Below are 56,882 nucleotides of genomic sequence, written 5' to 3'. Positions count from 1 at the left end.
GGTACGCAACGAATGGCGCCTGAACGAACGCCACTACGGCGCACTGGCCGGGCTGAACAAGGCCGAGACCGCCGCCAAGTTCGGCGACGAGCAGGTCCTGGTGTGGCGCCGCAGCTATGACACCCCGCCCCCGGCGCTGGAGCCGACCGATCCGCGCGCCTCGTACGAGGATCCGCGCTATGCCAATGTGCCGCGCAACGAGATCCCGCTGACCGAATGCCTGAAGGACACGGTCGCCCGCGTGATGCCGTTGTGGAACGAATCGATCGCTCCCGACATCAAATCCGGCAAGCGTGTGGTCATTGCCGCGCACGGCAACAGCATCCGCGCGCTGGTGAAGTACCTGGACCAGATTTCGGATGACGATATCGTCGGACTCAATATTCCCAACGGCACCCCGCTCGTGTATGAGCTGGACGCCGACCTGCGCCCGATCCGCCACTACTACCTGGGCGACCAGGAGGCCATCGCCGCTTCGCTGGCGGCCGTGGCCAACCAGGGCAAGGCGCGCTGACGCCCACCCGGGCAGCCGCGCCGGCGTGCCGGTGTGCGGCTGCCCACCCTGAACCGGGACGTGGCAGGTCCGTTTCTCCGCACGCCCTTATACTGTCGGACACAAGCGCCCCGCGATCCCGCTATTCCGGCCTTCCCGGCGCCGGGCGCCCGCAGCCGGCATAATCCCCATAGTTACGATCCGTACACGTTCAGGCAGCCCTCATGCGCAAGACGCTCAAGAACATCAGTCTAGTTTCTGTCGGCCTCGTCGCCGGCGTGCTCGCCACGCTGCAGATCTCGGCGACCGCACAGAACTCATCGGGCCCCCTGCCGCTGGACCAGTTGCGGCTGATGGCCGATATCTTCGGGCAGATCAAGCGCGAATACGTCGAGCCTGTCGATGACAAGAAGCTGCTGACCGAGGCCATCAAGGGCATGGTCGCCAGCCTCGACCCGCATTCGTCCTACCTGGACGAGAAGGATTTCAAGGAACTGCAGGAGGGCACCCGCGGCCGCTTTGCCGGCCTGGGCATCGAGATCTCGCAGGAAGAAGGCCTGGTCAAGGTGATTAACCCGATCGAGGACACGCCCGCGTTCCGCGCCGGCATCCAGCCGGGCGACCTGATCACCCGCATCGACGACAAGCCCGTGCGCGGCCTGCCGCTGGAGCAGGCGGTCAAGCGCATGCGCGGCGAGCCGGGCACCAAGGTCACGCTGACCATCTACCGCAAGAGCGAGGAACGCACCTTCCCGGTCTCGATCACGCGCGCCGAGATCCGCGTGCAGTCGGTCAAGGCCAAGATGCTCGACAACAATATCGGCTGGGTGCGCCTGACCAGTTTCCAGGAACGCACCGTCGCCGACCTGTCGCGCAAGCTGGTCGAACTGGCGCAGAAGAATCCCAACATGAAGGGCCTGGTGCTGGACCTGCGCAACAACGGCGGCGGCGTGCTGCAGGGCGCGGTCGGCGTGGCCGCGGCGTTCCTGCCGGACGACGCCACCGTGGTCTCGACCAATGGCCAGGTGCCCGATGCCAAGCGCGTCTACAAGGCGTCATACAACAACTACCGCCTGTCGTCGCTGGAAGACGATCCGCTCAAGAGCCTGCCCACGCTGTACAAGAAGATCCCGATGGTGGTGCTGACCAACGCCTACTCGGCCTCGGCTTCCGAGATCGTCGCAGGCGCGCTGCAGGACCACCACCGCGCCCAGATCATGGGCAAGACCACGTTCGGCAAGGGCTCGGTGCAGACCGTGCGGCCGCTGACCAACGACACCGGCATCAAGCTGACCATCGCGTACTACTACACGCCGAGCGGCAAGTCGATCCAGGCCAAGGGCATCCGCCCGGATATCCCGGTCGACCAGAACCCCGAGGGCGATCCGGACGACGCGCTGATCACGCGCGAGATCGACACCGAGCGCCACCTGCACAACAAGCAGGAATCGGAACAGCCGGAGATGACCGAGCGCGAGCAGCGCCGCGTCGAGGAGCTGCGCCGCCTGGAAGAAGAGAACGCGAAGAAGACGCCGGAAGAGCGCGAGAAGGAGCGCCGCAAGAAGCCGGTGGAATTCGGCTCGGCCGACGACTTCATGTTGCAGCAGGCAATCGCGCAGCTTAACGGCCAGCCGGTCAAGCGCTCCAAGTCGAAGCTGGAGACCAACCCGCCGGCCGACAATGGCAAGGCGGCGAAGCCGAAGGCTGGCGCCAAGCCGGCCGCCAAACCGGCCGCTCCGGCCCCGGGCAAGCAGCCACCGGCGAGCGCGCCGATCGGCGAGCCGCTGGGAACGCCTACGGGCAAGGCGCCCTGAAGCGCCGATCCAGACCGCCGGATTCACCATGAGCGACGACGGCCTCAACGACGAACAACTGCTGCGCTACTCGCGGCACATCCTGCTGGACGAGCTCGGCATCGAAGGGCAGCGCCGCTTGCTGGCCGGACACGCGCTGGTGATCGGCGCCGGCGGCCTGGGCGCCGCCGCGCTGCCGTTCCTGGCCTCGGCAGGCGTGGGCCGCATCACCATCGTCGACAACGACGAGGTAGACCTGACCAACCTGCAGCGCCAGATCATCCACACCACCGCCAACGTGGGCCGGCCCAAGGTCGACTCGGCGCGCGAAGGCATGCTGCGCATCAACCCGGGCCTGGACATCGTCACGGTGACGGCGCGCGTGGGCGAAGCCGAGCTCGAGCAGCTGGTCGCCTCGGCCAGCGTGGTGCTGGACTGCTGCGACAACTTCGCCACGCGCCAGGCGGTCAACCGCGCGTGCGTGCACCACAAGGTGCCGCTGGTGTCGGGGGCCGCGCTGCGCTTCGACGGCCAGATCAGCGTGTTCGACCGGCGCCAGCCCGAAGCGCCCTGCTATGCCTGCCTGTTCCCGCCGGCAGAGCCCGCGCCGGAAGTGGCCTGCGCCACCATGGGCGTGTTTGCGCCGCTGGTCGGCATGGTCGGCACGGTGCAGGCGGCCGAGGCGCTCAAGCTGCTGGCCGGCGTGGGCGATAGCCTGGCGGGACGGCTGCTGATGGTCAATGCGCTGACGATGGAATGGACCACGATGCGGCTGGCCCGCACGCCGGATTGCCCGGTGTGCGGCGGGCACTGAACACTCGAATGGGGCTGCCGTTCAGTCCTGCGGCGCCGAGTGCGCGAGCAGCCAGTCGGTGACCGCGGCGCGGTCGCCGCGGAACACGATGCGCGGCTCGCGCTGCGCGCGCTGGTAGGCATACATGGGATCGTAGTAGTCGCGCAGGAGGACCTCGATCCAGCCGCGGTGCAGCGCCACGTCGCCCGACTCGGCCTGCCGCGCCAGCGCCTGCTCCAGCAACGCCGACAACTTGCCATAGCGCGCCCCGCCGAGCCGCGGCGAGATCGCCGCCATGGCCTCGCGCAGCCGAGAGGAATAAGCGTCGAAACCCGTGCCCTTGCCCTGCCCGGCGATGAATTCCGCCGCCAGCCCCTGCACGTAGTCGCGCAGCACGCGCTCCACGCGTTCCTCGAAAGACGCTTCCAACCACACCAGCGGACTGCCCTGCATGCGCTGCGCCAGCGCCTGCGGCACATCGCGGCTGCCGATAAAACGGCCCTCGTCTTCCACCACCAGCGCGCGGAAACGGGCGTCGATATGGCGCAGCACATCGATTGCCAGCGCGTTCTCGAAGTCCACCTGCTGCGGCTGCGCCAGCGCGCGCCTGCCGAAGGCCGAGCCGCGGTGCCGCGCATGGCCCTCGAGGTCGAGCGCGGCCGGCACGTCGGCCAGCACGTCGGTCTTGCCGCTGCCGGTCATGCCGCCGAGCACCAGCCACTGCTGCTCGGCGGCAGCCGCATCGAGGGTGGAAATCAGGAAGGCGCGCATCGCCTTGTAGCCACCCGTCACGCGCGGATAATCGACTCCCGCATCGTGCAGCCATTGCTGCACCAGCTGCGAGCGCAGCCCGCCCCGGAAGCAATACAGGTAGCCGTCCGGATGCGCACGGGCAAAGTCCGACCACGCGGCGATGCGGGCCGCCTTGCGCTCGCCGGACACCAGCTGGTGTCCAAGCTCGATCGCGGCCGGCTGCCCTTTCTCGGCGTAGCACAGGCCGACGGCGTGCCGCTCGGCATCATCCATCAGCGGCAGGTTGACCGCGCCGGGAAAAGCGCCGCGCGTGAATTCCAGCGGCGCGCGCACATCCAGCATCGGCACGCCGCTGAGGAACAGGCCGCGGAAGTCTGAGGTATCGGCGCGCATGTTGGCCGGCCTCATGCGACCTCGACGGCCAGCGCGGCGCGTGCCACCATTTCTCCGATGGGCGTCAGCGACAGGCCGAGGCGCTGGCATTCGGCCGCAAATTCCGCTTCGCCGGCCAGCTCGACCGCCACCAGCAGCCCGCCGCTGGTCTGCGGATCGCACAAGACTGCGCGCTGCACCTCCGTGAGCGGCGTGATGCGGTGACCGTAGCTGTCGAAATTGCGCTGCGTGCCACCCGGCACACAGCCCTGGCCGATGTAGTCGACCACGTCGTCAAGCACCGGCACCGCGGCATAATCCAGCCGCGCCGTCAGTCCGCTGCCGTCGGCCATCTCGACCAGGTGGCCGAGCAGCCCGAAGCCGGTCACATCGGTCATCGCGCGTACGCCAGGCAGGCGCCCGAAGGCGCTGCCGGGACGGTTCAGCACGCACATCCAGTCGCGCGCGAGATCGCGGTTATCGGCCCGCAGCAGGCCCTTCTTCTCAGCGGTGGTCAGCACGCCGATGCCCAGCGGCTTGGTCAGGTACAGCCGGCAGCCTGGCGTGGCGGTATCGTTGCGCTTCATGTGGGCGCGCTCGACGATGCCGGTAACGGCCAGCCCGAAGATCGGCTCCGGCGCATCGATCGAATGCCCGCCGGCAAGCGCAATGCCGGCGTCGTCGCAAGCGCGGCGCCCGCCCGCCACCACCTCGCGCGCCACCTCGGGTGGCAGCACGTTGACCGGCCAGCCGAGGATGGCGATGGCCATCAGCGGGTCGCCGCCCATTGCATAGATATCGCTGATCGCATTGGTGGCGGCGATGCGCCCGAAGTCGAACGGGTCGTCGACGATGGGCATGAAGAAGTCCGTCGTCGACACCACTCCCCTGCCGCTATCCGTGCCATCGAGCGCATACACCGCCGCATCGTCGCGCGAGGCATTGCCTACCCACAGCCGCGGATCCAGATGCTGCGCACCGCTGCCGGCGAGGATCACATCGAGCACTTTCGGCGAAATCTTGCAGCCGCAGCCAGCGCCGTGGCTGTACTGCGTGAGACGGATGGGGCCTGTGGTCATGGCTGGCTCTGTCGCAGCGTGCCGGCCGGGGAGGAGCCACCACCCGGCCAGGCACGCCTGGATGAAGAAAGGAATTGGAATGAGAAGGGTTACTGCCTACAGCCGGACAACGTGGCAGCGCCGGGTGGCGCCGCGCGGTGGGGCTGGCCGCCTTTGCAGCATACTGCAGCGGCGGCCGCGCCTGGGACGGGCGGCTTACTGCTCGCCCGGCTCCATCTGCGACTGCAGGTAGTTCTGCAGGCCGACCTTGTCGATCAGGTCCAGCTGCGTTTCCAGGTATTCGATGTGTTCCTCGGTGTCGGTGAGGATATCGACCAGGATTTCGCGGCTGACATAGTCGCCGACCGATTCGCAGTAGGCGATGCCTTCCTTGACGGTCTGGTGCGCGGTCTGCTCCAGCTTCAGGTCGCACTTGAGCATTTCGGGCGTGTCTTCGCCCAGCAGCAGCTTGTGCAGGTCCTGCAGGTTTGGCAGGCCATCCAGCATCAGGATGCGTTCGATCAGGCGGTCGGCGTGCTTCATTTCGCCGATCGACTCCTTGTACTCGACGTCACCGAGCTTTTTCAGGCCCCAGTGGCGGTACATGCGAGCGTGGAGAAAATACTGGTTGATCGCGGTCAGCTCATTCTTGAGCTGGGCGTTCAGATGCTGGAGGACCTTCTTGTCACCTTTCATTCGCGGCTCCTGTTGCATCGGGCCCGCGCAAAAACACGAAGCGGCGCCGTTGGCGCCGCGTGCAGTCGGTGAGAATAGAAAAGCGCAAAACGCGCCGTGAACTGACTTTCAGCTCACATGGGCGCGTTCATGCTACCAGCGCCTTGCGCCGGTCGTTCGCGACTGCCGGGTCCCGAGTGTCCATTATGGTACATGGGCCAGACGCGGAACAGGTAGAAATCTCCACAACCTGGATGCTGGCGAGAGTGGCCTTGGTGACATTGCGCACCGCTGCGACGCCCTCCTGCAACACTTGCTGCGCGCAGTCGCGGCAGCGTCCGCAGCACGTGCCGACGCCAAGCGTCTCGGCGAGTTCGTCAAGGGTCTCGACGCCCAGGTGAGCGGCACCGTGGATCTCACGATCGGTGATCTGGTTGCAGATGCAGACGTACACAAGTCGCTCCATTGGGGCGCGTGGCACCGGCATGCCACTCCGAATGAACGTCAGAATATCAGAGATCGAAAATGATAACAATTCCCATTAGCGACATGGGAACCTTTCTGCACATCGGGTGAGGAAACTGCATAAAGCGTGAAAAGAAGGCGGCGGAAGCAGCACTCATCGAGCCGCTCAAGTGCCTTGCCTGTCGCCTCGCGCCCTCAGAAAACCCTGATGTTGTCAGGGTCTGGCGATCTGGCTCAGCGCGGCCGCAAGATCCTCGGGATCATAGGCATTGAGCACCTGGTCGACCAGCGGCCCCAGGTGCTCGCAATTGGCGTGCAGGATTTCCTGCTTGACCCGCAGCAGCTGCGCGGGGTGCATCGAGAACTCGCGCAGGCCCATGCCCAGCAGCAGCCGCGTCATGGAAGGGTCGCCCGCCATCTCGCCGCACACTGCCACCGGAACGCCGGCGCGGTTGGCCTCGCGGATGGTGCGCGCCACCAGTTGCAGCACGGCCGGGTGCAGCGGATCGAACAGGTGCGCCACGGCGTTGTCGGCGCGGTCGATCGCCAGCGTGTACTGGATCAGGTCGTTGGTGCCGATGGACAGGAAATCCATCTTGCGCAGGAACAGCGGCAGCAGCAGCACCGCCGCCGGGATCTCGATCATGGCGCCGACCTTCATGCCGGGGTCGTACGGCTCGCCGCGCTCGTCCAGCTGGCGCTTGGCCTTGGCGATCAGCGCGAGGGTCTGGTCGATCTCGCTGGCGTGCGCCAGCATCGGCACCAGCAGCCGCACCGGACCAAAGGCCGAGGCGCGCAGCAGCGCCCGCAACTGGGTCAGGAACATGGTCGGTTCCGACAGCGACCAGCGGATCGCGCGCAGCCCCAGCGCCGGGTTCAGCGCCGTCTCGAAGTCATCGCCCCGCCCGTCGCCCCGGCCATCGCGCCCGTCGCGGCCGTCGAGCGGCTTGTCGGCGCCGATATCGATGGTGCGGATGGTCACCGGCAGCCCGTGCATGGCATCCACCGCGGCGCGATAGGCCTGGAACTGCTCTTCCTCGTCCGGCAGATCGCCGCGCCGGTTCATGAACAGGAACTCGGAGCGGAACAGGCCGACGCCCACCGCGCCCGCAGACAGCGCGGCGCCGGCGTCCTCGGCCATCTCGATATTGGCGAGCAGCTCGATCTCAAGCCCGTCCAGCGTCACCGCAGGGGTATGGCGCAGCCGCTGCAGGCGCTTCTTCTCCAGCGCGCGCTCGCTCTGCCGGTGGCGGTATTCCTCGAGGATGATGGCGCTTGGGTCGACGATCACCAGCCCGGCATCGCCGTCGATGATGATCCAGTCGTCCTGGCGGATCAGCTCGCTCGCGCTCTGCACCCCCACAGCGGCCGGGATATCCAGGCTGCGCGCGACGATGGCGGTGTGCGAGGTGCGCCCGCCCAGGTCGGTGACAAAGCCGTGGAAAACAGTGTGCCGGAACTGCAGCATGTCGGCCGGGGCGATGTCGTGGGCCACCACGATCACGCCCGGCGCCGGTTCGCCGTCGGCCGCCAGTGCCGGCACCGGCGCCGGTACCAGCACGGGGGCGCCGGCCAGCGCCTTCAGGATGCGCTCGACCACCTGCTGGATATCGGCCTTGCGCTCGCGCAGGTATTCGTCCTCGATCTCGTCGAACTGGCGCATCAGTTCTTCGAGCCGCGTGGTGAGTGCCCACTCTGCGTTGTAGCGGCGGCCCCGGATCAGCGCCTCGGGCTCGCGTGCCAGCGCCTCGTCGTCGAGGATCATCGCATGCACGTCGAGGAAGGCGCCCATTTCCTCGGGCGCCTCGCGCGGCAGGTCGCGCTTGAGCGCCGCCAGTTCCGCGCGCACCGCGGCGCGGGCGGCGCGCAGCCGCTCGACCTCGGCGTCGAGCTGGTCTTCATCGACCAGGTAGTGCGACACGTCCAGCGCCGCGGGCGCGAGCAGGTGCGCGCGACCGATGGCGACGCCGCGCGAGACCGGGATGCCGTGCAGGGCGAAAGGCATGTACCGCTCCGTCAGGAACGTTTAAGAATTCGAAGTTGCGGGACCGGGGCCACCGGCCTCACTCTCCCTCACCAAAACGGTTGGCGATCAGCGCCAGCAACGCGTCCATGGCCTCCTGCTCGTCGGGCCCGTCGGTCTCGAGGGTCACCGTGGAGCCGATGCCGGCCGCCAGCATCATCACGCCCATGATGCTCTTGGCATCGACCTGGCGACCATTGCGGGACATCTTGACCTGGCTGACGAAGCTGCCTGCGAGCTGGGTCAGCTTGGCGGACGCGCGTGCATGCAGTCCGAGCTTATTGATGATGGTGGTGTCCCTCTGCAGCATATTTGTCGGGATGGTTGGCGGTTTGGTTCTGTACGGTGGTGGTGCCGATCTGCAGCACGCCCTGCGAGCCGCCGGCCAGCGCCTTGTTGACGAGCTGGTCGAGCTTCTCGGAGCGGTAGCAGATGGCGCGCACGAGCATGGGGAGGTTGACGCCGGCGAGCACGCGCACGCGGCCCGGCTCGGCCAGGCGCGCGGCGATATTGGCCGGGGTGGCGCCGAAGATATCGGTCAGGACCAGCGCGCCGTTGTCTTCGCAGACGGCGGCCAGGCGGCGCCTGGCCTCGGCCAGCACCGCGGCGGGGTCCGCGTCGGGAAGGACGTCGATGGCTTCCAGCCGCTGCGGCTGGCCGCAGTAGACGTGGGCGGCGCAATCGCGCAGGGCCGAAGCCAGCGGGGTGTGCGCGATGATCAGGATGCCTGCCATGATGGTGAATCCGTTGGATTGCCCAGATTGTAGCAGGCGGCCCCCCGCGCTCCCGCTGCCAGCCGGGATGGTTCCGCTCAGCTGCCGGCGGCGCCCACGGCGTGTTCCAGCGCGTCGATGAACATCGCCGCGACGTGGAACCCGGTCTGCTGAGTGATTTCCTGGAAGCAGGTCGGACTCGTCACATTGACTTCCGTCAGGTAGTCGCCGATCACGTCCAGGCCCACCAGCAGCAGGCCCTGTTCCCACAGCCCCGGCGCCAGCGACTCGGCGATCTCGCGGTCGCGCTGGCTCAGCTCCTGCGCGCGGCCGCTGCCGCCGGCGGCCAGATTGCCGCGCACCTCGCCGGCCATCGGTACGCGCGCCAGCGAATACGGCACCGGTACCCCGCCGATCAGCAGGATGCGCTTGTCGCCGTCCTTGATCGCCGGGATATAGCGCTGCACCATCAGGGTGCGGGCGCCGTCCTGGCCCAGCGTCTCGACGATGGCGGCCAGGTTCATGCCGTCCGTGCCCACCCGGAACACGCCCATGCCGCCCATGCCGTCGAGCGGCTTGACGATGATGTCGCGGTGCTCGGCATGGAAGTCGCGGATACGCGCCAGGTCGCGCGTGACCAGCGTCGGCGTGATGAATTCCGGATGCTGGGCGATCGCCAGCTTCTCGGAATGATCGCGGATTGCGCGCGGCTTGTTGAACACGCGCGCGCCCTGCTGCTCGGCCAGTTCCAGCAGCCAGGTGCTGGTGACGTACTCCATGTCGAACGGCGGGTCCTTGCGCATCAGCACCGCGTCGAAGGCCGACAGCGGCTCCAGCGCGCTGTTGCCTTCACGGTACCAGGCCTGGTCGTCCCCCGTCAGGTGCAGGCGCGTGGCCAGCGTCTCGACGGTGCTGCCCGACAGGCACAGCTGCGGCTGCAGGCACCAGTACAGCTCGTGGCCGCGCGCGGCGGCCTCGGTCATCATGGCGTAGGTGGAGTCCTTGTAGGTCTTGAAGGTCTCCAGCGGATCGGTGATGAAGAGGATGCGCATCAGTCAGGGCTCGTCAGGAGGTCGTCACAGGATCGGGTTCGGGTCAGTCTTTTCGAGTTCGATCGACGCCGCCAGCAGCGCCAGCCGCGCCACCACGCCGTACATGTAGAAGCGATTCGGCACCGCCGCGCCCGGCTTGGCGTGGGTGTCGGGAATACCGTTGGGCGCGAACGCCAGCGGCACGAAATGCATGCCCGGTGCGTTCAGGTTCTCGTCGTTGCCGCGGCCGGTATGCACGCGGTAGAAGCCGCCCACCACGTAGCGGTCGATCATGTAGACCACCGGCTCGGCTACCGCCTCGTTGATCTTCTCGAAGGTGTGCACGCCCTCCTGGATGATGACGTCGCTGACCTCCAGGCCTTCCTTGACCACGCTCATCTTGTTGCGCTCTTTGCGGTTCAGGCCCTTGACCTCGGACGGGTCGCGCACGGTCATGATGCCCATGCCGTAGGTGCCGGCATCGGCCTTGACCACCACGTACGGCGTTTCCTTGATGCCGTACTCGCGGTACTTCTTGGCGATCTTCTTCAGCACACCTTCGACCGCGTCAGCCAGCTCTTCCTCGCCCACGCGCTCATGGAAGTTCACGCCGCTGGTGCGGGCAAAGTACGGGTTGACCATCCATGGGTCGATATCGATCAGCTTGGCGAACTTCTTCGCCACCTCGTCGTAGGCGGCAAAGTGGCTGCTCTTGCGGCGGGTCGACCAGCCGGCATGCAGCGGCGGCAGCAGGTACTGCTCGTTGATGTTCTCAAGGATCGGCGGGACCCCGGCCGACAGGTCGTTGTTCAGCAGGATCGAACAGGGATCGAAGTCCTTCAGCCCCAGCCGGCGGCCCTTGGTGCCCAGGCGCGCCAGCGGCTCGACCACCAGCGTCTGGCCGTCGGGCAACTCGATCGGTGTCGGCTCGGTGATTTCCTCGGACAGCGAGCCAAGGCGCACATTCAGCCCCGCCTGGCGCATGATCAGCGACAGCCGCGCCACGTTCTGCAGGTAGAACATGTTGCGCGTGTGACGCTCGGGAATCAGCAGCAGGTTCTTGGCATCCGGGCAGATCTTTTCAATCGCCGCCATCGCCGCCTGCACGGCGAGCGGGAGCATTTCCGGGGCCAGGTTGTTGAAGCCGCCCGGGAACAGGTTGGTGTCGACCGGCGCCAGCTTGAAGCCGGCGTTGCGCAGGTCCACCGAACAATAGAACGGGGGCGTATGCTCCTGCCATTCCAGCCTGAACCAGCGCTCGATCGACGGGGTGGCGTCCAGGATCTTCTTCTCCAGTTCGAGCAGAGGACCGTTCAGCGCGGTGATGAGATGCGGGACCATATCCATCCTATAGATCGTCTTTATCGTTCGCCCCGATTGTAGAGGAACGGCCAAACAGGCGCTGGCACACCCCTGATAAGGATATGCAGGCCATGGCATAAGGGATAACGATATGGGGACGCCGCGCGGGAAATAAAGGGCCGGGGAAAGGCCAATGGCAGCGGGCAAAAAAAAGCGCGGCATGGCCGCGCTTTTAAATGGCCTGACAGATACGGGGAGCGTTTCTGCAGGTGGAGGAAACTGCCTCACTGGCAATGTATGTGCCCCGGACATTAAAGACAATTGAAGCTTTTTAAGATCGGAGTTAAGCACTTTGCGAAAAACCCGCGCGCGTGCCGGGGGGATCGGCTGCCAGCCCGCGCCGCCATTGGGCTGGCGGCTTTTGCGAGTATTCTCCGCGCGGCCGCCCCGCAGTCCGGGGTTGCGTGGCGGCCGGCCATAATGTCCGCTTTACAAGACGAAAAAAGCCCGGCACGCGGCCGGGCGAAACTCCTGAGAGACGATTCCCAATCAGCTCTCCAGCACAACACCTTTGCCTTCAGGCTTCATATGCGGTCTCGCCGTGCGAGGTGATATCCAGGCCCTCGCGCTCTTCATCTTCCGGCACCCGCAGGCCGATGAGCATGTCCACCAGCTTGTAGGCCACGAAGGACACGATGCCCGACCACACCACCGTGGTCAGCACACCCTCGAACTGGATCCACAGCTGGCCGGCAATCGAATAGTCTTCGGCCACCTTGTTGGCCACGTAGTCGTAGATGCCGGTGCCGCCCAGGCTCGGCGCCGCGAACACGCCGGTCAGCAGCGCGCCCACGATGCCGCCCACGCCGTGCACGCCGAACACGTCGAGCGAGTCGTCCATGCCCAGCATGCGCTTCAGGCCGGTCACGCCCCACAGGCACAGCAGGCCAGCCACCAGGCCCATCGCGATCGAGCCCATCGGGCCGACAAAACCAGCTGCCGGGGTGATTGCCACCAGGCCGGCCACCGCGCCCGAGGCACCGCCCAGCATCGACGGCTTGCCCTTGCCGATCCACTCGCCGAAGGTCCACGCCAGCACCGCGGCGCAGGTCGCCAGCAGCGTGTTGACGAAGGCCAGGGCGGCACCGGCGCTGGCTTCCAGGCCCGAGCCGGCGTTGAAGCCGAACCAGCCGAACCACAGCAGCGAGGCACCGACCATGGTAAAGGTCAGGCTGTGCGGACGGATCGCCTCGCGGCCGAAGCCGATGCGCTTGCCGAACAGGTACGCGCCCACCAGGCCCGCCACGGCGGCGTTGATGTGCACCACGGTGCCGCCCGCGTAGTCGAGCGCGCCCTTCTGGAACAGCCAGCCCGACTTGGCGGTCGCGGCAGCGCCGGCGGCAGCGTCGGTGTAGGCGTCAGGACCCGGCCAGAACCAGACCATGTGCGCCATCGGGATGTAGGCGAAGGTGAACCACAGCACCACGAACACCAGCACGGCCGAGAACTTGGCGCGCTCGGCGAAGGCGCCGATGATCAGGCCGCAGGTGATGCAGGCGAAGGCGCACTGGAAGGCGAAGAAGCCCAGTTCCGGGATCACCACGCCCTTGCTGAAGGTGGCCGCCATGGCTTCCACCGTCAGCCCCTTCATGAAGAGCCGGTCGGTGCCGCCGAAGAAGGCGTTGCCCTCGGTGAAGGCGAAGCTGTAGCCGTAGATCGCCCACAGCAGCGCCACCAGCGAGAAGATCACCAGGCACTGCATCAGCACCGACAGCATGTTCTTGGAACGGACCAGGCCGCCGTAGAACAGCGCCAGGCCCGGCAGCGTCATCAGGATGACGAAGGCGGTGGCCACCAGCAACCAGGCCACGTCGCCCTTGTTGGGCTGCGGCGCGGCCGGTGCGGCGGCGGCTTCAGCAGGAGCGGCCGGAGCCGCCGCCGCTGGGGCGGCAGCCGGCGCGGCCGCTGGTGCCGCCGCAGCGGCGGCGGGAGCGGGGGCCGCCGAGGCGGCCGGGGCCGAAGCCTCCGCCGCCGGCTTGTCCTGTGCGGCGGCCGGCGCGGACATGCCCACACCGGCCGTGCCGATGGCCAGCGTCATCGCGCCCGCCGTCAGGAATCGCTTGATCCAGGTTTTCATGTGATTAACCTCTGTCTCTATGCTGTCTTGGGTCACAGGGCATCGCCGCCGGTCTCGCCGGTGCGGATGCGGATGACTTGCTCGATCGGTGCCACGAAGATCTTGCCGTCGCCGATCTTGCCGGTGCGGGCCGACTTCTCGACCGCCTCGATGGCGCGCTCGACCACGTCGTCGGGCACGGCCACCTCGATCTTCACCTTGGGCAGGAAGTCGACGATGTACTCGGCGCCGCGGTACAGCTCGGTATGGCCCTTCTGGCGGCCGAAGCCTTTCACTTCGGTCACGGTGATGCCGGACACGCCCACGTCCGACAGCGCTTCGCGCACCTCGTCGAGCTTGAACGGCTTGATGACTGCGATGATGAGTTTCATCCGGATTCTCCTTGGGGCAGGCTCTGCTCCGGCCAGCCCGGCCTGCAGCGGTGATTAGAAAGTCTTGGTGATCGAGGCCCAGGCCGTCGCCTTGCCGAGGTAGCGGCCGCGGTTGGCGCTGGTGTACGCCACTTCCTTGGCATTGGTGTCGACGTAGGCCACCGCCAGCGCGAAGCCCTTGCCCAGGTCCTTGGTCAGGCCGATCTTCCAGTCGGTGTAGGACGCGTCGCTGTTGTGCTTGACGCCCTGGTAACCGACGTGCGCGTTCAGCGTTAGGTCCCAGAAGTTCAGCGGCACGTTGGCCGTCAGGTCGACGTAGTAGCTGTTCTTGCTGTCGGCCCAGCCGAACAGGTTGGTGACAGAGTGCGAGTACTTCAGGAACACCGGACCCCAGCCGATGCCGGCATACAGCTCGGTGGTGTACGGGCGCGGGTTGTTGTAGCCGCCCGGGTAGTAGTACTCGAGCACGCCCAGGTCGTAGTTCAGTTCCACGCCCGACACCTTGAAGGTGTTCTTGAAGCCGCCGTAGAAGTCCATCTCGACCGGCGCTGAAACTGCCGGGTTGGCGTCCTCGAGCCAGCTGATGCTCGAGTTCCAGTTGCCCACGTAGAAGCCGCTCTCATGCGCGTAGTCGAAGCCCCCCTGGATGGCCGGACGCAGGTTGGTCTGGCTGATGCCGCGATAGCGGTAGTCAGAGACCAGCGACACGTTGGCCGTGAAGGTGTGCGGCGATGCCGGCTCGGCAGCGGCGGCAGCGGGCGCCGGAGCCGCGTCGGTGCTCTGCGCAACGGCCGTGACGGCGGCGCTGGACAGGACGACCGCGCTGACTGCAAGGGCCAACTTCTTCATGGATTTTTTCTCCTTTTCCTTGATGGCTCGGATTTCGTTTGTTTGTATTTCGGTGAGGCAGGCGGCATCACTACTGCAACTGCCGTGCCAGCCGATCGGAAAGCGCCCGGCGCGGGCAGGCCTCGCCCGCCGCAGTGGCCCGGCAGCGACCCACACCTCTCTTGAATCTGCCTTGCAGCCAAGGCAAATCACGTTAAAAGGTGTAAAGACGGACACGCCGGAGCTTTCGTCCACGTGCAGTAGGGGCGATAATCGAATCCTGACGGTGGCTGCGCGCGGCCCGGCCGCGAGGCTCCGCCCGTATTGGGGGCGCCCTAAACCTGTGCGAAAGCGCGCTATACGCCAGATGCCCACCGGGATTGGCACCAGTTAGGTGCGCAAAGGAGAAACCATGAAACCGACCGATCTCTTCAACGACCTGCAGAACAAGGTCAGCGAGGCGCTGCGCAATTCGCCTGCAAGGGACATCGAGAAGAACGTGCGCAGCATGATGACGCAGGGCTTCGCCCGGCTCGACCTGGTCACCCGCGAGGAATTCGACGTCCAGTCGCAGGTGCTGGCCCGTACCCGCTCCCGGCTCGAAGAGCTGGAAGCCCGCGTGGCCGAGCTGGAGCGCCGCGCAGGCATCCCGCCGGGCGCCGGCGCGGTGGACTCGACCGGGGGCGCATGAAGCCGTCGGTCAGGCTTCGCTCCACCAGCCTGTCTGAAGGCCGCCGATGCTGGCGGCCTTTTTCGTTAACAAATCGGCGACAGTCCGATCCCTTGGGAGGCCCGGCATGAGCCTCGCCGTCCTGGGCAGCCGGGCTCTGACCGGCATCGCGGCGCCGCCGGTGCGTGTCGAAACCCATCTGGCCAACGGCCTGCCGGTATTCACCATCGTCGGCCTGGCGGACACCGGCGTGCGAGAGAGCCGAGAGCGCGTGCGCGCCGCCATCCTCAACAGCGGCTACGAGTTCCCCAACCGGCGCATCACCGTCAACCTGGCGCCGGCCGACCTGCCCAAGGAATCCGGCCGCTTCGACCTGGCGATCGCGCTCGGCATCCTGGCCGCCAGCGGCCAGATCCCGGCCGATGCGCTCGACCATCATGAATTCGCCGCCGAGCTGTCGCTGTCCGGCGAGCTGCGGCCGGTGCGCGGCGCGTTGGCCATGGCGATGGGGCTGGCGCAGGACAACGCCGTGCGCCACGCTGCCGGCGCCGCCCCATGCGCTTTCCTGGTGGCGCGCGACAACGGTCCCGAAGCGGCATTGATCGAAGACCTGCCGGTCCACGCCGCCGTCACGCTGCGCGAGGTGTGCCAGCACCTCGGTGGCCCGCCGGACGCCCGCCTGCCGCGCGCCGCCCCCGCCGCGCTGCCCAGGTCGGTCGCCAGCGGACCCGACATGCGCGACGTGCGCGGCCAGGCGCAGGCGCGCCGGGCCATGGAAGTGGCCGCGGCAGGCCAGCACTCGGTCTTGCTGGTCGGCCCGCCAGGCACTGGCAAGTCGATGCTGGCGCAGCGCCTGCCGGGCCTGCTGCCGCCGATGTCGCTGCAGGAGGCACTGGAATCCGCCGCGGTCATGAGCCTGACGCCGGGCGGCTTCCGTACCGCGCTGTGGGGCCAGCGCCCCTGTCGCGCGCCGCACCACACCGCGTCGGGCCCGGCCATGGTCGGCGGCGGCGGCAACCCGCGCCCCGGCGAGATCTCGCTGGCGCATCACGGTGTCCTGTTCCTCGATGAACTGCCGGAGTTCGACCGCCGGGTCCTGGAAGTCCTGCGAGAGCCGCTGGAGTCGGGCCGCATCACCATCGCGCGCGCCAACGGACATGCCGACTTCCCTGCCAGCTTCCAGTTTGTGGCGGCGATGAACCCGTGCCCGTGCGGCTACCTGGGCCATCCCGACCGCCCCTGCCGCTGCACGCCCGACCAGGTGCGGCGCTACCAGTCGCGCATTTCCGGGCCGATGCTCGACCGGATCGATTTGCAGGTGGAAGTGCCCGCCCAGGACCAGGGCGAGATGCTCGACGGCCCGCCAGGCGAACCCAGCGCCGCGGTGCGCGAGCGCGCGCTGGCGGCGCGCATGCTGCAACTGGCGCGGCAGGGCAAGCCCAACAGCGAGCTGGGCGGACGCGAGATCGAGCAGCACTGCCAGCTGGAACCGCAGGCACAGGCGCTGCTGCGCGGGGCGATGGTGCGGCTGTCGTGGTCGGCACGCTCATACTTCCGCGTGCTGAAGGTGGCGCGCACGATTGCCGATCTGGAAAACGCGGCGGTGCTGACAGCCGCACACGTTGCCGAGGCGATCCAGTATCGGCGGGCGCTGCGGATGGCGCCGGGCTAGGCGCGCCCCCTCATGCTTCCTCCGACCACTGCACGCCCTCCCGCGCCATGAATGCCGACGACGCCGCCGGCCCCCAGGTGCCCGCGGTATAGGGCCGCGGCCCTTCGTCCTGCTGCCGCCACGCCTCCAGGATCGGGTCGACCCAGGTCCATGCGGCCTGCAGCTCGTCGTGCCTCACGAACAACGCCAGCCGGCCGCGGATCACGTCGAGCAGCAGCCGTTCATAGGCCTCGGCGCGCCGCGTGGTGAAAGCCGAGTCGAGGTTCAGCGCCAGGCTCAGCGGCTTGAGCTTCATGCCCTCGCCTGGCTGCTTGACCATCAGCGTGAGCCGCACCGATTCCTCCGGCTGCAGGCGGATCACCATGCGGTTGGGCTGCAGCGTGCTGCCGCTGTCGAAAATCGAATGCGGCACCTCGGCGAAGTGGATCACCACCTCGGACACGCGCTCCTGCATGCGCTTGCCGGTGCGCAGGTAGAACGGCACCTTGTTCCAGCGCCAGGTCCCCAGCTCGGCGCGCATCGCGACAAAGGTCTCGGTGTGGCTGTCGGGCGGAATGCCGTCTTCCTGCAGGTAGCCGCGCACCAGCTCGCCGGCGATCGCGCCCGCTGTGTACTGGCCGCGCACGGTATTGCGGCGCACGTCCTCGACCGACATCGGCCGCAGCGAGCGCAGCACCTTCAGCTTCTCGTCGCGCACCGCGTCCGAGTTCAGCGACGCGGGCGGCTCCATCGCCAGGATGCTGACCAGCTGCAGCAGGTGGTTCTGCACCATGTCGCGCATCGCGCCAGCTTCGTCGTAGAAGCCGCCGCGCGTACCCACGCCCACGGTCTCGGCCACGGTGATCTGCACGCTGCGCACGAATGGCGTGCGCCACAGCGGCTCGAAGATCGAGTTGCCGAAGCGCAGCGCCATCAGGTTCTGCACCGTTTCCTTGCCGAGGTAATGGTCGATGCGGTAGGTGCGGTCTTCGCTGAAATGGCGGCGGACCACTTCGCCGATGGAAATCGCCGAGGCCAGGTCGACGCCCAGCGGTTTCTCCAGCACCAGGCGCGTGTCGCCGGCGATCAGCCCATGGCCGGCGAGGTTGTCGCAGGTCGCGGCGAACAGCCCAGGCGGCATCGCCATGTAGAAAATGCGCAGCGCGTCGTTGCGCAACTGCGCCGCCAGCGCGGGATAGTCGCCAGGCTGCGACGCATCCAGCCGCACGTAGTCGAGCCGCTGCAGGAAGGCCTGCCACTTGGCCGGATCCAGATAGCGCGCATCGACAAAGCCCTGCGCACTCTCGTCGGCGAAACGGGCAAAAGCCTCGGCATCCCCGGGATGGCGGCCCACGCCGATGATGCGGGTGCCGTCGGGCAGGTTGCCGTCACGATGGCACATGTACAGCGAAGGCAGCAGCTTGCGCGCCGACAGGTCGCCGGCGCCGCCAAAAATGACGAGGTCCAGCGGCCGCGGATCGGCGCTGCCGAAGGAAGATGCGGAACGGGTGGATTGCATGGCGGGCTCCTTGCATGCCGGCGGCATTGGCGGAATGGGAAAGGGTTCAGCGCGTCCCGGTCAGTTTGCGCAGGTATTGAGCATTGTCGACACAGCATTCTCCTTCGGCATACACGCTGCGCACCGACAGCGCGCGGTCGAGCACAACCACGTCGGCCCAGCAGCCGGGAGCAAGCGCGCCGCGGTCGGTCAAGCCCAGGTACTGCGCCGGATACAGCGACACGCGCCGCGCGGCATCCTCCAGGTCGAGCCCGATCGCCACGAAATTGCGCAGCGCCTGGTCCATCGTCAGCACGCTGCCGGCCAGCGTGCCGTCAGCCAGCCGCACGCTGCCGTCCGACTTGTACACGGTCTGGCTGCCGAGGTGATAGACGCCGTCCGGCATGCCCGCCGCGGCGGTGGCATCGGTCACCGCATACAGCCGCGGGATCGCTCGCAAAGCGGCGCGGATGGCGCCGGGATGCACATGCACCAGGTCTGGGATCAATTCGGCGAATTCGGCATGCGCCAACGCCGCCGCGACCATGCCCGGCGCGCGGTGCTGCAGCGGCGTCATGGCGTTGAACAGGTGGGTAAAGCCAGACGCGCCGGCCTCGAGCGCGGCAACTGCGTCTTCATACGTGCCCAGCGTATGGCCCAGCTGCGCGCGCACGCCGCGCTTAGCCAGCATGCGGATGATGTCGAGGTGGCCAGGCAGTTCAGGCGCCAGCGTCACCACGCGGATCGGCGCCGAGTCCAGGTACTGCTCCAGCTGGCCCGGCGTGGCGATTGCCGACGCGTCGGGCTGCGCGCCAAGCTTGCCGGGATTGATATACGGTCCCTCCAGGTGCACCCCGAGCATGCGGGCCGCGCCGGGCGGTCGCGCGCGGCCGGCGCGCTTCAGTCCCTGCAGTGCCGCCAGCAGCACCTCCGGGGGCGCGGTCATGGTGCTGCCCAGCAGGCTGGTGGTGCCGTAGCGCACATGCGCACGCAGGATCGCCGGCACCGCCGCCTCGCCATCCATGAAATCTTTGCCGCCGCCACCGTGGTTGAGCAGGTCGACAAACCCCGGCAGCACGTACGGTGCATCGTTGCCGTCGGGCGTGGCAGGCACGCCGTCGATGCGCTCGATGCGCCCGTCCGGGCCGGCGTGGATCTCGCCGAAGACCCAGCCGGCAGGCGTCAGGATATTCCCTTTCATGGCAGTCCTCCCCACATCACCGGCGAACGACGCGACCGTGCCGTATGGCGAGGTGCGCTTCCACCACTCATACTTTGCGCCGAGTGTGACAAGCGTGCATGGACTTCGAGCGCCGCCGCGGAAGGCCGTGGCGCGGCAATTGCGGGAGGGGAAGGAAATCGTCAGGCTGGCCCGGCTGCCACGAACGGATCGGCAAGCCGGTGCCACGCGCCGTCATCGCCGGCCAGGAAATGGCTGCGCGCCCGGATGTCGCTGCGGACGAGCCGCTGCTGCATAGCGCGCGCACCGGCAACACCCATGGCGACCAGCCGGTCGAACTGACCGACGGGTCCTGCCTGAAAGGCTTCCGCGAACCGAAGCAGCTGTTTCAGCTGTACGGCGCGGCGACGGGCGGTTCGACCGGGGGCGGAATCGGATCTTCTTCCGGCGGCAGCGGCAAGTCGGGCGGTACGCCGGGCGGCGACGGTTCTTCCACCGGGGGCACGGTATGGCGCGGCATCATGCGCGCGCCGGCGCGGGGGGTCGGCAAATCGGGCATACGGGGATCTCCGTGGCCGGGGGCACCCCCTCATTGAAGCAAACCCGGCGCGCACGCGCCAGTGCTGCGGCTCAGGCGTGCTGCCGGCGCACGAAAAACAGCGCCGCGCCTACCGCCATCAGCACGCTGCCGAAGACGCGGTTCTGCCAGCGCACCGCGCGGGCGTTGCGGAACAGGCCCTGCATGCGCGAGGCCAGCAGCGCGTAGCCATGCATCACTATCAGGTCGACGCAGCACATGGTCAATGCCAGGATTACCAGTTGCGGCGCGAGCGGGTGGTTGGGGTCGATGAACTGCGGCAGCACCGCGACCATGAAGATGATGCCCTTGGGATTGGTCACGTTGGTCAGCAACCCGGTGGCGAAGCGGCGGCGCGCGCTCATCACCGAGACGCGCACAGGACCGGCGCCCGCGGCGCCGTCGCCGCCGCTCTCGACCCTCGTGCGCCACTGCTGCACGCCCAGGTAGATCAGGTACAGCGCGCCAACGGTCTTGACCACCATGAAGGCCTGCTCCGAGGCCAGCAGCAGCGCACCCAGGCCGCCGCCGGCAATCAGCAGCACGATCACCAGGCCAGTCTGCAGCCCGAAGATGGTGGTGCTGGTCCGGCGCAAGCCATACGACAGGCCGTGGCTCATCGACAGCACCGCCCCCGATCCCGGCGACACCGCGATCACCCAGCACGCCGCGAAATAAGCCAGCCACACTTCCCAACGCATTTCGATTCTCCTTTGACGACAACTGCCGCCGCCGCACCGACGCGGCCACGGCACAAACCCTGTTTTCCTGCGGCGCCCTTCGGGACGTCAGAACGGATGGAAGCCGCCGAGGAACTGCTCCACCTGCTCGGCCTGGCGCTGGTCGCGCGCGGCGTCGCCTGACTCCAGCACCACCGCCTGGTAGGCACGCGCACCCACCGCCACCAGCCGCGCGGTCAGCCGCCGTGGCGACTGGTCCTGCGGCGACACGCCGCTGGCCTGCACTTCCACGCCGGCAAGCGGCCGCCCCGGCTTGTCGGCGGTCGTGATCGTGACCGGCCGCATGCGCGCCGGCTCGCCCGAGGCCGTGCCGAGATTGGCCAGCAGGCCCGCCTGCATCGCCGCCAGCGCCTCGCGCCGCAGCGCTTCGTCATCGGCGGGCAGCGTGACCACGCCTACGGCAAACAGGGTGTCGTCGACGCGCGCCGCCTCCATCGTCATCGGCAGCTTGCGGCCGGCGATGGTGACATCGCGAGCGGCGCTGCTGGGCTTGCCGGGATAGAGTGCGGCATAGGCGCCCTCGCCGGACTGGATCGTGCGCCAGTCGTAGCGCGGCGAGCAGGCGCAGAGGGCCAGCGCGGCGCATATGGCGGCGCGGCGCAACATGGGACTGCGGGCCAGGCTGCCCAGGCTGCGAACGGTAGCGGCAGGGCTCGGCGGGGGCGAAAGAGGACGCATGGGGAAGCGTGTGGCGGGCAGCGCGCGCAGGCCATGGAGCGGCTCTGGCGGCCGCCGTCGCCTTCGGGCGGAAACCGGTATTATCGCGGAAGCGGCGCCCCGGTGCATGGTGCGCCGCCTGACAGTTTTTCCCGACCGCATGCCTGCTCCCGCCCTGCCCCGCCTCACAGTACCAGCCCGGACCGCACTGTTCCGTCTGGCCGCCTGCGCGCTGCTGGCATCGGCCGCCGGCACGACGCTGGCCGCGGGCACTGCGCATCTGCCTGCCGCTACCGACCTGGCCGCGCACAGCGCCGAAGCCGCGCGGCGCGGCGAGCCGCTGGTCGTGCTGGTGTCGATGCCGGGATGCGGCTATTGCGACGCGGTGCGCCGCAACTATCTCGGCCCGCAGGCCGCCGCCGGCGAGATCGCGGTGCGCGAGCTGGACCTGACCGCCGCCACGCCGCTGCGCGATGCCGACGGCAGCGTGACCACCGCGCGTGACTGGGCGCGGGCGCACCAGGTGCGCGTGGCGCCGACGGTGCTGTTCCTCGATCGCCAGGGCCGCGCCGCCGCCAGTCCGCTGCGCGGCATGCAGCCCGATTTCTACGGCGCCTACCTGGAGCAGGCGCTGGACCAGGCACGCGCCGCCATCGCCACCCGGCGTTGAACCGCGCGGCGGCGCCGGCAATTGCGACAGATTGCCGCAGCCAAACTCCACGCAACGCTGGGGCGCCAGCGGCATTAGAATGTGTCGTCGCCCGAAGAGAATTCGCTTTCCCCGCCTTCCATGACCACTTCCGCTCCCGCCAAGTCCTCCCGCAAGCCCTGGCCCATCGTCGCCGCCATCGTTGTGCTGGCGCTGCTGGGCTGGTTCGGCTACCGGGCGCTGGCGCCCTCCAACGCCGCGCCAGCCGCCACGTTTACGCTGCTGTCGGGAGAGAAGCTCAGCACCGCCGACCTGAAGGGCAAGGTCTACCTGGTCAATTTCTGGGCCACCAGCTGCGCCACCTGCATCAAGGAAATGCCCGACATGGTCAAGACCTACGACCAGTTCAGGGGCAAGGGGTTGGAATTCGTCGCCGTGGCGATGAACTATGACCCGCCGATGTATGTGATGAACTACGCCAAGACGCGCGGGCTGCCGTTCAAGGTGGCGATGGATTCGGACGGCTCCGCCGCCAGGGCCTTCGGCAATGTGCAGCTGACGCCGACCACGTTCGTGGTCGACAAGGACGGCCGCATCCTCAAGCGCTATGTGGGCGAGCCGGAGTGGGATGCGCTGCACAAGCTGCTGGATGAGGCGCTGGCAAAGTCCGCGTAACGCTGTCACCCGCAACATCCCGCAAAAGGTGCTCATCGAGCACCTTTTTTGTTGGTTCGCGCGCGATCCCGCGCGAAGCGGCTTGCGCTGCGGGCCTGTATGGATATACAGTTAGCCCAGTTTTTTGCCCGCCCATTTCTCTTCCTGCCTGTGTCACCGGACCTTGCCCCTGCCGCGGATCCTGAATCCGCCCTCGCCCCAGATGCGGCCGACACAGGCCCCGCCTACCTGTCCAACCTCAACCCGGAGCAGCGCGCCGCGGTCGAGCATGGCTGCGAGGCGCCGCTGCTGATCATCGCCGGCGCGGGGTCGGGCAAGACCAACACGCTGGCGCACCGCGTCGCGCACCTGGTGCTGGGCGGGGCAGATCCGCGCCGCATCCTGCTGCTGACATTCTCGCGCCGCGCCGCCGCCGAAATGGGCCGGCGCGTCGAGCGCATCGTCGACCAGGCGCTGGGCACGCAGACCGGCGCGGGCCGAGCGGCGCTGCAATGGTCGGGTACCTTCCACGCCATCGGGGCGCGCCTGCTGCGCGAGTACGCCGAGACGCTGGGCCTGTCGCCCGCCTTCACCATCAGCGACCGCGGCGATGCGGCCGACCTGATGCACGTCGTGCGCCACGACCTGGGCCTGTCCGAGACCGCCAGCCGCTTCCCCAGGAAGGAAACCTGCCTGTCGATTTACTCGCGCGTGGTCAACACGCAGGCGCCGCTGGAGGACGTGCTCAAGCAGCAGTTCCCGCGCTACGCGATGTGGGCCGATGCGCTGCGCACGCTGTTTGCCGGCTATGTCGAGGCCAAGCAGAAGCAGCACGTGCTCGACTACGACGACCTGCTGCTGTACTGGGCGCAGGCCATGGCCGAGCCGGCCATCGCGCAGGACATGGGGGCGCGCTTCGACCATGTCCTGGTCGACGAATACCAGGACACCAACGCGCTGCAGGCATCGATCCTGCTGGCCATGCGGCCCGATGGCCGCGGCCTGACCGTGGTCGGCGACGATGCGCAGTCGATTTACGCGTTCCGCGGCGCGACCGTGCGCAACATCCTCGATTTTCCGCGGCAGTTCACGCCACCCGCGCAGCAGGTGACGCTGTCGCAGAACTACCGTTCGACGCAGCCGATCCTGCGGGCCGCCAACGCCGTGATCGGACTTGCGGCCGAACGCTATACCAAGGATCTCTGGTCCGAGCGGCTGTCAGCCGAGAAGCCCGGCATCATTGTCGTCAACGACGAGGCCGACCAGGCGCGCTACGTGGTCGAGCAGGTGCTGGCGCGGCGCGAGGCCGGCCTGGCGCTGATGGCGCAGGCGGTGCTGTTCCGTGCCGCCGACCACAGCGCGCAGGTCGAGATCGAACTGGCGCGCCGCAATATCCCGTTCGTGAAGTTCGGCGGGCTCAAGTTCCTCGAATCGACACACGTGAAGGACGTGCTGGCCGTGGTGCGCTGGATGGAGAACCCGCGTGACCGCATGGCGGGCTTCCGCACGCTGCAGCTGCTGCCGGGCATCGGCCCCAAGACCGCGGCGCGCGTGCTCGATGCGCTGGCGCTGGCCACCGAGCCGCTGTTCTCGCTGCAGGAATTCGAACCGCCACCGGCCGCCGCTCCCGCGTGGGCCGACCTGCTGACGCTGGCGCGCGCGCTGATGGCGCCGGCCTCGCCGTGGCCGTCGGAATTCGAACAAGTACTGGCCTGGTACGCGCCGCACCTCGAACGCCTGCACGACGACGCCGCTGCGCGCCAGGCCGACCTGCAGCAGCTGGAACGCATCGCCGCCACCTACGGCGCGCGCGAGCGCTTCCTCACCGAGCTGACGCTGGATCCGCCCAGTGCGTCGAGCGATGAATCCGGCGTGCCCTCGCGCGACGAGGACTACCTGATCCTGTCGACCATCCACTCGGCCAAGGGGCAGGAGTGGAAGGCCGTGTATGTGCTCAATGCCGTCGATGGCTGCATGCCGAGCGATTTGGCCACCGGCACGACGGAAGAGATCGAGGAAGAACGGCGGCTGCTGTATGTGGCGATGACGCGGGCCAAGGACCATCTGGACGTCATCGTCCCGCAGCGCTTCTACGTGCACCAGCAGGTGGGATTTGGCGACCGGCATGTGTATGCGTCGCGTACGCGTTTTATTCCGAATCGCGTCATGCCGAACTTCCACAGCCGCGCATGGCCGCCGCCGCCGATGCCTGGCGAAGGGAAGGTGAAGCCGGCGCTGGCGCCGGTGGACCTGGCCAGCCGGATGCGCAATATGTGGCGGTGAGGCTCGCGCAGAAGAAGTCTGCCGGTTTTCTCCCCTCTCCCGCGCAGTGGGAGAGGGGAGAAAACAAGCGGCCGGCCAACGCCACAGCCGCTCATTGATCCAGCCTTACCCCACCCGCTCCAGCAGCAACCCCTTCAGATACTCCCCTTCCGGAAACGCCGCCAGCATCGGGTGATCGGTGCCAGCCGACAGCCTGCGCAGGATGCGCGCATCCGTCCGCGCATCGGTCACCGCGCCCGCCACGATCTTCTGGAACAGTTCCATGCTGATCGCGCCCGAGCACGAGTACGTGAACAGCAGACCGCCCGGCCGCAGCAGCTGCGTGCCGACCAGGTTGATCTCCTTGTACGCGCGCGCGGCACGGTCGATATGCTGCGCCGACGGCGCGAACTTGGGCGGGTCCAGCACGATCAGGTCGAACTGCCGCCCTTGCGCGCGGAACTCGCGCAGCGTCTTGAACACGTCCGCGTCGAGCCAGGTCGCGCGCTCCGGATCAAACCCGTTCAGCGTCACGTTGCCCGCGGCGATCTTCAGCGCCTCGCCCGACGAATCGATCGACGTCACCGATTTAGCCCCGCCGCGCAGCGCGGCCAGCGAGAAGCCGCCGGTATAGCAGAAGCAGTTCAGTACCTCGCGCCCTGAGGCCAGGTCGCCCACCAGCTTGCGGTTGTCGCGCTGGTCGACGTAGAAACCGGTCTTGTGGCCGTTGCGCACGTCGACGTAATAACGCACGCCATGCTCGGTCACGGACAGCGCCGGATCGGGCTCGGCGCCGGCCAGCACGCCGGTCACCAGGTCCAGCCCTTCGCGCTGCCGCACGGCGGCGTCGGAACGCTCGTAGACGTTGGGACAGCCGGTCTCCTTGACCAGTGCCTGCACGATCGCGGTCTTCCAGTGCTCCACGCCGGCCGAATTGAACTGGCACACCAGCTGGCCTGTTTCTCCATTGCCGTAGTAGTCGACGATCAGCCCCGGCAGCCGGTCCGATTCGCCGAAGACCAGGCGTACGGCGTCGCTGTCCTTCACCCACTGGCGCCGGTACGCGATGGCCGCGGCCACGCGGCGCTTGAACAGCGCGTGGTCGACCGGCTCGTTCTCGTCGAAGGTCCACACGCGCGCGCGGATCTGCGATTCGGGGCTGTAGGCAGCCTTGGCCAGGAAGCGGCCATCGGCGGCGCGCACGGTCACGGTCGAGCCCGGCTCGCAGCGGCCTTCGGTGGTGGCGATGCCGGTCGCGTAGATCCACGGGTGGCGGCGCAGCAGGGATTTTTCCTTGCCGGGTTTCAGGGTGATGGTGTTCATGTTGGTATGGGGAAGAGGCTATGCCGCGCCCGACGCGCTTCACACGCTGTGGGAGTGGCTCCCCTCTCCCGCGAGCGGGAGAGGGGTTGGGGGTGAGGGCGGGAGTGTCGAACGAAGTGACGGGCGTCGGTATGCCAGCGCCTGCCCTCACCCCCGGCCCCTCTCCCGCAGGCGGGAGAGGGAGCAAACAGAGCGGGAGCGTTAGTCTTACAAGATGACTGGCTTACAGCACCACCTTCACCATCGGATGCGAAGTCAGCGCCCGGTACAGGTCATCCAGCTGCTCGCGGCTGGTCACCCATACCGTCACGGTCAGGCCCAGGTAGTTGCCTTTGCTCGAAGGCCGCATCTCCATCTTGCCCGCGTGGAAGCCCGGATCGAAATCCTGCACCAGCGTGACGATGGCCTCGGCAAAGCCGTCCTGCATCGCGCCCATCACCTTGATCGGGAAATGGCTCGGGTATTCGATCAGCGACTGTTCCGGCGGGATATCGCCGGGCTTGTTGCCGCTGCCCTGGTTGTCGGCTGTCATGTCGTTTTCTCCAGCGCGGCCCGGCGCATGCCCAGGCCGCGCATGCCAATCACTTGCGCTTGAACCACAGGCGGATGGTGTCCCACAGGCGGCCGAAGAAACCGGCCTCGGGCACTTCTTCCAGCGCCACCACGGGGAATTCGGCGACCTTGTTGGTGCCGTCCATCAGCTTGACCATGCCCACCTGCTGGCCCGCCGCGATCGGGGCGATCATCAGTTCCTGGCGCTCCAGCACCGGCTTCAGGCGACCGCCGGTGCCCTTGGGCACGGTGACGAAGGTCTCGTGCTGCACGCCGATCTTGACCGTGCCGGCCTTGCCCTTGTAGATCTCGGGCGTGGCCAGCACCTGGCCCTTGTCGTACAGGCGCAGCGTGTCGAAGAACTGGAAGCCGTAGTTGAGGATCTTCAGGCTTTCCTGCGTGCGCACCTGTTCGGTGGTGGTGCCGATCACGATCGAGATCAGGCGGCGCTGGCCGTTGGGCACATTGGCCAACGGGCGCTGGGCCGACGAGATCAGGCAATAGCCGGCGGACTTGGTGTGGCCGGTCTTGACGCCGTCCACGGTCGGGTCGATGTACAGCAGGCGGTTGCGGTTGGGCTGCCTGATCTTGTTATAGGTGAACTCCTTCTGCGAGTACATGGCGTAGTACTCGGGAAAGTCCTTGATCAGGTGCGTGGTCAGCGTCGCCAGGTCCACCGCGGTGGTGTAGTGGTTCGGGTCGGGAATGCCGTCGGTATTGGTGAAGTGGGTGCTCTTCATGCCCATGCGCTGGGCCTCGCGGTTCATCATCGCGACGAAGCCCTCTTCCGAGCCGCCCACGGCCTCGGCCAGCGCCAGCGCGGCGTCGTTGCCCGACTGCACGATCAGGCCCAGCAGCAGGTCCTGCACGCTGACCGGCTTGTTGGGCTCGATGAACATGCGCGACTCGTCGCTTTTGACCTTGAGCACCAGGTTGGTCGGCACCACGGTCTGTTCCAGCGTCAGGCGCTTTTCCTTGAGTGCCTCGAACGCCAGGTAGGCGGTCATCAGCTTGGTCAGCGAGGCCGGCTCGATGCGCTGGTCGGCATTCTGCGAGGCCAGTGCCTGGCCGCTGGTCACGTCATACAGCATCCACGACTTGGCGGCGACCTGCGGCATCGGCACGCCCTGCGCAAGGACTGCGGCGGGCGCGGCGGCCAGCGTGGCCGTGGCGACGGCGGCAACGATGGCGGCTGGTGCAAAGACGGAGGAAAGGCGTGTCGTGGCTCTATTCAGCATTGTTTCTGTTTCCGACATGAAAGGGATCGTGCGGGACGGTACGGTGCGCTGGCGCTGCGCCGTCACCGGTCCCACGCGTTGACGACGAGCTGCTTGATCAGGTGCAGCTTGCGGTGAAAGAAATGGTCGGCGCCGGGGATCACGATCACCGGCAGCTCCTGCGGGCGGGCCCAGTCGAACACGCTGGCGAGCGGCACGGTGTCATCCTGCTCGCCGTGTATGACGATGGTGTCGGCGGGGACTTCGGCCACCTGCCAGCGGCTGGCGGCGGTGCCGACCAGCACCAGGCGCTGCGCCGGCGTGCCGGCCTCGGCCAGGCGCCGGGCCACGTGCGTGCTGACGAAGCTGCCGAAGGAGAAGCCGGCCAGCGCCAGCGGCAGCGTCGCGGCCTGTGCCGACCACGCGGTCTGCTCGCGCATCCAGGCGATGACTGCCAGCAGGTCGTCCTGCTCGCCGATGCCGTTGTCATGCTCACCGCCGGTCGCGCCGACACCGCGGAAATTGGGGCGCACGGTGGCATAGCCCAGCTGCACGAAGGCGCGCGCCAGCGTCTGCGCGACCTTGTTGTCCTTGGTGCCGCCGAACAGCGGGTGCGGGTGAGCGACCAGCGCCAGTCCTCGCGGCTCGCCTTGCGGCAGATCCACCGAAACGTCGATCGCGCCGACAGGGCCGGCGATGGAAAGTACCTGGGTATGCGCGTTCATAGGGCGGTCTGGGGCAATCAGGAGGCCGGCTGGCTCAGGCGGGAAATCCCGGGGCAAGAAATGAAAAAACCGTCCGGCGTGCGGGCGGCGGGGTCTGGCATCGGCGCTGCGTCATCGGCAGCGCCGCGGATTCCGTTCTCGTTCAGCGGTCCACCATCAGCCGCTCGACCGGCTTGCCGTTGAGCAGGTGGCTGTCGATGATTTCATCGATGTCGTGCTCGTCCACAAAGGTGTACCAAATTGCCTCGGGGTAGACCACCAGCACCGGCCCGAGTTCACACCGGTTCAGGCAGCCCGCCTTGTTGATGCGCACGCGGCCTTCGCCGCCGGCAATGCCGAGTTCCTTGCAGCGCTTCTTGGCGTATTCCTGCATGGCCTTGGCGTTGTGGTTGGCGCAGCAGTTCTCGCCAGCCTCGCGCTGGTTCAGGCAGAAGAAGACGTGGTGCTGGTAGTAGCTGCTCATGCGATGCGGTGACAAGGAGGGCGGGCCCGCGCGGCGGCATGGCCGCAGGACATTGAACGGAAGCTCGGAATTATACGGCGTCATGGCGGGCCGCCCGCGCCTTCCGGCACCCGCGCAACGCCATTAGCCGCCGCACGCCCACCGCCCAGGTGGCGCCTCAGCCACCTTTGCCGCCTTCGGCATTCCGAATCCCCGGAAGCGCGGATTCCGGATTTCCGGAATCCCGGAGGCCCATCGCCCCGGCAACGGCAGCGTTTCCTTGTGAATCAATCAGTTAGCGATACCGGTTGGACTGGCACGCCGGTTGCAAATTCCCTTCCCTGAACGCGCCGCAACCGTGACGGCGCGCGCCCGCGGCGCCATCGCCCCGGGTACGGTCAACACCGAGGACGACACCATGAAGAAACCCTTCTACAAGATCCTGTATGTGCAGGTGCTGTTCGCCATCCTGGTCGGCATCCTGCTGGGGCATTACTGGCCCGACACGGGCGTGGCCATGAAGCCGCTGGGCGATGGCTTCATCAAGCTGATCAAGATGATTATCGGCCCGATCATCTTCTGTACCGTGGTGACCGGCATGGCCGGCATGAGCGACATGAAGAAGGTCGGCCGCGTCGGCGGCAAGGCGCTGCTTTACTTTGAAGTGGTGTCGACCTTCGCGCTGCTGATCGGCCTGGGCGCCGCGCACCTGCTCAAGCCGGGCGTGGGCTTCAACATCGATCCGTCGACGCTGGACACCAAGGCGATCGCCCAATACGTGTCGAAGGCGCACGGCCAGAGCACGGTCGAATTCTTCATGCACATCATCCCGGAGACGGTCTTCAGCGCCTTCGCCAATGGCGACATCCTGCAGATCCTGCTGGTGTCGCTGTTCTTCGGCGCCGCGCTGGCCACGCTCGGCGAACGCGCCCGCTTCGTGGTGCAGATGATCGAGCAGGTCTCCAAGGTGTTCTTCCATATCGTGCACGTGATCACCAAGGTGGCCCCGATCGGCGCCTTCGGCGCGATCGCGTTCACCATCGGCAAGTACGGCCTGGGCTCGCTGGTGCCGCTGCTGAAGCTGATCGGCACCTTCTACTTCACGGCCATCATCTTCGTGCTGGTGGTGCTGGGCACGATCGCGCGCATGACCGGCTTCAGCATCGTGCGCTTTATCTCGTACATCAAGGAAGAGCTGCTGATCGTGCTGGGCACCAGCTCGTCCGAGGCCGCACTGCCGCACATGATGGAGAAGCTGGAGAAGCTGGGCTGCTCCAAGTCGGTAGTGGGCCTGGTGGTGCCTACCGGCTATTCGTTCAACCTGGACGGCACCAACATCTACATGACGATGGCGGTGATCTTCATCGCGCAGGCCACCGGCATCGAACTGACGTGGATGCAGCAGCTGACCATCCTGGCGGTGGCAATGATCACCTCCAAGGGCGCGAGCGGCGTGACCGGCTCCGGCTTCATCACGCTGGCCGCGACGCTGGCGGTGGTGCCGACCATCCCGGTGGCGGGCATGGTGCTGATCCTGGGCATCGACCGCTTCATGAGCGAGTGCCGCGCGCTGACCAACATCATCGGCAACGGCGTGGCCACGGTGGTGGTGTCTGCCTGGGAACGCGAGCTTGACCGCAAGCGCCTGGCGCAGGTGCTGCAGGGCGGCGGCAGCAATGCCGACGACCTTGCACAGGCCGGCCAGGGCGCCCGCTAAAAGTGCACCGCGGCGGGTTGGCCGCATGGGCAGCTGCCCCGGCCGCCCGCCAGCGGGTATCATCGGCGCGACAGCCCTCGCGCGCGCCGATGCCACACTCCGACGATTTCCTCGCCGTGCATGATCCCGCCGCCACCCGCGCGGTGCATGCGCCGGACACCGGCAGCAGCCGGTGGTGGGGTTTCGCCGTCGCACTGTTGGCGGGCCTGCTGCTGCTATGCGGGCTGACCTGGCTGGTGTCGTTCCAGCGCGGCCTGGCCGCGCTGCAGCAGAGCACCGCCACGCGTGCCGACCGCTACGCCGCCACGCTCGAAAGCACCCTCGACCGCTACGAATTCCTGCCCGCGCTGGTGTCGCTGCACCCCTTCGTGCGCGGGCTGCTCGAATCTCCCCACGACCCGGCGCGCGTCGCCGCCGCCAACCACTACCTGGCCGAGGTCAACCGGCGCGCGCATGCGTCGGCCACCTATGTGATCGCCGCCAACGGCATTGCGCTGGCCGCCAGCAACCATGGCCAGCCCGGCAGCTTCGTCGGCACCGACTACCGCTTCCGCCCCTACTTCCAGATCGCCGCGGGCGGCAGGATGGGCCGCTTCTACGCCATCGGCATCACCAGCGACGAACCCGGCTACTACATCGCGCAGCCGGTGGAATCCGGCGGCAAGGTCATCGGCGTCACCGTGGTCAAGCTCAACCTGGAGTGGTTCCAGCGCGCCGGCAGCGGCGCCGAGCCGCTGATGGTCAGCGACGACCATGGCGTGATCTTCCTGTCGTCGGTGCCGGCGTGGCAGTACCGCACGCTGCAACCGCTGCCGCCGGCGCTGCAGGCCGAAATGCAGAGCACGCGCCAGTACCACGGCCGCGCGGTCACCCCGCTGCCGCTGGAGCCACTGGATTCGCCTGTCACGCGCTGGCTCGCGCAGACCACGCTGGGCGCCAACGCGCGCCTGGTACGCGTGCGCGACGAGTCGCCCGCGGCCCGCACCACCTTTACCTCCGACGCCACCCAGCGCGCCGACCGCTACCTGGAACTGGGCCGCACCGTCGGCCCGGCCGACTGGACCATGCAGGTGATGGCACCGCTGGAGCCGGTGCTGGCCAATGCGCGCAACGCCACCGTGGCGGCGGCGCTGGCCTATGCCTGCATCTGCCTGCTGCTGGTCAACTGGCGCCAGCGCCGCCAACGCGCGCGCGACATGCAATACAGCCGGCGGCTGCTGGAAGCGGCGTATGACGAGCTGGAACGGCGCGTGGAAGCGCGTACCGCCGACCTGATGGCGATCAACGAAAAGCTCGAGGAACAGGTTGCCGAGCGCACCCGCGCCGAAAGCGAGCTACGCGCGGCGCAGGACGAACTGGTGCAGGCCAGCAAGCTGGCCGCGCTGGGGCAGATGGCGGCCGGCATCACGCATGAGCTGAACCAGCCGCTGGCGGCGCTGCGCACATTCTCCGACAACACGCGCGTGCTGCTTGAACGCGGCCAGCTTGCTGCCGCCGAAGGCAACCTGACGGCCATCGCCGACCTGACCGAGCGCATGGGCAAGATCACCGGCCAGCTCAAGCTGTTCGCCGGCAAGGCGCGCCCGGTGCGGCGGCCAGTGGTGGTGCGCACCGCGCTCGATCACGTGCTGGCGCTGCTGGCGCCGCGGCTGGGCGAGGTGACGGTCAGCGTGGCCGGCCTCGACGAACAGCCCGGCCTGTCCGTGCGAGCCGACGAACTCAAGCTTGAACAGGTGCTGCTGAACCTGATCGGCAATGCGCTCGATGCCATCGCCTCGGCGGCGCAGGCGCAAGGCCGCATCGACATCGACGTGCACTCCGATGCCGGCACCGTCACCCTCGCCGTGCGCGACAACGGCACCGGCATCGCGCCGGAAGCGCTGCCGCGCCTGTTCGAACCTTTCTTCACCACCAAGGAAACCGGGCAGGGCCTGGGGCTGGGGCTGGCGATCTCATCATCGATCGTGCGCGAGTTCGGCGGCCAGCTCAGCGTGGCCAACGTGCCCGGCGGCGGCGCCCAGTTCACGCTGGTGCTGGCGCGCGCGCCGGCCAGCCCCAGCGCGAACGCGGCGCTGCCGGTTTCCACTCCCCAATGAGCATTGCCATGCAAGACGGTCTGCGTGTCCTGTTTGTCGAAGACGAGCCGCTGGTGCGGCAGGCCACCGCGCAAAGCCTGGAGCTGGCTGGCTTTACCGTGCTGGCGCTGCCATCGGCCGAAGCCGCCATTCCGCATCTGCATGCGGGCTTTCCCGGCGTGCTGGTGTCCGACGTGCGATTGCCCGGCGCCAGCGGGCTGGATCTGCTGCAGCATTGCCGCAACGCGGCGCCGGGTGTGCCGGTGGTGCTGGTGACGGGGCACGGCGATATCACGATGGCCGTGCAGGCAATGCGTGAAGGCGCGTATGACTTTATCGAGAAGCCTTTCGGGGCCGACCGGCTGACGGACACCGTGCGCCGGGCGCTGGAGCGGCGGGCGCTCGAACTGGAGAACCAGGCGTTGCGGCGTGAGCTGGCCGGTCCCGCCGCGGGTACGCGGATCATCGGGCGTTCGCCGGCGATCGAGCAGGTGCGGGCGCTGGTGGCCAACGTGGCGCCGACTGACGTGCCGGTGATGATCAATGGCGAGACCGGCACTGGCAAGGAACTGGTGGCGCGCAGCCTGCATGCGCTGTCCGGTCGCGCCGAGGGTCCGTTCATTGCGCTGAACTGCGGGGCGGTGCCCGAGGCTATCTTCGAGAGCGAGATGTTCGGGCATGAGGCCGGCGCTTTCACCGGAGCGGGCAAGCGACGCATCGGCAAGCTGGAGCACGCTTCGGGCGGGACGCTCTTTCTCGATGAGATCGAAAGCATGCCGCTGGCGCTGCAGGTCAAGCTGTTGCGGGTCCTGCAGGAAGGGACGCTCGAGCGCCTGGGGTCGAATGCGTCGGTGAAGATCGATGTGCGGATCGTGGCGGCGGCCAAGGGGGATATGGATGCGCTGGTGGCGCAGGGCATGTTTCGCGAAGACCTGTATTACCGGCTGAACGTGGTCACGATTGCGCTGCCGCCCTTGCGGGAGCGGCGCGAGGATATCGTGGCGCTGTTCGAGCATTTCATGCTGGTGGCGGCGGTGCGTTATCAGCGGCCGGCGCCGATCCTGTCGGAGACGCAGCGGCAGGCGCTGCAGCAGCGGCCTTGGCCGGGGAATGTGCGGGAGTTGCGGAATGCGGCGGACCGGCTGGTGTTGGGGGTGCCGGAGGGAGGTCAGGCTGGTGCGCAGGCTGCGGCATCAGACGAGACCGCCCCGCTGCGGGAACGGATGGAGCGCTATGAGCGGGCGGTGATTGCCGATGCGCTGGCGCGGACGGGGGGCGCCGTCAGTCAGGCGGCTGATCTGCTGCAGGTTGGCAAGGCTACGCTGTATGACAAGATCAAGCGCTATGGGCTTTGATCTTTGGCTGTCATTGGGTGTTCACCTTGTTGCCATGTGGGCGTCACATTGGTTTTCTATGCTTCGCATGCGGTTGTGGCATTGGCAGGTGCCCTGCCGGCTGTATCAGTCTTCGTGGTAATTGATGGCCCCGCAGTATTGCGGGGCGTTTTTTTTAGTTTACCGAGGAATTCCGGGAAAGGCGGGAACTCGCGAATACTGTTGCTGCTGCGCTCCGCTTTGGACTGCCTACGGATGATCTGGCGGAGCCAAGACCGGCTCAGCCCGAATCGTAGCCAACTTCACGTACAACGTACTCCTCGAAATACCCAGAGTCCGGGCGGCCATAGAAATATTTCCGTGGGAATTCGCGATCGCATCAAGTATCGCTTGTCTCTCCAGTTCCTCAAGCCGCCCGAATGAGGCAGGTATCCGCGTCGAGGTTGAGGGAAATGAGTCCTTTACCGACTGCGCGATGCTCGGGGGTAGTAACGAAGCATCGATAATGTCGCCTTCGCTGAGAGCGAACATCACCTCGAAGACGTTCTGCAGCTCACGTATGTTGCCCGGCCAGCGATAGCTCAGAAGCGTCTGGTGCAGGGCGGGTTCAAGCTGCTTGGGCGTACAGCCATACTTGCGTGCGAGTTTGCTGTTGAGATGCGCAATGATTGCCTCGATATCGCCAGGCCGATCACGCAGCGGCGGTAGTGGCAGGCTGACCACGCAGAGGCGGTGGTACAGGTCTTCGCGGAAGCGCCCGGCGGAGATCTCCTTCTGCAGATCACGGTTCGTGGCTGCGACGACGCGCACCGAAACGCGCCGCTCGCGGGTATCGCCCAGGCGGACCACGATGCCATCCTGCAGCACGCGCAACAGGTGGGGCTGCATGTCAAGCGGCAGCTCGCCGACTTCGTCGAGGAAGAGCGTGCCACCGTCGGCTTGCTCGAACTTCCCTGGAAGACCACCACGGCGAGCGCCCGTAAAGGCTCCATCGGAATAGCCAAAGAGTTCGCTGGCCAGAAGCTCACGGGTGAAAGCGCCGCAATTGACGGCAACGAACGGCCCCTCGGGGCGGTTGCCTGCCCGATGCAGGGCTCTGGCAAAGAGCTCCTTCCCCGCGCCAGTCTCGCCAAGGAGCAGCACCGGCAGATCGAGAGGGGCGATACGGCGCGCGCGCGCCTTGATCGCCTCCAGCACCGCGCTCTCCCCTATGATTTCACCGAACGCATCGCCCGCCGTTGTCGCCCTGGCCGTGGCCGTGGCCGTGGCCGTGGGCAGCGATACAGTGGTTCGATTCTGGCGCGTCCCGAGCGGGATCACCAGCACCGTACCGAGCATGCCCTCATGGTCCTTCACCGGGTGCAGCCATTCAGGACGCAGCCATTCCGGGCGTTGGCAGGACCGATCAATTTCGGGCAATGCGAGATTGAGTCCTGGTACCTGGCTGCCAACTTCCGAGGGCAGCCGGACTTCATGGCTCTCCCGCGCCGCCTGCGCATTTCCGTTCGTACGAACAATGCGTCCGCGGCTGTCGACAAGCACAACGTAGTCGCTGGCGTAACGGATGAAATGATCAATGGCCCGGGTCAGCAGCCGCTCGTGCAGACCAACGTCGCGGCGGGCCAGTTCGCCTTCGATCTGCCTGGCAGCAGCCACCACCAGACCCAAGGTGTGGCCATGGAAGGTTTCCTTGACGCCGGAAACATCCACGACCCCCAGCAGGGTGCGACTAAAGGGGTCAAGAATGGGAGCGGCGGCGCAGGTCCAGCGCTTGACGTCCAGGCAGAAATGCTCGTCGGCATGGATCTGAACCGGAGCAGCGGTGGCGATCGCGGTACCGATGGCATTGGTGCCGATGACATCCTCATTCCAGCAGCCACCGGTGGCCAGGTTGATCCCCTCGCCAATGCTGCGGGCCCTGGTCTCGCCATTGAGGTGGAGAACGGTTCCGCCCGGGTCGCAGAGCATGATGAGCGTGCCGCATTCCCGCAGGATGTCGCGCAGGCTCTCGAGTGCCGGACGCGCGGCTTCGCAGAGCTCCCGGTTCTGCCGCTGCAACTGGCGGACACGTTCGGCTGCAGCCGCCGGTGCGGCATGCCTGGCAGGGTCAACGGCCTCGGAACGACACCGCTGCCACGACGCCAGGACGACGCTGCGCACACCTGCCCCTTCCAGGGGCTGGTCCTGCACAAAATGCTCCCACGCGGAAGCCACGACGGGCTCATCGCCGATGCGGGGAATCAGGGTGCCGCAACGAGAAAACGGCATGGGACGGTCGCTCTCAATTGACTGAAGTAACCGTATCCGCGTGCCACCACCAAGTCAATGAATCTCTTTCCAAATCAATAATTTGTGCTTTGCAACAGCCCTCCGGAAGGTGTCCGGTGTCCGGTTTCCAGTCATCCCGGCTTCAGGTGTCCGGAAACCGGACAGCCTCAACCAGCGCCCGCGCGACATGCGCGGCAGCAGTAGCCGCCACGAACGGCCGAGCACGGTGGCCGATGTTGAGAGGCCATCCGTGCCGACTGGCCATCGGCCTAGCCCGATGCGCCAGCGCGCGGGTTCAGGAAGTGGATTGCGTTGAGTTCGCGAATATCTGGCCCTCGAATCCGAATCGCGAAACTGCTCGCAGCGCGGACACACTTAGCGAGGTTGCGACCGTGAACAGCCTGACAACCCTGATCCCGGCAGCAACCACATCGCTTGCCCGGAACCTCCATACATCGATCTGCTCGCTGCGGCTCTCGCCATATAGGCACCACGTACAGAAGTGCTCACAGTTATTGGAAATCAGGCGATAGCGATCCTCGCCGATGCGGGAGTAGGCGCGTTGGACGGCTTCCGCACCAGCAAACCTGGCGCCGGGGCTTTGCCGGACCCAGACCGGATGCCCATGCGCGAATTCCGCGAGCGTGACCTCGTGCACCGGCCCGCGACGCAGTGACCGCGACAGACCTGCGTAGTGCACGACCTTGCCGGCCCCGGCATAGACGCCATGATGCGTGTACCAAAGTCGATTGGTGACGAGATGGGTTCCGATCGCCAGGTCCATGTCGGCAACCGCTTCGACATTCAGGCGTCTTGACCTCATTGAATTCTTCATGGGCTTCACCATATTTCGCTGCCATTCGCGTGAAGCCAGTGCATAGCGCGTGCCAGCCACAAGCAATCTGCATGGCGGCGCCCAGGAATGTCGAGGTTCCTGTCCGTGACGGCAGCGACCGGCAGACCTTCATGCCGCCACGCCTGGCGCAATCCGCGCTGGCCTGCCGTCAGCGCTCCAACTACCAGATGCCGCGGGCGCTTGCCTGAGGCCAATCGCATCGGCCGGGTCAGAAAGCGTCCGATTCCCGGACACCGCTGCGCAGGACGTCGTGAATCCGGACACTGACGACAGGCCTGCTGCCGCCAGCGGAGTGGCCAGGCAATGCCGGCAACTCGTTGAATTCAATCGCCTTGCGGGGCTGCTCCCTGCTGCCGGCCAGGCCTGGCACAAGCTTTGCCATGAATGAGTCGTGGGAGATCCCACCATGACTACACCAATGACAGGAGGCAGTATGCAATCGCAGTCCACCGTACAGGTGATGGGCATCGATGCTGGTGGCACGATGACCGACACATTCTTCGTGCGCTCCGATGGCCGCTTCGTGGTCGGCAAGGCGCAGAGCAATCCCGGCGACGAATCGCTTGCCATCTACAACTCTTCCGAAGACGCCCTCGCCCACTGGGACCGGACAGTGGACGACGTCTATCCGGAGCTGGTGACTTGTGTCTATTCCGGTACGGCCATGCTCAACCGCATCCTGATGCGCAAGGGCCTCGCCGTTGGCCTCATCTGCAACCGCGGTTTCGAGCAGATTCACTCGATGGGCCGTGCGCTGCAGAGCTACTTGGGCTATGCCCTGGAGGACCGCATTCACCTGAACACACACCGCTACGACGAGCCCCTGGTGCCCGTCTCGCGCACGCGCGGCGTCACCGAGCGCACCGACGTGCAGGGAAAGGTGGTCATCCCTCTGCGTGAAGCGGAAGTCCGTCAGGCGACCCGGGAACTGGTGGAGGCCGGCTCGCAAGCCATCGTCATTTGCCTGCTGCAATCCCACAAGAACGAATCGAGCGAGCAGCGCGCCCGCGACATCGTGCGCGAGGAGCTGAAGAAGCTGAAGACGGATATTCCGGTCTTTGCCTCGGTGGACTACTACCCGTCGCGCAAGGAAAGCCACAGGATGAATACCACCATCCTCGAGGCTTACGGCGCAGAGCCTTCGCGCCAGACCTTGAAAAAGGTGAGTGACCGGTTCAAGAAGCACGGCGCCAGGTTCGACCTGCGGGTGATGGCCACGCATGGCGGCACCATCAGTTGGAAGGCAAAGGAGCTTGCTCGCACGATCGTCTCCGGCCCCATTGGCGGCGTCATCGGCTCCAGGCTGCTGGGCGAGTACCTGGGCGACGAAAACATCGCCTGCTCCGATATTGGCGGGACCAGCTTCGACGTGGCCTTGATCACCAAGGGCAATTTCGCCATCAAGTCCGACCCCGACATGGCGCGGCTGGTCCTCTCCCTGCCCCTGGTGGCGATGGACTCGGTCGGCGCCGGGGCCGGCAGCTTCGTGCGCCTCGACCCCTACAGCAAGTCGATCAAGCTGGGCCCCGACAGCGCCGGCTACCGCGTCGGCACCTGCTGGCCGGAAAGCGGCCTCGACACGGTGTCCGTTTCCGACTGCCACGTCGTGCTCGGCTACCTGAACCCGGAGAACTTCCTGGGCGGTGCCATCAAGCTCGACGTGCAGCGCGCCCGCGACCACATCAAGGCGCAGATCGCCGACCCGCTCGGCCTGTCGGTCGAGGATGCCGCCGCCGGCGTCATCGAGCTGCTCGACCTCACCCTCTCCGAGTACCTGCGCGCCAACATCAGCGCCAAGGGCTACAACCCGGCGGACTTCACCTGCTTCTCCTACGGCGGCGCGGGCCCGGTGCACACCTACGGCTACACCGAGGGCGTCGGCTTCAAGGACGTCGTCGTGCCGGCCTGGGCCGCCGGCTTCTCGGCCTTCGGCTGCGCCTGCGCCGACTTCGAGTACCGCTATGACAAGTCGGTGGACCTTGGTGTCGCCCAGCACGCCCCCGACACCGACAAGGAAACCGCCTGCAAGAGCCTGCAGGAAGCCTGGTCTGAACTGGCAGTCAAGGTCATCGAAGAATTCGTCCTCAACGGCTACAAGCCCGAGGACGTGCTGCTGATCCCCGGCTACAAGATGCAGTACATGGGCCAGTTGAATGACCTCGAGATCGTCTCGCCGGTGACCAGCGCCGCTACCGCGGCCGACTGGGACCAGATCGTCGAGGCCTTCGAGAACACCTACGGCCGCGTCTACGCCAGCTCTGCGCGTTCGCCGGAACTGGGCTTTTCGATCACGGGCGCCATCCTGCGCGGCACCGTCGTGACCCAGAAGCCGGTGCTGCCGGAAGACCCGGATGCCGGCCCGACGCCGCCCAAGGACGCCTATCTTGGCACCCGTCCCTTCTACCGCCACAAGAAGTGGGTGGATGCCGCGCTCTGGAAGATGGAAGCCCTCAAGGCCGGCAACCACATCGTGGGTCCCGCCATCATCGAATCCGACGCTACGACCTTCGTCGTGCCCGACGGCTTCGAAACCACGATCGACAAGCACCGCCTGTTCCATCTCAAGGAAGTGAAGTAAGGAGACCCGCCATGAATATGATGAGCCATAAGGAAGTCGGATTCGCCGACCTGCTGCAGAACGGCCAGACGCTCAAGCAGTACCGCGACCGCATCATCGAGCGCACCCAGGCCACCGGCCACTACAACGGCCTCAAGAAGCTGGAATTCCGTGACAGCGACCCGATCGGCTATGAGAAGCTGTTCTCCAAGCTGCGCGGGGGCCTGGTGCATGCCCGCGAAACCGCCAAGAAGATCGCCGCCAGCCCCATCGTCGAGCAGGAAGGCGAGCTCTGCTTCACCCTCTACAACGCCGCCGGCGACTGCGTCCTGACTTCGACCGGGATCATCATCCACGTCGGCACCATGGGCGCGGCGATCAAGTACATGATCGAGAACAACTGGGAGGCCAACCCCGGCATCAACCCCGGCGACATGTTCACGACCAACGATTGCGCGATCGGCAACGTCCACCCCTGCGACATCGCCACCATCGTCCCGATCTTCTGGGAAGGCCGGCTGATAGGCTGGGTCGGCGGCGTCACCCACGTCATCGACACCGGCTCGGTGACGCCGGGCTCGATGTCCACCGGCCAGACCCAGCGCTTCGGCGACGGCTACATGATCACCTGCCGCAAGACCGGGGTGAACGACGAGCCGCTGCGCGACTGGCTGCACGAGTCCCAGCGCTCGGTGCGCACGCCGAAATACTGGATTCTCGACGAAAAGACCCGTATCGCCGGCTGCCACATGATCCGCGACCTGGTCGAGGAAGTGATCCGCGCCGACGGCATCGAAGCCTATGAGAAGTTTGCCTTCGAGGTCATCGAAGAAGGCCGCCGCGGACTGCAGAGCCGTATCAAGGCCATGACCCTGCCGGGCAAATACCGCAAGGTCTCCTTTGTCGACGTGCCTTACAAGCACGACGACGTGCAGGTCTCCAACGCCTTCGCCAAGCTCGACTCCATCATGCACTCGCCGGTGGAGATGACCATCAGGCCGGACGGCAAGTGGCGCCTGGACTTCGAGGGCGCGAGCCGCTGGGGCTGGCACACCTTCAACGCCCATCAGGTGGCATTTACTTCCGGAATCTGGGTGATGATGTGCCAGACCCTGGTGCCCACACAGCGCATCAACGACGGGGCCTACTTCGCCACCGAGTTCCGCCTGCCAAAGGGTACCTGGTGCAATCCGGATGACCGCCGCACCGGCCATGCCTATGCCTGGCACTTCCTGGTATCCGGCTGGGCCGCCCTGTGGCGCGGTCTTTCCCAGTCTTATTTCAGCCGCGGCTATCTGGAAGAGGTGAACGCCGGTAACGCCAACACCTCCAACTGGCTGCAAGGCGGCGGCATCAACCAGGATGGCGAGATCCACGCGGTCAACAGCTTCGAGGCCAGTTCCTGCGGCACGGGCGCCTGCGCCGTCAAGGACGGTCTCAACCATGCCGCCGCCATCTGGAACCCGGAAGGCGATATGGGCGACATCGAGATCTGGGAGATGGCCGAGCCGCTGCTCTACCTTGGCCGTAACGTCAAGGCCAACTCCGGCGGGTATGGCAAGTACCGTGGCGGCTGCGGCTTCGAGACGCTGCGGATGGTGTGGAACGCCCAGGACTGGACCATGTTCTTCATGGGCAACGGGTTCATGAACAGCGACTGGGGCATGATGGGCGGCTATCCCTCAGCCACCGGCTATCGCTTTGAGGCGCACAAGACGGGGCTGGACAAGCGCATCGCCATCGGCGATTCCTTGCCTCTGGGCGGCGACATCGATCCGGGCAAGCCGGACTACGAGCGCCACATCGACGCCACCGCCGTGGTCAAGCGTGACAAGCAGTGCATCACTACCGAGGACTGCTACGCCAACCACGACCTGTACCTCAACTACCTGCGTGGCGGCCCGGGCTTTGGTGACCCGATCGACCGGGATCCGAAAGCCATCGAGGAGGACCTCAACCAGAAATTCCTGCTGCCGGAATATGCGCAGAAAGTCTATGGCGCGGTCTTCACCCAGGACGCCAGGGGCGTGTTCACGGTGGATGCAGGCAAGACCCAGGCCCGCCGTGCCGAGATCCGCAAGGAACGCCTGGCCCGGTCCCTGCCAACCCGCGAATGGATGAAGGAGGAACGCGAACGCATCCTCAACAAGCACGCGTCCGTCCAGGTCCAGCACATGTTCGCCACCAGCTTCGCCCTGTCGGAGAAGTTCACGCGGGAGTTCAAGGCATTCTGGAACCTCCCCGCCGAGTGGCAGCTGCTGGAGGAAGAACTGGGCGTGCCGTCCTACGGCGCCAAGCACCGCATGGATCTCTCCCTGCTGCCCGACGTCACCACCGTCGTCCAGGTCGAAGAGTAATCACCGAATCAAGGAGCTGAACAATGTCTGCCTACACCAATGAACAGGTTGCCCACCTCGTCGAGGGGTCCCTGGACTGGGAAACCACCTTCCGCATGCTCTCGATGCCCAAGGATGACAGCCGGTTCGAGCAGTACCTGGCCGCACTGCAGGCCAAGGTGAGCTTCCCGGACCGTATCGTGCTTCCGCTCGGCCCGCACATGCACATTGTGCAATCGGCCGGCACCGGGAAATGGATGGTCAAGTGCGATTGCGGCCACGAGTTCTGCGACTATCGCGAGAACTGGAAACTGCATGCCTCGATCTATGTGCGCGACACCGAAGAGGCAATGACCGAGGTCTACCCAAGGCTCATGGCCCCTGACACCCAGTGGCAGGTATATCGCGAGTACTACTGCCCGGCATGCGGCACCATGCACGATGTCGAGGCGCCCACCCCCTGGTACCCGGTAATCCACGACTTCGAGCCGGACATCGAGGCCTTCTATAAGGAATGGGTACAGCTACCGGTCCCCGAGCGCGCCCCGGACTGATCGCCGCCTGAAGAGCGGGGGGCAGGCACTGCCTGTTCCCCGCAGCCTGAGGAACGGGAAATATATCGGCAATAGCCAGGCAAGCACCACGTCGGCGTTTGCCTGGGCAGAAGGGCACGACCGGCAACCCCAAGGAGAGTCATGCTCTAGCACTGAAATCTGACTGCCATGCAGTGGTGCCTGCACCACACCGCGAACTGGCGCCGCCCGCGCACTGACCCGCCTGCCATGGCGCGCAGGATCGGCATAGACTTGGGCTTCTAGCGACGCACCCCGGAAACTCCCTATAATCGAACGACCGTTCATTTAGGGCATGTTCCACGTGCCCGCCCGTGGTTCAGGAGACACCATGCCCGCCGCCAAGCACCTGCCCCAGGTCCTGCAGAACCTGGCCCTGCCCGTGATTGCCTCGCCCATGTTCATCGTCAGCTATCCCGAACTGGTGCTGGCGCAGTGCAAGGCCGGCATCGTCGGTTCGTTCCCCGCGCTCAATGCGCGCCCGGCGGAGTTGCTCGACGAGTGGCTGACGCAGATCGAGGACGAACTGGCCGCGTTCAAGGCTGCCAACCCCGGCGCGCCGGTGGGACCGGTCGCGGTCAACCAGATCGTGCATGGCTCGAACGCGCGGCTCGAGCACGACATCAAGGTCTGCGTCGAGCACAAGGTGCCGGTCTTCATCACCTCGCTGCGCGCGCCGCCCAAGGAGCTGATCGACGCGGTGCACGGCTACGGCGGCATCGTGCTGCACGACGTGATCAGCCTGCGCCATGCCGAAAAGGCGATCGAGGCCGGCGTTGACGGCCTGATCCTGGTCGCGGCCGGCGCCGGCGGCCATGCCGGCATGCTGTCGCCGTTCGCGCTGGTGGGCGAGGTGCGCAAGGTCTTCGACGGCCCGATCGCGCTGTCGGGCTCGATCGCCACCGGCGAGGCGGTGCTGGCGGCGCAGGCCATGGGCGCCGACTTCGCCTACGTGGGCACGCGCTTCATCGCCTCGCAGGAGGCGCACGCTGCCGAAACGTACAAGCAGTCGATCACCAGCTCGGCGGCCGCGGATATTGTCTACACCAACCTGTTCACCGGCGTGCACGGCAACTACATCCGCGAGAGCATCAGCAACGCGGGCCTGGACCCGGACAACCTGCCGGTGGCCGACAAGACCAAGATGGACTTCTCCAGCGGCAGCTCCAAGGCCAAGGCGTGGAAGGACATCTGGGGCGCCGGCCAGGGCGTGGGCCAGATCCACGACATCCCGAGCGCCGGCGAGATCGTCGCGCGCATGAAAGCGGAGTACGATGCGGCCAAGGCGCGGCTTGGGATTGCGCGCTGACCGATCCATCGCCGGGGCCGCTTAGCGGCCCTTTGTTCGACCATTGCAGCCCTCCAACCCCGACCTTCCGCCCGATCCTGAGTCCGTGCTGAGCCACCGCCAGCGCGTGCTGCGCGCCGTCTGGGTGGCGCTGGGCGGGCTCTGCCTGCTGCTGGGCGTGATCGGGATCTTCCTGCCGGTGCTGCCGACCACGCCGTTCGTGCTGCTGGCCGCGGCGTGCTTCGCGCGCGGTTCCCGGCGCTTCCACGGCTGGCTGATGGGGCATCCGCGCTTCGGGCCGCTGGTCAGCGACTGGCAGCGGTATCGGAGCATTCCGTTCCGGGCCAAGTGCCTGGCCCTGTCGATGATGTGGCTGTCGATGGGCACCACGGCTTGGCTGCTGCGGGCGCGACCGGTTGCTTCGGCGGCGCTGCTGGCTTGTGCGGTGGGGGTGAGTGTGTGGATGGTCCGGTTGCCGACGCGGCCGGTGGAAGGGCCGGAGGGGTAAGGCTGCGCGGTGGATTTGCGCGCGGCACTTCGTTGATGCGCCGGCCCTCACCCCCACCCCTCTCCCGCAAGCGGGAGAGGGGAGCGAATGCCGCGGGCGATGGCTAGCTCGAAAGCCCTCATACACCGACGGTTTGCTCCCCTCTCCCGCGCGCGGGAGAGAGAGAGAGAGAGAGAGAGAGAGAGAGAGAGAGAGAGAGAGAGGGGCCGGGGGTGAGGGCCGGCGTATCCACGAAGCCCTGCCCCCGGCCCCAGCTCACTCACTCATACCGCCGCGCATCCTCGATCACCTTCCCATCCTGCGGCAACGACCCCGCTGCCACGAATGCCACCTCCCCGCGCAATCGCATCACCTCGCGCAGCGACTCGGCCACCGCGCGCTGCAAGTCGGCATCCTCGCGCGTTGCCTCGCAGCGCAGCGTCATCACGTCCGCGCCGGGATCGCCGGTCACCACCAGCCGCGCCGCGCGGATTTCCGGATGGCGGCGCAGTACGTCCGCCACCTGCCCCGGATGCACGAACATGCCTTTGACCTTGGTCGCCTGGTCCGCGCGTCCCAGCCAGCCCTTGAGCCGGATATTGGTGCGCCCGCACGGGCTCGGCCGCTGCGAGGACTCCGCCACCACCGCCGACAGGTCGCCGGTGCCGAAGCGGATCAGCGGATAGTCGCCGTTGCCCAGCACCGTCACCACCACCTCGCCGGTCTCGCCTTCGGGCATCGGCCGCGTGCCGCCCGGCTCGACGATCTCCACCAGCACGCCCTCGTCCACCACCCAGCCGTCGCCGCCCTCGGTCTCGTAGGCGATCAGCCCGAGATCCGCGCTGCCGTACATCTGCTGCACGCGCACACCGCGTTGCTGGAACCACGCACGCAATGACGGCGGCAGCGCCTCGCCAGAGACCAGCGCCTTCGTGAGGCTGGTGCATGGCATGCCCATCTCGTCGCCGCGTTCCAGCAGCAGCTTCAGGAACGAAGGCGTGCCCGCGTAGGCCGCCGGCTGCAGGCTGGCCAGCGCCTGCACCTGCGACTCGGTCTGGCCGACCCCCGCCGGGAACACGCAGCAGCCCAGCTTGTGCGCGCCGGTCTCCATCATCATGCCTGCCGGCGTGAAGTGGTACGAAAAGGTGTTGTAGACCAGGTCGCCGGCACGGAAGCCCGCGGCGTGCATGGCGCGGGCCGTGCGCCACCAGTTGGCGTCGTGGCCGTCGGGCTCGTGGATCGGGCCCGGTGACTGGAATACATGGCGCAGCCTGCCCAACGGCGTCGCATTGAGGCCGCCCAGCGGTGGCAGCGCGCGCTGGCGTGCGGTCAGCTCGGACTTGCGCGTCACCGGCAACGCCGCCAGCGCCTCGCGCGACGTCAGCGAGCGCGGGTCCACGTCGCGCAACAGCTCGGTGAAGTACGGCGCGTTGTCGCGCGCGTGGGCCACCTGGCGTGCCAGGGCGGCGAGAAGCGCCTGCTCGCGGACTGCCGGCGCGCGGGTTTCGAGCGAATCGAAGTATTCAGGCATGATCAGTGCTGCCGTGAGTGGCAAATGTTTGCATTCATGGTCGGACGTGTCCGAGAAGCGCAGCCGCAACCGCAGACCCGCGGTACGGCGAGCATCGCAGGGCTCGATACGGCCCGCGCAGCCGGTCTATGCGCCCTTCTCAGGCCAGCCAGCGCTTGCGGCGGCGATAGCTTTTCACGTCGCGGAAGGACTTGCGCGCGCCGCCATCCGCGTCGTTGGCGGCCACGCCCAGGTAGAACTCCTTCACGTCCTCGTTGGTGCGCAGCGACTCGGCGTCGCCGTCCATCACCACGCGGCCGTTTTCCAGGATGTAGCCGTAGTCGGCATAGCGCAGCGCCACCATGGTGTTCTGCTCGGCCAGCAGGAAGCTGACCTTCTCGCGCGAATTCAGGTCGCGCACGATCTCGAAGATTTCCTCGACGATCTGCGGCGCCAGGCCCATCGAAGGTTCGTCGAGCAGGATCATTGCGGGCTTGGCCATCATGGCCCGGCCGATCGCGCACATCTGCTGCTCGCCGCCCGACGTGTATCCCGCCTGCGACTTGCGGCGCGTCTTCAGGCGCGGGAAGTAGTTGTAGATCTTCTCCAGCTCATCGCGCGTCTGCGAGCGCGACAGCCCGCGCGTATAGGCGCCGGTGAGCAGGTTTTCCTCGATGGTCAGGTGCGCGAAGCAGTGGCGCCCTTCCATCACCTGGATCACGCCGCGGCGCACGAGGTCGTTGGGCGTGAGCTGGTCGACACGATCGCCGCGATACTCGATGGTGCCCTTGGTCACGTCGCCGCGCTCGGCGTGCAGCAGGTTGGAGATCGCCTTCAGCGTGGTGGTCTTGCCCGCGCCGTTGGCGCCCAGCAACGCCACGATCTTGCCCTCCGGCACTTCGAGCGAAACGCCCTTGAGCACCAGGATCACGTGATCGTAGATGACTTCGATGTTGTTGATGGATAGGAGGCTCATGGTGCGGGTATGGTGTGACGGTATTGCGTTGAGCTTTCACTGTCCCGACTGGGTTCTCCCTCTCCCTCTGGGAGAGAGTTGGGGTGAGGGTGGGCGCGTCGACGAAGTGCTGACGTTCGTCCTGCTGCCAGCGCCCGCCCTCACCCCCGGCCCCTCTCCCGCAAGCGGGAGAGGGGAGCAAACAGTCGGAGGTTGCGGGCCATCAAGACTTCGAGCACCCCGGCGTAATCCCCTTCTCCTTCGCATACTGCGCCGCCGTGGCCTTGAACAGCGGGTGGATCAGGCCCTTGTTGCCTTCAATCCAGTCCGACACCACCACCCACTTGCTGCCGTCCCACTGCTGGATCTTCACCTTGCCCGAGCCCTCGTGGTTCTCGCAGCTGGTCTTGATCTCGGGCAGCAAGCCGGTGGCACCCAGCTGCTGCAGGCGCGCGTTGGTCAGGTTCAGGTTCTCGAAGGCCCAGCGCATCTGCTCGCCGGTCATGGGCTTGCCCTTGCCGAACTTGGCCTGCGCCACCCGCACGGCTTCCACCGTCACCACCGCCGCGGAAACGCCGCGGTTGTACAGCACCGAGCCAATCTTGTTCTTGTCCTGCATGTTGCCCTTGCCGGCGCCGTACACGACCTTCTCGATGTCGGAGATCAGCGGCACGCTCTTGCCCGCGACGTTCCAGGTCGCGCTCATGTAGCCCTTGGAGGCATCACCGGCCGGCACCGTGTCTTCCTCGGAGCCCGCCCACCAGGAGCCGATCATCTTCTCGCGCGAGAAACCCACCTTCTGCGCGGCCTTCAGCGCGGTCTGGTTCATCACGCCCCAGCCCCAGAAGATCACGTAGTCGGGATTCTCCTGACGGATCTTCAGCCATTGCGCGCCCTGCTCGTTGCCAGGGTGCGCCACCGGGATCTCGACGAGGTTGAACTTGCCGAGCCGCGCCTCGGCCTGCAGCGCCACGATCGGCTCCTTGCCATAGGCCGAATCGTGGTACAGGTAGACGATCTTCTTGCCGGCCAGCGAGCCGCCGCTCTTGCTGGCCAGGTATTTGACGATGGCCGAGACCTGCATCTGGTACGTGGTCACCAGCGGGAACGCATACGGGAACACCGAACCATCCACCGCGTCGGTGCGGCCATAGCCCATCATCACCAGCGGCACCTTGTCGGCGGCGGTCTTGTCGACCAGCGCATAGGAAATGCCGGTGGACATGGCGTGGTACGCCGTGCCCTTGGTGGTGGCGTTCTTGGACTTCAGGCGCTCATAGCACTCCACGCCCTTGGCGTTGTTGTACTCGGTCTCGCACTCTTCCCAGCTCAGCTTGACGCCGTTGACGCCGCCGTCCTTCAGGTTGACATAGTTGAGGTAGTCGATGAAGCCGCCATACCACGACTGCCCGTTGGCGCCATATGGCCCCACGCGATAGCTCGGCAGCGCGACGAACTGCTCGTTGCTTTGCGCCAGTGCCGGCACCGCCGGCGCCAGCAGTGCAGCCGCGGCGCTGACCACCAGGGCGGCGCGTTGCACGTTACGGATCAGGTTGGTCATGACAGTCTCCTTCGCCCTCGGTGGGGCGTTTCGTTATGTGTAGGCTTCAGTACTTCACTCAGGACCTGCGTTCAGACAATAGGATCCCGCTCCGTCAGTGCGGGAATGGCCACAACCTCAGCTTCTCCTTGGCGATCTGCCACAGGCGGGCCAGCCCGTGCGGCTCAACGATCAGGAAGAAGATGATCAGCCCGCCGAACACCATCAGCTGGATGTGCGACACAGTGGCGTTGGTAAAGGGAAGGTGCAGCAGCGACGCCAGCGGCGGCAGCACGTTGTCCAGGAAGATCGGCAGCAGCAGGATGAACGCCGCGCCCAGGAACGAGCCCAGGATGCTGCCCACGCCGCCGATGATGATCATGAACAGCACGCGGAACGACAGGTCCAGCGAGAAGCCGTCCGGCTCCACCGAGCCCAGGTAGCAGAACGCATACAGCGCGCCGGCCACGCCGCAGTAGAACGAGCTGACCGCGAACGCCATCAGCTTGGTGCGCATCAGCGGGATGCCGATCACCTCGGCCGCCACGTCCATGTCGCGCACCGACATCCAGGCGCGGCCCGTCGCCGAGCGCACCAGGTTCTTGGCGATCAGCGCGAGCACCGTGACGATGGCCAGCACGAACAGGTACTTCTTCACCGGCGTATCGATGGCAATGCCGAACAGGTCCAGCCGCTGCGCCGTGATCACGCCCGACGAGCTGTTGTTGGAGAACCAGGGGAACTTGGTCAGCGCCCACACCACGAAGAACTGCGCCGCCAGCGTGGCCACCGCCAGGTAGAACCCCTTGATGCACAGCGACGGCAGGCCGAACGCCACGCCCACCAGCGCCGCCGACAGCCCGGCCAGCAGGAACGACAGCAGCACCGGGATGCCTTCGATGCGCAGCTGGAAGTTGTAGGCCGCGTAGGCCCCCACCGCCATGAAGGCCGCGGTGCCGAGCGACAGCTGCCCGGCATAGCCGGTCAGGATATTGAGCCCCAGTGCCGCCAGCGAGAAGATCAGGAAGGGGATCAGGATGGCCGAGAACCAGTACTCCGATCCGACGAACGGGATCGCCACGAACGCCACGGCCATCAGCACGGCAAAGCCGATGCGGTCCTGGCGGATCGGGAAGATCTGGCTGTCGGCAACGTAGCTGGTCTTGAACTGGCCGGCTTCACGATAAAACATGGCAAGTCTCCTGTGCGAAGTCGGTCAGACGCGATCAATATGTTTCTCGCCGAACAGCCCCTCGGGCCGCACCAGCAGGAAGAGCAGGGCAAACACGTACGGGAACCACCCTTCGATGCCGCCGAAATTGCCGCCGAACACCGACTGGAACACCGGCGGGATGTAGATCTCGGCCAGCTTCTCCGACGCGCCGATGATCAGCCCGCCGACGATGGCGCCGGGCACCGAAGTGAAGCCGCCCAGGATCAGCACCGGCAGCGCCTTCAGCGCGGTCAGCGTCAGCGCGAACTGCACGCCATTGCGCGAGCCCCACAGCATGCCGGCCACGAGCGCGACGAAGCCCGCCACGCCCCACACGATCGCCCAGATGTTCTGCAGCGGGATGCCCAGCGACAGCGCGGCCTGATGGTCATCCGCCACCGCGCGCAGCGCGCGGCCGACCTTGGTGTACTGGAAGAACAGCGCGAGCGATCCCACCAGGGCGCCGGCGATGGCGGCGGCGGCAAGGTCGAACTTGGAGATGACGATGTTGAAATTGGTCAGGATCGATTCGATCGGCTCGTCGACGATGCCCAGGTTGATCGGTCGCACTTCATTGCCGAACAGCAGCGGCCCCAGCCCTTCCAGGAAGAACGACAGCCCGATGGTTGCCATGAACAGCGTGATCGGCGGCTGGTTGACCAGCTTGCGCAACACGAAGCGCTCGGTGCTCATGCCGACCAGGATCATCACCACGAAGGCGCCGATCACCGCCGCCCACATCGGCATGCCCTTGTCCATCAGCCCCACCACGGCCAGCGCGGCAAAGTAGACCATCGCGCCCTGGGCGAAGTTGAACACGCCCGAGGCCTTGTAGATCAGCACGAAGCCCAGCGCCACCAGCGAGTACATCAGGCCGGACAGCAGGCCGCCGAGCAGGATTTCAAAGAAGAACGTCATGGTTTGCCTTTGCTTGCTTGCCTAACAGCATTGCTCACGCTCTGGTGGCGCTCCCCTCTCCCGCGCGCGGGAGAGAGAAGCAAACAATCAGTGCGATGTTCCCAAATACGCCTTGATCACGTCCGGATTTCCCTTGACCTCCTCGGGCGTCCCATCCCCGATCTTCTTGCCGTAGTCCAGCACCACCACGCGGTCCGAGATATCCATCACCACGCCCATGTCGTGCTCGATCAGCACGATGGTGGTACCGAACTGCCGGTTCACATCGAGGATGAAGCGGCACATGTCCTGCTTCTCTTCCACGTTCATGCCGGCCATCGGTTCGTCGAGCAGCAGCATCGAAGGCTCGGCGGCCAGCGCACGCGCCAGTTCCACGCGCTTCTGCAGGCCATACGGCAGGCGCCCCACCGGCGTCTTGCGGATCGACTGGATCTCCAGGAAATCGATCACCTCTTCCACCTTCTGGCGGTGGCGCATCTCTTCGTTGCGTGCCGGCCCCCACCACAGCGCATGCGCGAACAGCCCGGTGCGGAACTGCGTGTTGCGCCCGGTCATGATGTTGTCGAGCACCGTCATGCCCTTGAACAGCGCGATGTTCTGGAACGTGCGCGCGATGCCCTGCCGCGCGGCGGCGGTCGGGTGCATCTGCTTGCGCTCCTCGCCGCGGAACACGATGCGTCCCTGCTGCGGGTGGTACACGCCGTTGATCACGTTCAGCATCGAACTCTTGCCCGCGCCGTTGGGGCCGATGATGGCGCGGATCTCGTGCTCGCAGACGTCGAACGAGATATCGGTCAGCGCCTTCACGCCGCCGAACGACAGCGAGATGTGCTGCAGGTCCAGGATCACCTCGCCGCCGGTGCGGGCCTGCTCGCCCGCGCGCTGCGCGTGGTGCGTGCCGGGTTGCGCGCCGCTGCCGTCCGCCAGCCCCGCCGGCGACAGCGGACCCGCCGGCGCGATGGCGCCACTGCCGCCCGCCGCGCTTGCATCGGTGCGCGCCGTGCCGGTCCATTCGCGCTTGCCGGCGCCTTGCCATGCCACTTGCGTCATGTTGCTGCCTCCGCCTTGTTCAGCTATGCCGCGCGCGCTGCCACCGGCAGCCGCTTGGCGTCGACCAGCTTCAGCGTGGCCGACACGCTGCCCTCGCGCCCGTCTTCGAACTTGACGCGCGTCTCGATGAACTGCTCGGACTTGCCCGCGTAGAGCGCATCCACCAGCACGCCGTACTTTTCGGCGATATAGCCGCGGCGCACCTTGCGCGTGCGCGTCAGCTCGTCGTCATCGGGGTCCAGTTCCTTGTGCAGGATCAGGAAGCGCGCGACCTGCGAGCCCGCCAGCATGGGATCGTTGGCGAGATCCGCGTTCACCTGGTTCACGCATTCGCCGATCATCTCGATCACGTCGGGCTGCGCGGCCAGGTCGACATAGCCCGCATATGGCAGATGGCGGCGTTCGGCCCAGTTGCCCACTGCCTCGAAGTCGATGTTGATGAAGGCGCAGACCTGGTCGCGGCCATTGCCGAAGGCCACCGCTTCCTTGATGTACGGAAAGAACTTGAGCTTGTTCTCGATGTACTTGGGCGCGAACATCGAGCCGTCGGCGAGCTTGCCCACGTCCTTGGCGCGGTCGATGATCTTCAGGTGGCCGTCGGCATCGATCACGCCGGCATCGCCGGTCATGAAGTAGCCCTCGTCGTTGATGGCCTCGCGCGTGGCGTCGTCGCGCTTGTAGTAGGACTTGAGCAGGCCCACGCCGCGCACCAGCACCTCGCCGTTGTCGGCGATGCGGATTTCCATGCCCGGCGCGGCCGGTCCCACGGAATCGAACTTGACCTGGCCGTCAGGCTGCAGGCACACGTAGGCGCAGGTCTCGGTCTGGCCGTAGAACTGCTTCAGGTTCACGCCGATGGAGCGGTAGAAGCGGAACAGGTCCGGCCCGATCGCCTCGCCGGCGGTATAGCCCACGCGGATGCGGCTCATGCCGAGCACGTTGCGCAGCGGGCCATAGACCAGCGCTTCGCCCAGCGCATAGCGCGCGCGCTCCATGACAGGCACCGGGCGCCCGTCGAGGATATCCGCGCCGCAGCGGCGCGCCACGTCCATCGCCCAGTGGAACAGCTTGCGCTTGATCCAGCCCGCATCTTCCATGCGAATCATCACCTGCGTCAGCAGGCCTTCATAGATGCGCGGTGGTGCGAAGTAATAGGTGGGGCCGATCTCGCGCAGGTCGGTCGTCACGGTCTCGCGCGATTCCGGGCAATTCACCGTGAAGCCCGCCACCATCGCCTGCGCATAGGAGAACAGGTTGTCGCCCACCCATGCCATCGGCAGGTACGACAGCACGTCGTCCTTTTCGGTCAGGCGGTCGAACGCGCAGCCATTGCGCGCCGAGCCGATCAGCCCCGCATGCGAATGGCACACGCCCTTGGGCTTGCCGGTGGTGCCGGAGGTGTAGAGGATGATCGCGGTGTCGCCAGGCTGTCCGGCGGCAATCGCTTCGTCATAGAAGCCCGGATGCGCCTGGTCGTATTCGCGCCCCAGTTCCTGCAGCCGCTCGTACGACATCAGCGAGGGATGCTCGTAGTCGCGCAGGCCGCGTGGGTCTTCATAGATGACATGGCGCACGGTGCGGCCGGACTCGGCCAGCTGCGCTTCGACTTCCAGCAGCTTGTCGACCTGCTCCTGGTCCTCGACGATGGCGAAGTCGATCTCCGCATCGTTGAGCACGTAGACCATCTCGTTGGCGATGGCGTCCTGGTACAGCGGCACCGGCACGCCGCCCAGCGCCTGCGCCGCGGTCATGGCCCAGTACAGGCGGGGGCGGTTGTCGCCCACCACCGCCAGGTTCATGCCGCGCCTGAAACCGAGCGCGGCCAGACCACATGCCAGCGCCCTCACCTGCTGTGCCGCCTGGGCCCAGCTGTATGTCTGCCAGATGCCGAGATCCTTTTCGCGATAGGCCGGATGATCCGGCCGCTGCTGGGCGTGCGCCAGCAGCCATCGCGGGAAGGTCGTCGCCGACGATTCCTGCATCGCTGTCTCCTGTCCCTCCGGCGTGGGGGTCCACGCCCGGTGTCAAGCGCCGGTCCGGTCGTTATACTTGGCTTGCTTTGCCCGGCGGCATCTGCCGCATCGCATCAAGCCCGTCTGTGCCTTGTCTGGAGGGGCCGGGGGAAGCGTCTTCCGCCTTCCCGGCGTGCCCTTTCTGGCACCCGCGGTTCCGTTGTGATCGTACGATAGCCCATGCCAACCACCGGGGTTGTCACGCCGGTGACAATTCCGGGTTAATCCCTACGGGAGCTTTTTCAGGCCATGCTGAACGATTTTGTCGACCGCTGCGTGTGGGCAGCAGACCTGAGCCCCACGCAACGTGAACGCGTGCGCCGCGCGATGTGCGTGCGTGAATACAGCCAGGGCGATTACGTCTGCCACAAGGGCGACAAGGCCGAACACTGGATGGGCGTGCTGGAGGGCATCGTCAAGATCACCACGGTCTCGCCCTCGGGCAAGTCGGTGACCTTTACCGGCGTGCCCACCGGCGGCTGGTTCGGCGAAGGCGCGGTGCTCAAGTCGGAGATCCGCAAGTACGACGTGATGGCGCTGCGCCGCTCGACCATCGCTTTCCTGCCGCTCGAGACTTTTCAGTGGCTGCTGGAGACCAGCCTGCCGTTCACGCGCTTCCTGCTGACGCAGCTCAACGAGCGCCTGGGGCAGTTTATCGCGGCGGTGGAATATGAACGCTCGCTCGACATCGATTCGCGCGTGGCGCGCGCGGTGTCGTCGCTGTTCAATGAGCACCTGTACCCGGGGATCGGCAAGACGCTGGAGATCTCGCAGGAAGAAATCGGCCTGCTTGCCGGCATCTCGCGCCAGCGCGCCAACCAGGCGTTGAAGGTGCTGGAGCAGCAGAAGCTGGTGCGGGTGGACTACGGCGTGATCGAGGTGCTGGACCTCGACGGATTGCGGCAGTACGGAGAGTAGCGGTGGCCACCGTCATCGACGCGGCCACGCTGCGGGCCTATTGCGAAACGCACTATCGCGTGCTGGGCGATGCGCCGATGATCCTGCGGGTCGACCAGGCCAGCGCGCCGCTGGCGGCGCTGCACCAGGCGCTTGGCGTAACGTGCAGCGCTTTCATTACCGCCGCCAATCCGTTCAGCCAGCGTTGCGGCGACAACGCCAACGCTGCGCGCCAGCAGGAGCTGGCCCAGGACGTGGCGGAGATGGGATTGCGTTCGATTGCTGCCGCCGGCGAGCACCCTTCCAACGGCTGGCCGGCCGAGCCGAGCTTCCTGGTGCCGGGCCTGTCGCTGGACAATGCGCGCCTGCTGGGCGGGAAATACGGCCAGAACGCGGTGGTTTGGAGCGGCGCCGACGCGGTGCCGCGGCTGGTGCTGCTGCGCTGAGCGGCGGCCCCTCAGGCCTGCGGCCGCTCAGTGCCGGTGGCCGTGATGGCCGTGCCCGTGGCCATGTCCGTGGCGATGGTGGTGGTGCCGATGGTGGCGATGGTGATGGCGGTGCCCATGCCACTCATGCCGCCCATACCAGCGGCGGCCGTCCCAGTAGCGGTCGCCATGCCAGCCGTGATAGCGCGGCGCATAGACCACCGGCGGCGGCGCTACGTAGACCGGCGCAGGGGCAACATAGACCGGGGCGGGCGTGCCGATATGCACGCCGACATCGACATGGGCCATGGCGGAACGCGCGGCAAGCAGCGACATCGCGCCCGCCAGCAGGGCAGCTACAAGTACCGGAGGCAGCATTGGGTTTCTTTTTGTCGTAAAAGGAATGGGTGCACTGTACCCGGCATTCCTGTTACCGGATGCGGCGGAGTGTTTCGATTTATAACGGCGTGTAAGCAGGATTTGGCGAAAGGTCGCCAACCGGGGAAATGACAGGGGTCGCACGTGGCGACCCCTGAGCGGTACAGCCGGCGTCGCCCCGGCACGGAGCGACGAGTCAAGCGCGGCAAGTGCCGCCTGAATTACTTGCTGTAGACGTACACGCCCCGGCCAGTCTTGCGGCCCAGGTAGCCGGCGGCCACCATCTCACGCATCAGCATGGCCGGACGGTACTTCGGATCGGCGAATTCGGTGTACAGCACTTCCATCACCGCCAGCATGGTGTCCAGGCCGATCATGTCGGCCAGCGCCAGCGGCCCGATCGGGTGGTTGCAGCCCAGCTTCATGCCCTCGTCGATCTCTTCCGGCGACGCCAGGCCTTCGCCCAGCACGCAGAAGGCTTCATTGATCATCGGGCACAGGATGCGGTTGACGACGAAGCCCGGGCTGTTCCTGACCGTGATCGGGTACTTGCCCAGTGCCTTCGCCAGTGCTTCCACGGCGCCGTGGGTGGCGTCGCTGGTCTGCAAACCGCGGATCAGTTCGACCAGGGCCATCACCGGCACCGGGTTGAAGAAGTGCATGCCGATGAAGCGGTCGGCGCGCGAGGTCACCGCGGCCAGCTTGGTGATCGAGATCGACGAGGTGTTGGACGCGATGATCACGTTCTCGCCGACGATGCCGTCGATCTGCTTGAGGATCTTGACCTTCAGGTCGTAGTTCTCGGTGGCGGCCTCGATGACGATGTCGGTGGCCTTCAGGTCGTCATACGAGGTGCTGCCCTTGAGGCGCGCCAGCGCGTCGGCCTTCTG

General features: G+C 66.6%; 53 protein-coding genes (1 of these 53 running past the window's edge). 21 read left to right on the top strand and 32 right to left on the bottom strand.

From position 1 onward, the window contains the following. From gpmA to K309_RS0112470, 3 genes are all read left to right on the top strand, one after another. Window positions 1–514, top strand: partial view of a 2,3-diphosphoglycerate-dependent phosphoglycerate mutase gene (gene gpmA / locus K309_RS0112480; protein ID WP_029046727.1) — the 3' portion only. 233 nt of this gene lie to the left of the window's left edge; 514 of the gene's 747 nt are visible here — the last part of the coding sequence; its start codon lies beyond the left edge, outside the window; the stop codon is at window positions 512–514. A 203-nt stretch (window positions 515–717) separates the two neighbouring features. Further along, a complete protein-coding gene (locus K309_RS0112475) occupies window positions 718–2,307 on the top strand; it encodes a S41 family peptidase (protein ID WP_029046726.1) in 1,590 nt (529 codons plus the stop codon). Between the two features lie 28 nt (window positions 2,308–2,335). After that, window positions 2,336–3,100, top strand: a complete 765-nt coding sequence (locus K309_RS0112470; protein ID WP_029046725.1) for a HesA/MoeB/ThiF family protein — start codon at window positions 2,336–2,338, stop codon at window positions 3,098–3,100. A 21-nt stretch (window positions 3,101–3,121) separates the two neighbouring features. On the opposite strand, the gene mnmH is transcribed toward K309_RS0112470, so the two are convergent. From mnmH to gshA, 9 genes are all read right to left on the bottom strand, one after another. Then, complete coding sequence (gene mnmH / locus K309_RS0112465) at window positions 3,122–4,225, bottom strand: tRNA 2-selenouridine(34) synthase MnmH (protein WP_029046724.1); 1,104 nt, start codon at window positions 4,223–4,225, stop codon at window positions 3,122–3,124. Window positions 4,226–4,236: 11 nt separating this feature from the next. Further along, window positions 4,237–5,283 (bottom strand): selenide, water dikinase SelD, encoded by a 1,047-nt coding sequence (selD, locus tag K309_RS0112460; RefSeq protein WP_029046723.1) that lies wholly within the window; start codon window positions 5,281–5,283, stop codon window positions 4,237–4,239. Window positions 5,284–5,478: 195 nt separating this feature from the next. Then, window positions 5,479–5,958: a bacterioferritin gene (bfr, locus tag K309_RS0112455; RefSeq protein WP_029046722.1), complete on the bottom strand. Its 480-nt coding sequence runs from the start codon at window positions 5,956–5,958 to the stop codon at window positions 5,479–5,481. A gap of 127 nt (window positions 5,959–6,085) precedes the next feature. Further along, window positions 6,086–6,391, bottom strand: a complete 306-nt coding sequence (locus K309_RS0112450) for a (2Fe-2S)-binding protein (RefSeq protein ID WP_029046721.1) — start codon at window positions 6,389–6,391, stop codon at window positions 6,086–6,088. A gap of 225 nt (window positions 6,392–6,616) precedes the next feature. Further along, window positions 6,617–8,407: a phosphoenolpyruvate--protein phosphotransferase gene (gene ptsP / locus K309_RS0112445; RefSeq protein ID WP_029046720.1), complete on the bottom strand. Its 1,791-nt coding sequence runs from the start codon at window positions 8,405–8,407 to the stop codon at window positions 6,617–6,619. A 58-nt stretch (window positions 8,408–8,465) separates the two neighbouring features. Then, window positions 8,466–8,735 (bottom strand): HPr family phosphocarrier protein, encoded by a 270-nt coding sequence (locus K309_RS0112440; protein ID WP_029046719.1) that lies wholly within the window; start codon window positions 8,733–8,735, stop codon window positions 8,466–8,468. Then, window positions 8,704–9,159: a PTS sugar transporter subunit IIA gene (locus K309_RS0112435; RefSeq protein WP_029046718.1), complete on the bottom strand. Its 456-nt coding sequence runs from the start codon at window positions 9,157–9,159 to the stop codon at window positions 8,704–8,706. Before K309_RS0112435 ends, K309_RS0112440 begins: the two co-directional genes overlap by 32 nt. Window positions 9,160–9,236: 77 nt before the next feature. Then, a complete protein-coding gene (gene gshB / locus K309_RS0112430) occupies window positions 9,237–10,190 on the bottom strand; it encodes a glutathione synthase (RefSeq protein ID WP_029046717.1) in 954 nt (317 codons plus the stop codon). A 24-nt stretch (window positions 10,191–10,214) separates the two neighbouring features. Next, on the bottom strand, window positions 10,215–11,510 hold the full coding sequence (gshA, locus tag K309_RS0112425) for a glutamate--cysteine ligase (protein WP_029046716.1): 1,296 nt from the start codon (window positions 11,508–11,510) through the stop codon (window positions 10,215–10,217). A gap of 154 nt (window positions 11,511–11,664) precedes the next feature. Here gshA and K309_RS43775 point away from each other — a divergent pair, with 154 nt between their 5' ends. After that, window positions 11,665–11,796 carry a hypothetical protein gene (locus K309_RS43775; protein WP_255360109.1) on the top strand — a complete coding sequence of 44 codons (132 nt, stop codon included), beginning with the start codon at window positions 11,665–11,667 and terminating at the stop codon, window positions 11,794–11,796. Window positions 11,797–12,048: 252 nt separating this feature from the next. Here the strand turns inward: K309_RS43775 and K309_RS0112420 are convergent, their stop codons facing one another. Genes K309_RS0112420 through K309_RS0112410 form a run of 3 tightly spaced genes read right to left on the bottom strand, consistent with a single transcriptional unit; the run spans window position 12,049 to window position 14,828 of the window. Next, window positions 12,049–13,608, bottom strand: a complete 1,560-nt coding sequence (locus K309_RS0112420; RefSeq protein WP_029046715.1) for an ammonium transporter — start codon at window positions 13,606–13,608, stop codon at window positions 12,049–12,051. 32 nt (window positions 13,609–13,640) lie between these two features. Then, window positions 13,641–13,979, bottom strand: coding sequence for a P-II family nitrogen regulator (locus tag K309_RS0112415; RefSeq protein WP_010814843.1), 339 nt, complete (start codon window positions 13,977–13,979; stop codon window positions 13,641–13,643). Window positions 13,980–14,033: 54 nt separating this feature from the next. Next, window positions 14,034–14,828, bottom strand: coding sequence for a TorF family putative porin (locus K309_RS0112410; protein ID WP_029046714.1), 795 nt, complete (start codon window positions 14,826–14,828; stop codon window positions 14,034–14,036). A gap of 391 nt (window positions 14,829–15,219) precedes the next feature. Between K309_RS0112410 and K309_RS0112405 the strand changes: the two genes are divergently transcribed. Continuing rightward, a complete protein-coding gene (locus K309_RS0112405) occupies window positions 15,220–15,498 on the top strand; it encodes an accessory factor UbiK family protein (protein ID WP_029046713.1) in 279 nt (92 codons plus the stop codon). A gap of 106 nt (window positions 15,499–15,604) precedes the next feature. Beyond that, the gene (locus K309_RS0112400) at window positions 15,605–17,149 is read left to right on the top strand and encodes a YifB family Mg chelatase-like AAA ATPase (protein ID WP_029046712.1); all 1,545 of its coding nucleotides are present in this window, start codon (window positions 15,605–15,607) and stop codon (window positions 17,147–17,149) included. A gap of 10 nt (window positions 17,150–17,159) precedes the next feature. Here K309_RS0112400 and zwf read toward each other — a convergent pair whose 3' ends face one another. Both zwf and nagA read right to left on the bottom strand, forming a co-directional pair. Continuing rightward, entirely contained in the window at window positions 17,160–18,647 is a 1,488-nt protein-coding gene (gene zwf, locus K309_RS0112395; RefSeq protein WP_029046711.1) for a glucose-6-phosphate dehydrogenase, read from the bottom strand. Between the two features lie 46 nt (window positions 18,648–18,693). Continuing rightward, window positions 18,694–19,827: an N-acetylglucosamine-6-phosphate deacetylase gene (nagA, locus tag K309_RS0112390; RefSeq protein WP_035877320.1), complete on the bottom strand. Its 1,134-nt coding sequence runs from the start codon at window positions 19,825–19,827 to the stop codon at window positions 18,694–18,696. Between the two features lie 98 nt (window positions 19,828–19,925). Here nagA and K309_RS41670 point away from each other — a divergent pair, with 98 nt between their 5' ends. Next, window positions 19,926–20,402, top strand: a complete 477-nt coding sequence (locus K309_RS41670) for a hypothetical protein (RefSeq protein WP_156914351.1) — start codon at window positions 19,926–19,928, stop codon at window positions 20,400–20,402. Between the two features lie 34 nt (window positions 20,403–20,436). Here the strand turns inward: K309_RS41670 and K309_RS0112375 are convergent, their stop codons facing one another. Further along, the gene (locus K309_RS0112375; RefSeq protein ID WP_029046709.1) at window positions 20,437–21,084 is read right to left on the bottom strand and encodes a LysE family transporter; all 648 of its coding nucleotides are present in this window, start codon (window positions 21,082–21,084) and stop codon (window positions 20,437–20,439) included. An 87-nt stretch (window positions 21,085–21,171) separates the two neighbouring features. Then, a complete protein-coding gene (locus K309_RS0112370) occupies window positions 21,172–21,729 on the bottom strand; it encodes a hypothetical protein (RefSeq protein ID WP_232232370.1) in 558 nt (185 codons plus the stop codon). A gap of 211 nt (window positions 21,730–21,940) precedes the next feature. On the opposite strand from K309_RS0112370, the gene K309_RS0112365 reads away from it, so the two are divergent. From K309_RS0112365 to K309_RS0112355, 3 genes are all read left to right on the top strand, one after another. After that, complete coding sequence (locus tag K309_RS0112365) at window positions 21,941–22,450, top strand: SoxW family protein (protein WP_029046707.1); 510 nt, start codon at window positions 21,941–21,943, stop codon at window positions 22,448–22,450. A 120-nt stretch (window positions 22,451–22,570) separates the two neighbouring features. Next, window positions 22,571–23,104, top strand: coding sequence for a TlpA family protein disulfide reductase (locus K309_RS0112360; protein WP_029046706.1), 534 nt, complete (start codon window positions 22,571–22,573; stop codon window positions 23,102–23,104). A 150-nt stretch (window positions 23,105–23,254) separates the two neighbouring features. Beyond that, window positions 23,255–25,366, top strand: a complete 2,112-nt coding sequence (locus K309_RS0112355) for an ATP-dependent helicase (protein WP_029046705.1) — start codon at window positions 23,255–23,257, stop codon at window positions 25,364–25,366. Between the two features lie 105 nt (window positions 25,367–25,471). On the opposite strand, the gene K309_RS0112350 is transcribed toward K309_RS0112355, so the two are convergent. From K309_RS0112350 to K309_RS0112330, 5 genes are all read right to left on the bottom strand, one after another. Continuing rightward, window positions 25,472–26,668 (bottom strand): class I SAM-dependent rRNA methyltransferase, encoded by a 1,197-nt coding sequence (locus tag K309_RS0112350; protein ID WP_029046704.1) that lies wholly within the window; start codon window positions 26,666–26,668, stop codon window positions 25,472–25,474. A 223-nt stretch (window positions 26,669–26,891) separates the two neighbouring features. Next, window positions 26,892–27,200 (bottom strand): YbeD family protein, encoded by a 309-nt coding sequence (locus tag K309_RS0112345; RefSeq protein WP_029046703.1) that lies wholly within the window; start codon window positions 27,198–27,200, stop codon window positions 26,892–26,894. Between the two features lie 49 nt (window positions 27,201–27,249). Continuing rightward, complete coding sequence (locus K309_RS0112340) at window positions 27,250–28,458, bottom strand: D-alanyl-D-alanine carboxypeptidase family protein (RefSeq protein ID WP_029046702.1); 1,209 nt, start codon at window positions 28,456–28,458, stop codon at window positions 27,250–27,252. A gap of 62 nt (window positions 28,459–28,520) precedes the next feature. Next, a complete protein-coding gene (locus tag K309_RS0112335) occupies window positions 28,521–29,162 on the bottom strand; it encodes an alpha/beta hydrolase (protein WP_029046701.1) in 642 nt (213 codons plus the stop codon). 142 nt (window positions 29,163–29,304) lie between these two features. Next, on the bottom strand, window positions 29,305–29,625 hold the full coding sequence (locus K309_RS0112330) for a (2Fe-2S) ferredoxin domain-containing protein (protein ID WP_029046700.1): 321 nt from the start codon (window positions 29,623–29,625) through the stop codon (window positions 29,305–29,307). A gap of 397 nt (window positions 29,626–30,022) precedes the next feature. Between K309_RS0112330 and K309_RS0112325 the strand changes: the two genes are divergently transcribed. The 3 genes from K309_RS0112325 to K309_RS0112315 all read left to right on the top strand — a co-directional run bounded on the left by K309_RS0112325 (window position 30,023) and on the right by K309_RS0112315 (window position 34,751). Continuing rightward, complete coding sequence (locus tag K309_RS0112325) at window positions 30,023–31,321, top strand: dicarboxylate/amino acid:cation symporter (RefSeq protein WP_029046699.1); 1,299 nt, start codon at window positions 30,023–30,025, stop codon at window positions 31,319–31,321. An 89-nt stretch (window positions 31,322–31,410) separates the two neighbouring features. Then, complete coding sequence (locus tag K309_RS0112320; RefSeq protein ID WP_029046698.1) at window positions 31,411–33,417, top strand: sensor histidine kinase; 2,007 nt, start codon at window positions 31,411–31,413, stop codon at window positions 33,415–33,417. 8 nt (window positions 33,418–33,425) lie between these two features. Next, window positions 33,426–34,751 (top strand): sigma-54-dependent transcriptional regulator, encoded by a 1,326-nt coding sequence (locus K309_RS0112315; protein WP_029046697.1) that lies wholly within the window; start codon window positions 33,426–33,428, stop codon window positions 34,749–34,751. Window positions 34,752–34,979: 228 nt separating this feature from the next. Here K309_RS0112315 and K309_RS36455 read toward each other — a convergent pair whose 3' ends face one another. Next, the gene (locus K309_RS36455) at window positions 34,980–36,998 is read right to left on the bottom strand and encodes a sigma-54-dependent Fis family transcriptional regulator (RefSeq protein WP_035877312.1); all 2,019 of its coding nucleotides are present in this window, start codon (window positions 36,996–36,998) and stop codon (window positions 34,980–34,982) included. A gap of 295 nt (window positions 36,999–37,293) precedes the next feature. After that, a complete protein-coding gene (locus K309_RS36450; protein WP_084402411.1) occupies window positions 37,294–37,833 on the bottom strand; it encodes a lecithin retinol acyltransferase family protein in 540 nt (179 codons plus the stop codon). Window positions 37,834–37,904: 71 nt separating this feature from the next. Between K309_RS36450 and K309_RS41665 the strand changes: the two genes are divergently transcribed. The 6 genes from K309_RS41665 (at window position 37,905) to K309_RS0112275 (ending at window position 45,115) form a co-directional block, all read left to right on the top strand. Continuing rightward, entirely contained in the window at window positions 37,905–38,042 is a 138-nt protein-coding gene (locus K309_RS41665; protein ID WP_156914350.1) for a hypothetical protein, read from the top strand. A 245-nt stretch (window positions 38,043–38,287) separates the two neighbouring features. Beyond that, window positions 38,288–40,432, top strand: coding sequence for a hydantoinase/oxoprolinase family protein (locus K309_RS0112295; protein WP_029046696.1), 2,145 nt, complete (start codon window positions 38,288–38,290; stop codon window positions 40,430–40,432). 11 nt (window positions 40,433–40,443) lie between these two features. Beyond that, window positions 40,444–42,768, top strand: a complete 2,325-nt coding sequence (locus K309_RS0112290; RefSeq protein WP_029046695.1) for a hydantoinase B/oxoprolinase family protein — start codon at window positions 40,444–40,446, stop codon at window positions 42,766–42,768. Between the two features lie 23 nt (window positions 42,769–42,791). Further along, window positions 42,792–43,301, top strand: coding sequence for an acetone carboxylase subunit gamma (locus K309_RS0112285; protein ID WP_029046694.1), 510 nt, complete (start codon window positions 42,792–42,794; stop codon window positions 43,299–43,301). 349 nt (window positions 43,302–43,650) lie between these two features. Continuing rightward, window positions 43,651–44,628 carry an NAD(P)H-dependent flavin oxidoreductase gene (locus K309_RS0112280; protein ID WP_029046693.1) on the top strand — a complete coding sequence of 326 codons (978 nt, stop codon included), beginning with the start codon at window positions 43,651–43,653 and terminating at the stop codon, window positions 44,626–44,628. A gap of 85 nt (window positions 44,629–44,713) precedes the next feature. After that, on the top strand, window positions 44,714–45,115 hold the full coding sequence (locus K309_RS0112275; protein ID WP_084402408.1) for a YbaN family protein: 402 nt from the start codon (window positions 44,714–44,716) through the stop codon (window positions 45,113–45,115). A 259-nt stretch (window positions 45,116–45,374) separates the two neighbouring features. Here K309_RS0112275 and K309_RS0112270 read toward each other — a convergent pair whose 3' ends face one another. From K309_RS0112270 to K309_RS0112240, 7 genes are all read right to left on the bottom strand, one after another. Next, complete coding sequence (locus K309_RS0112270) at window positions 45,375–46,625, bottom strand: phenylacetate--CoA ligase family protein (protein ID WP_029046691.1); 1,251 nt, start codon at window positions 46,623–46,625, stop codon at window positions 45,375–45,377. A 139-nt stretch (window positions 46,626–46,764) separates the two neighbouring features. After that, on the bottom strand, window positions 46,765–47,580 hold the full coding sequence (locus K309_RS0112265; protein ID WP_029046690.1) for an ABC transporter ATP-binding protein: 816 nt from the start codon (window positions 47,578–47,580) through the stop codon (window positions 46,765–46,767). 202 nt (window positions 47,581–47,782) lie between these two features. Then, on the bottom strand, window positions 47,783–49,120 hold the full coding sequence (locus tag K309_RS0112260) for an ABC transporter substrate-binding protein (RefSeq protein ID WP_029046689.1): 1,338 nt from the start codon (window positions 49,118–49,120) through the stop codon (window positions 47,783–47,785). 94 nt (window positions 49,121–49,214) lie between these two features. Continuing rightward, window positions 49,215–50,291 carry a branched-chain amino acid ABC transporter permease gene (locus tag K309_RS0112255; RefSeq protein ID WP_029046688.1) on the bottom strand — a complete coding sequence of 359 codons (1,077 nt, stop codon included), beginning with the start codon at window positions 50,289–50,291 and terminating at the stop codon, window positions 49,215–49,217. Window positions 50,292–50,315: 24 nt separating this feature from the next. Next, on the bottom strand, window positions 50,316–51,230 hold the full coding sequence (locus K309_RS0112250; RefSeq protein ID WP_029046687.1) for a branched-chain amino acid ABC transporter permease: 915 nt from the start codon (window positions 51,228–51,230) through the stop codon (window positions 50,316–50,318). Window positions 51,231–51,317: 87 nt separating this feature from the next. Then, complete coding sequence (locus tag K309_RS0112245; protein ID WP_029046686.1) at window positions 51,318–52,280, bottom strand: ABC transporter ATP-binding protein; 963 nt, start codon at window positions 52,278–52,280, stop codon at window positions 51,318–51,320. Window positions 52,281–52,303: 23 nt separating this feature from the next. Next, entirely contained in the window at window positions 52,304–54,262 is a 1,959-nt protein-coding gene (locus K309_RS0112240) for an AMP-dependent synthetase/ligase (protein ID WP_029046685.1), read from the bottom strand. Between the two features lie 279 nt (window positions 54,263–54,541). Here K309_RS0112240 and K309_RS0112235 point away from each other — a divergent pair, with 279 nt between their 5' ends. Together K309_RS0112235 and K309_RS0112230 are read left to right on the top strand one after the other, a co-directional pair. After that, window positions 54,542–55,210 (top strand): Crp/Fnr family transcriptional regulator, encoded by a 669-nt coding sequence (locus K309_RS0112235; protein WP_029046684.1) that lies wholly within the window; start codon window positions 54,542–54,544, stop codon window positions 55,208–55,210. Window positions 55,211–55,212: 2 nt separating this feature from the next. Next, window positions 55,213–55,635, top strand: coding sequence for a DUF3293 domain-containing protein (locus K309_RS0112230; RefSeq protein ID WP_029046683.1), 423 nt, complete (start codon window positions 55,213–55,215; stop codon window positions 55,633–55,635). Window positions 55,636–55,662: 27 nt separating this feature from the next. Here K309_RS0112230 and K309_RS39905 read toward each other — a convergent pair whose 3' ends face one another. Continuing rightward, a complete protein-coding gene (locus tag K309_RS39905) occupies window positions 55,663–55,992 on the bottom strand; it encodes a hypothetical protein (RefSeq protein ID WP_084402407.1) in 330 nt (109 codons plus the stop codon). A gap of 221 nt (window positions 55,993–56,213) precedes the next feature. Beyond that, a partial coding sequence (locus K309_RS0112220; protein WP_029046682.1) for a 3-hydroxyacyl-CoA dehydrogenase NAD-binding domain-containing protein occupies window positions 56,214–56,882 on the bottom strand: 669 nt, incomplete at its 5' end.

Origin of the sequence: Cupriavidus phytohabitans (genome assembly GCF_000426345.1) — a bacterium.
GTDB lineage: Bacteria > Pseudomonadota > Gammaproteobacteria > Burkholderiales > Burkholderiaceae > Cupriavidus.
This window is presented reverse-complemented; position numbering and strand designations above follow the sequence as displayed.

Bases quoted from the DNA above. Each gene is read 5' to 3' on its own strand.
- K309_RS0112475 (WP_029046726.1), top strand. From the start codon at position 718: ATGCGCAAGACGCTCAAGAACATCAGTCTAGTTTCTGTCGGCCTCGTC.
- K309_RS0112470 (WP_029046725.1), top strand. From the start codon at position 2,336: ATGAGCGACGACGGCCTCAACGACGAACAACTGCTGCGCTACTCGCGG.
- mnmH (WP_029046724.1), bottom strand. From the start codon at position 4,225: ATGCGCGCCGATACCTCAGACTTCCGCGGCCTGTTCCTCAGCGGCGTG.
- selD (WP_029046723.1), bottom strand. From the start codon at position 5,283: ATGACCACAGGCCCCATCCGTCTCACGCAGTACAGCCACGGCGCTGGC.
- bfr (WP_029046722.1), bottom strand. From the start codon at position 5,958: ATGAAAGGTGACAAGAAGGTCCTCCAGCATCTGAACGCCCAGCTCAAG.
- ptsP (WP_029046720.1), bottom strand. From the start codon at position 8,407: ATGCCTTTCGCCCTGCACGGCATCCCGGTCTCGCGCGGCGTCGCCATC.
- K309_RS0112440 (WP_029046719.1), bottom strand. From the start codon at position 8,735: ATGCTGCAGAGGGACACCACCATCATCAATAAGCTCGGACTGCATGCA.
- K309_RS0112435 (WP_029046718.1), bottom strand. From the start codon at position 9,159: ATGGCAGGCATCCTGATCATCGCGCACACCCCGCTGGCTTCGGCCCTG.
- gshB (WP_029046717.1), bottom strand. From the start codon at position 10,190: ATGCGCATCCTCTTCATCACCGATCCGCTGGAGACCTTCAAGACCTAC.
- gshA (WP_029046716.1), bottom strand. From the start codon at position 11,510: ATGGTCCCGCATCTCATCACCGCGCTGAACGGTCCTCTGCTCGAACTG.
- K309_RS43775 (WP_255360109.1), top strand. From the start codon at position 11,665: ATGGCAGCGGGCAAAAAAAAGCGCGGCATGGCCGCGCTTTTAAATGGC.
- K309_RS0112420 (WP_029046715.1), bottom strand. From the start codon at position 13,608: ATGAAAACCTGGATCAAGCGATTCCTGACGGCGGGCGCGATGACGCTG.
- K309_RS0112415 (WP_010814843.1), bottom strand. From the start codon at position 13,979: ATGAAACTCATCATCGCAGTCATCAAGCCGTTCAAGCTCGACGAGGTG.
- K309_RS0112410 (WP_029046714.1), bottom strand. From the start codon at position 14,828: ATGAAGAAGTTGGCCCTTGCAGTCAGCGCGGTCGTCCTGTCCAGCGCC.
- K309_RS0112405 (WP_029046713.1), top strand. From the start codon at position 15,220: ATGAAACCGACCGATCTCTTCAACGACCTGCAGAACAAGGTCAGCGAG.
- K309_RS0112400 (WP_029046712.1), top strand. From the start codon at position 15,605: ATGAGCCTCGCCGTCCTGGGCAGCCGGGCTCTGACCGGCATCGCGGCG.
- zwf (WP_029046711.1), bottom strand. From the start codon at position 18,647: ATGCAATCCACCCGTTCCGCATCTTCCTTCGGCAGCGCCGATCCGCGG.
- nagA (WP_035877320.1), bottom strand. From the start codon at position 19,827: ATGAAAGGGAATATCCTGACGCCTGCCGGCTGGGTCTTCGGCGAGATC.
- K309_RS41670 (WP_156914351.1), top strand. From the start codon at position 19,926: ATGGACTTCGAGCGCCGCCGCGGAAGGCCGTGGCGCGGCAATTGCGGG.
- K309_RS0112375 (WP_029046709.1), bottom strand. From the start codon at position 21,084: ATGCGTTGGGAAGTGTGGCTGGCTTATTTCGCGGCGTGCTGGGTGATC.
- K309_RS0112370 (WP_232232370.1), bottom strand. From the start codon at position 21,729: ATGTTGCGCCGCGCCGCCATATGCGCCGCGCTGGCCCTCTGCGCCTGC.
- K309_RS0112365 (WP_029046707.1), top strand. From the start codon at position 21,941: ATGCCTGCTCCCGCCCTGCCCCGCCTCACAGTACCAGCCCGGACCGCA.
- K309_RS0112360 (WP_029046706.1), top strand. From the start codon at position 22,571: ATGACCACTTCCGCTCCCGCCAAGTCCTCCCGCAAGCCCTGGCCCATC.
- K309_RS0112350 (WP_029046704.1), bottom strand. From the start codon at position 26,668: ATGAACACCATCACCCTGAAACCCGGCAAGGAAAAATCCCTGCTGCGC.
- K309_RS0112345 (WP_029046703.1), bottom strand. From the start codon at position 27,200: ATGACAGCCGACAACCAGGGCAGCGGCAACAAGCCCGGCGATATCCCG.
- K309_RS0112340 (WP_029046702.1), bottom strand. From the start codon at position 28,458: ATGCTGAATAGAGCCACGACACGCCTTTCCTCCGTCTTTGCACCAGCC.
- K309_RS0112335 (WP_029046701.1), bottom strand. From the start codon at position 29,162: ATGAACGCGCATACCCAGGTACTTTCCATCGCCGGCCCTGTCGGCGCG.
- K309_RS0112330 (WP_029046700.1), bottom strand. From the start codon at position 29,625: ATGAGCAGCTACTACCAGCACCACGTCTTCTTCTGCCTGAACCAGCGC.
- K309_RS0112325 (WP_029046699.1), top strand. From the start codon at position 30,023: ATGAAGAAACCCTTCTACAAGATCCTGTATGTGCAGGTGCTGTTCGCC.
- K309_RS0112320 (WP_029046698.1), top strand. From the start codon at position 31,411: ATGCCACACTCCGACGATTTCCTCGCCGTGCATGATCCCGCCGCCACC.
- K309_RS0112315 (WP_029046697.1), top strand. From the start codon at position 33,426: ATGCAAGACGGTCTGCGTGTCCTGTTTGTCGAAGACGAGCCGCTGGTG.
- K309_RS36455 (WP_035877312.1), bottom strand. From the start codon at position 36,998: ATGCCGTTTTCTCGTTGCGGCACCCTGATTCCCCGCATCGGCGATGAG.
- K309_RS36450 (WP_084402411.1), bottom strand. From the start codon at position 37,833: ATGAAGAATTCAATGAGGTCAAGACGCCTGAATGTCGAAGCGGTTGCC.
- K309_RS41665 (WP_156914350.1), top strand. From the start codon at position 37,905: ATGGCGGCGCCCAGGAATGTCGAGGTTCCTGTCCGTGACGGCAGCGAC.
- K309_RS0112295 (WP_029046696.1), top strand. From the start codon at position 38,288: ATGCAATCGCAGTCCACCGTACAGGTGATGGGCATCGATGCTGGTGGC.
- K309_RS0112290 (WP_029046695.1), top strand. From the start codon at position 40,444: ATGAATATGATGAGCCATAAGGAAGTCGGATTCGCCGACCTGCTGCAG.
- K309_RS0112285 (WP_029046694.1), top strand. From the start codon at position 42,792: ATGTCTGCCTACACCAATGAACAGGTTGCCCACCTCGTCGAGGGGTCC.
- K309_RS0112280 (WP_029046693.1), top strand. From the start codon at position 43,651: ATGCCCGCCGCCAAGCACCTGCCCCAGGTCCTGCAGAACCTGGCCCTG.
- K309_RS0112270 (WP_029046691.1), bottom strand. From the start codon at position 46,625: ATGCCTGAATACTTCGATTCGCTCGAAACCCGCGCGCCGGCAGTCCGC.
- K309_RS0112265 (WP_029046690.1), bottom strand. From the start codon at position 47,580: ATGAGCCTCCTATCCATCAACAACATCGAAGTCATCTACGATCACGTG.
- K309_RS0112260 (WP_029046689.1), bottom strand. From the start codon at position 49,120: ATGACCAACCTGATCCGTAACGTGCAACGCGCCGCCCTGGTGGTCAGC.
- K309_RS0112255 (WP_029046688.1), bottom strand. From the start codon at position 50,291: ATGTTTTATCGTGAAGCCGGCCAGTTCAAGACCAGCTACGTTGCCGAC.
- K309_RS0112250 (WP_029046687.1), bottom strand. From the start codon at position 51,230: ATGACGTTCTTCTTTGAAATCCTGCTCGGCGGCCTGCTGTCCGGCCTG.
- K309_RS0112245 (WP_029046686.1), bottom strand. From the start codon at position 52,280: ATGACGCAAGTGGCATGGCAAGGCGCCGGCAAGCGCGAATGGACCGGC.
- K309_RS0112240 (WP_029046685.1), bottom strand. From the start codon at position 54,262: ATGCAGGAATCGTCGGCGACGACCTTCCCGCGATGGCTGCTGGCGCAC.
- K309_RS0112235 (WP_029046684.1), top strand. From the start codon at position 54,542: ATGCTGAACGATTTTGTCGACCGCTGCGTGTGGGCAGCAGACCTGAGC.
- K309_RS39905 (WP_084402407.1), bottom strand. From the start codon at position 55,992: ATGCTGCCTCCGGTACTTGTAGCTGCCCTGCTGGCGGGCGCGATGTCG.